Consider the following 46,480-nt stretch of genomic DNA (forward strand, 5'->3'; position numbering starts at 1 on the left):
AAGGCGGCCATGAATTCGGGCAAGGACATGCCAGGCTGAAATTGGATGGAATTGACCGTCATGGCCTGAGCTCCGCTGTGCAACGGAGGTCAGACTACGGGCCAGGTGGCTCATGGCGTGGGCCTGCCGAGGCTCATTACTAATCAGGACGCCGAATGGTTGACGGGCACCCTGGATGGCACCGTGCTGCCGGCCCGCGAGACGTGCACAGGCCTGTACTGGGCCCGCCCCTCCGAGAAAGCGCCTGCGCAGCTGGCCCTGTGGCAACTCGCCAACCAGGCGCGCGGCCAACTGCAGATCGAGTTCTGCTACTGCTCGGTGTTCGATGAATGCTGGCAAGAGCGCTTTGGTGCAGGCCCGGCGCGGCCGGTGCCACGCTGCGAAGCGCCCGCCGCGCCCGCGGCCTCAGCACCGACCCCATGAGCTTGCGCCTGCTGCTGCCCGCGCTGCTCGCAGACGATCTGGCCAGCGCCCAGGCCGACGGCGCCAGCTGGCCCTGCTGCAACAGGTAGACCTGCTGATCGCCTGAGGACACGCCGACGTAAAGTGCATTCGCGTAGGTGCGGTAGCGGTAGGGCGCCAGATCCTGCGACAGCGCTGGCGGCTGCAGCAGTGTGGGGTAGCTGCGCTCGCCCCAGTCGAGCAGGCATTCGATCGCCGTCGTGCCCTGGCTCAGGGCCTGGGCCCAGCGCAGGCTGCGGTTGCCGCGGTCGACGATCAGCAGCCGGCCGGCCGGCCGTCCGCCCCGGCCGCCACGTCCTTGGGGTTAAAGAAGCGCGCCGCGCTGCCCACGCCATCGGCGCGGCCGAGCTGCTGGCCCAGCGGGCTGCTGACCTCGCCCGTGGCGCTGACATGGCGCAGGCGCTGGTTGTCGGTGTCGGCCACCCACAGGCCGCCATCGCTGGCCGGCGCCAGGCCGGAAGGGAACTGGAAGCGTGCGCTGCGGCCGCTGCCATCGGCCAGGCCGGCGCTGCCGCTGCCGGCCAGGGTGCTGAGCTGGCCGGCGCCATCGAGCACGCGCACGGCGTGGTTGCTGCGGTCCAGCACATAGACCTTGCCATCGCCCCCCACCGCCACATCGACCGGCGAGCGCAGACGCGCCGCGCCGGTGGCCGCGCCATCCACGAAGCCGCCCTGGCCGGCGCTGCCCGCCACGGTGCTGACCTGGCCGGTGGCCGTGACGCGGCGCAGGGTGTGGCTGCCGAAGTCGGCCACGTAGAGCGCGCCATCGGGCGCCAGCGCCAGGCCCATGGGCTCGTTGAACTGGGCCGCGCTGCCCGCACCGTCGCGGCTGCCGCGTTCACCGTTGCCGGCCAGGGTGCTGACCTGGCCATCGGGTGCGATTCGCCGCACCGCGTGGTTGCCGCTGTCGGCCACGTAGAGCGTGCCATCGGCCGCCACCGCCAGGCCGGCGGGCTTGCGAAAGCGCGCCAGCGTGGCCGCGCCATCGGCAAAGCCGTAGCTGCCGGGCCGGCCGGCCCAGACGCTGCTGCGGCCGCTCCGGTCCACGCGGCGGATGGCGTGGTCGGCCGCATCGGCCACGTAGAGATTGCCGGCGGCATCCTGCGCAAAGCCGCGCGGTTCGTTGAAGGCGGCGGCCGTGCCCTGGCCATCGGCATGGCGCGAACCGCCCGCGCCCTGGCCACCGCCGGCCAGCGTGCTGACCCGGCCATCCGCTGCCACATGCCGGATGCGGCCGTTGTTGCTGTCCAGCACCCACACGCCGCCCTGGGGCGCGGGCAGCACACCGCTGGGCTCATTGAACAGCGCGCTGCTGCCGACGCCATCGGCAAAACCGGTCTGGCCGAGCTGGCCGGCCAAGGTGCTGACCTGGCCATCGGCGGCAATGCGGCGGATCAGCTGGTTGCCGGTATCGGCCACCCAGACGGCGCCCTGCGCATCCACCACCGCCTGGCGCGGCGCACGGAACACGGCAGCCAGGCGCGGGCCGTCCACGGCTGTCTGCAGGCCACTCGGGCTGCCGGCCAGGGTGCCGGCGTAATGGGGCTCGGGGGCCGCGGCGGCAAGCTGGGCCAGCAGGGCGGCAAGACAGAACAGGCGGCGCATGCACGCTCCCGGTCAGTGGGAGCGGCCACTGTGGGCCGTCGCCCACGTCGGGTCAAGCCGGACCGGCGGCCAGCCCTTCCACCAACTCGTGCTTCGCCAGCACCGTGCTGTGCCCGGCCTGCCAGCGGCTGACCTGGTAGCCATTGGTGTAGACCAGGCTGCCGTCGGGCGCGAGGTCGAAGCCGGCCACATGGCGGGCCAGCACCTCGGTGGCGTGGCCGGGGCGCAGGCGCACCAGCTGCCAGCTGGCCGGCACCAGATTGCCGGCGTACTGCGGGTCGTCGCGCACTTTGCGCAGCTCAATCATGCGGCCGTGCAGCCAGAGCTTGCCCAGGTCCTGGTCCAGCTCCGGGCTGCGCGGGCCGCCGGCGCTGCGCAGCGGTTCCTTCCCATAAATCATGCTGAAGAAGTTCAGGTAGCCGAACACTGCCTTGAGCAGCCGCACCGGCATCAGCAGCATGTCCATCAGCGCGTTGCCGGCGCGTTCGTGCACGGGCTTCTCGACCGGGCGGCGGATCGCGTAGATCGTGCCGTCGGCCGCCTGGCGCGGCGCGATGTGGTCGTAGCGGGCGTCGTCCACCAGGATGCAGAGCGCGCCGCTACGGTAGTCGAGCTGGCACAGCGTGGCGTGCGCCACCGCGGTGAGGTGGCCCTGCTCCGGGTGGCGCGCCACGCCGCTGCTCTGGTAGACCACGCTGGCCGCACTGCCGGGCACCAGGGAGGGGGCGGCGTCGATGCTGTCGCCGCCGGTGATGGCACCCTTGAGCGTGCCCTCCTCGTCGTAGACCTCCAGCTGGGCCGTGCCGTCGTGCAGGCGCACCGACAGGATCAGGCGCCGATCGGCCGGGTTCCAGGCCAGGCCCTGCACGGCCAGCGCATTGCGGTGGAACAGGCGCACCTCGCGGTCTTCGCTCAGGTGCAGGCGAAACAGGCCGGTGGACTCGCCCACGCGCAGCAGGTAGTAGAGGGTGTCGGCGTCCGGCCCGAAGCAGGCGTACAGAAAGCGCGGCGGTGCCAACGGTGCGCCCTGTTGGCGGCCCCAGAGCGTCTGGCTGGGGATCATGCCGGTCTGCTGCTCGGGTTCGCGCGGCGCATGCTTCCAGCTGCTGTTGCGGCGGCTGCGCTCGTCGCGCTCCTGCACCTCGCGTGCGAAGGCGCTGGTGATCTGGCGTGGCGCCGCACCCTCGCGGTGCAACCACAGCTCGCCCTTGGCGATGACGACGGTCTGCACAGTCTTTCCTCCCCGGCCCTGTGAAGCGGCGCATCGTAGGCGCGCCGCACCGGGCAGCGGCCCCTCAATAGAGGGTCTGGCGCTGGCGCTCCTCGAGTGCGCCGTCATAGCCCGCCGCATCGAAGCCGGCGCTGAAGGCGGCGATCAGGCTGCCGGTGGAAGGCAGGCTGTTGCGCGCCACCTGCGCGGCCGGGTCCCACAGCCCGCCGCGCTGGGCGGCGCGGGCGCATTGGAAGAAGACCTTGTGAACCGCAATCACCAGCACGCTACGCGGCAGCTTGTCGCCGGCCGCGAAGCGTTCACACAGCTGCGGCTGGGCGCTGATGCGGGCGCGGCCCTGCACGCGGATGGCCTCGCCCACGCCGGGGATCAGGAAGAGCAGGCCGATCGCCGGGTCGGCGGCCAGGTTGCGCAGGCTGTCGATGCGGTTGTTGCCACGCCGGTCGGGCAGCAGCAGGGTGCGCCCCTCGTCCACCACCTCGATCAGGCGCTCGCCCCGGCCATCGCCGCGCGGCGAGAGATCGAGCGCGCCGCTGCCGGCGTTGCGCGTGGCCAGCACGCACCAGGGCGCGGCCTCGATGAAGCGCTGGTAGAGCGGGTGGATGTAGTCGCACTCCTTGTCCAGCGTGGCTGCGGCGGCGGGGCGCAGCGGCTCGGGGTACAGGGCGCGCAGGTCCGCCAGGGTGCGCAGGTCGTGGGTGTCGTCGTGCCAGCAGTGCATCGGGCTATTCTGGCGGGCGAGTTTCGCCAGAAGCGGAACTCGGGGGCTTGGCAGCCTAAGCGGCCGCGTGTCACCCAGCACTGAAGCGGCGTCTCGTTCAAGTCTGAATTCCAGCCAGCGTATTCCCCAGCTGGCGAGTTCCCTTTGGCATGACCCAAAAGGAACCAAAAGGTCAAGCCCCGATACGCAGCCCGAACAGCCAATAGCCGGGAAACGGAGAGCTATTTGCAGTCCGGGCTATTCGGTGTTCGGCTGTTGGCTGTTTGGAGTTCCCCCTATGCCAAGCCGAGGAGCACAGAAGAGCGGGTCCGCGCGCGTGAGCGCGCTTCGTGCTCTGACCAGGCGCAACTGTCTGAGCGGAGTGAGTAGCGCGAACGCAGCGAGTTTTGCGCCGGGCCCGCTCTTCGAGCACCGCAGGGCGCCGACCGCCGCAGGCGGGCGGCGCAGGCATCGGGGTCGCTTTTCTCTTGCCTACTACTCTTTGGCGAAGCAAAGAGAAGTAGGTCGCCTGCCGGGGCGACATCCCGGCGGGCTCTCACGGAGGGATCAAGCCCCCATCCATCGAGTCGAAGAACGGAGGGCAAGACTCTTCTCAACGGGCGGATCGACGCTCAGTTCTTCGCCGCCGCCTCCTTTAGGCCCGGCACATGCTCGGCACCCTGCACGATCTGCGCGGTGCTCTGGCGAACGGTCTCGCCCAGGGGCTCCACGCGACCGCCCAGGCAGTTGCCCAGGAAGGCCTCGGTGATGGCGTTGAAGCCGATGCGGTTGTTGGGCTTGCGGAAGCCGTGGCCCTCATCCGGGTAGAGCACGTAGCTGACCGGGATGTTCTTGGCCTGCATGGCCGTGACGATCTGGTCGCTCTCGGCCTGCTTGACGCGTGGGTCGTTGGCGCCCTGACCGATCAGCAGCGGGCGCACGATCTGGTCGGCCTTGTAGAGCGGCGAGGCGGCGCGCAGGATGGCCTTGCCCTCGTCGGTCGTCGGGTCGCCCATGCGGCTGTACATCTGCTTCTTGCCGGCTTCCCAGTAGGGCGGGATGGTGCCGAGCAGGGTCTCCAGATTGGAGGGGCCGACGATGTCCACCGCGCAGGCGAAGGTAGTGGGCGTGAAGGCCACGCCGGCCAGGGCCGCATAGCCGCCGTAGCTGCCGCCCATGATGGCGACCTTGTCCTTGCTCGTCACGCCCTGTTTGACGGCCCAGTCGACGGCGTCGAGCAGGTCGTCGTGCATGGCCAGGCCCCACTGCTTGTTGCCGGCGTTGAGGAACTTCTTGCCGAAGCCGGTGGAGGCGCGGAAGTTCACCGACAGCACCGCATAACCGCGGTTGGCCAGCCACTGGTGGGTGCCGTTGTAGCCGTAGTCGTCACGCGCCCAGGGGCCGCCGTGCACCAGCAGCACCAGCGGCGTGGGCTTGTCGGCCTTGCCGTCGCCATTGGTGTCGGCGCCGGCCGGCAGGGTCAGGTAGCTGGGCAGGGTCAGGCCGTCGCGGGCCTTGATCTCGACCGCGTGCATGGGCTGCAGCGGGGCGTTCTGCAGTTCGGGGCGGGCCACGTAGAGCGCGCTCAGCTTCTTGGCCTTGCGGTCGTACAGATAGGTGGCGGCCACCTTGGAGACAGGGTCGATGCCGACGATCCACTTGTCATCGGCGCGCGTGCGGCTGGCCACATAGACCTCGCCCTTGCCGAGCTGCTTCTGCAGCCAGTCGAAGTCGGCCTTCAGGCTCTTGTCGATGAACTGCCACTCGTTGGTGAGGTAGTTCACCGCATAGGCCTGGATCTCGCCCGTCACCGGGTGGCGCAGGGTGTCGCCGAGGTCGGCGCGGGCATCGCGCGCGATCAGCTTGCGCTGGCCACTGGCCATGTCTTCGGCGAACACCGCGGTGGTGTCGCCATCGCGCGAGTCCATCCAGTACAGGGTCTTGCCGTCGGCGGTGAAGCCGAGCGGGCTGGTGGCGTTGTCTTCCAGGCCGGTGCTGAGCAGCGGCTTCTCGGCCAGCGCGTCGCCTTCCACTTTGAAGAAGTCCATGCCGCCGGCGGCATTGGGCTTGGCGGCCAGGCGCAGGTTCAGATCGTCGTCGGCCTGGAAGCCGGCCACGCCGTCGGCCTTCATCACCAGCTTGAGCTCGCCGGTCTTGAGGTTCAGCAGGTGCACGTCATGCCAGCGCGGGTCGCGGTTGTTGATGCCGACCAGCACCTCGTCCAGGCGCTTGCGCGAGCCCCCCATCATGCGCACGCGCACCTTGTCGAAGGGGGTGTAGTCGCGCTGCTGGCCGCTGCTGACGTCCACGCCGTAGAGGCGGAAGTTCTCGTCGCCGGCCTTGTCCTGCACGAACAGGATCTGCTCGCCGTTGCCGCTCCAGAAATGGCCAGGAATCGGGCGGTCCTTCGACTCGGTGACGGGCTTGGCGGCTTCGGGCTTGGCGGCCGGGGCCACCCAGACGTTCATGACGCCGTTCACCGGCGCCATCCACGACAGCCACTTGCCGTTCGGGCTGAGCTGCGCCCCCGCCTTGACGGGGTTGCCGAACAGCGCGGCGCGCGGGATCAGCGGGGTGTCGCCCACCGTGATCGAGGCCGCCGCGGCGGGCAGTGCGGTGGCCAGCGCCAGGGCGCTGAGCAGGAAGGGGGCGCGACGGATGACAGCAGATGCAAGGGACATGAAGGCCTCTAAGGGTTGGAAGGTCGCGCAGCATAGTCAAGCCCAAAGCCCGCCCGGCAGGGGCCGGACAGAAGGTGCTGCGAGCCGACTGGCCTGCAGAAACTGGCGCATGAATGGTGACCGTTCGCGCCAGCGTGCCGCCATTCAGCGGCGCAGGCGCTCGTTCATCGCAGAGCCCTGGGATGGACGCGCGCGGCTTTGCACCATGCACGCCTCACCACCCCCCCCACACGGAGCTCTCCATGCACACCGACCTGAACGCCGACGACCTGCAACGCCTGGCCAAGAAGCGCGTCGAACAGAAGATGGGTTTTCTGACCCATCTGCTGGTGTTCGTCCTGGTCAACAGCGGCCTGTACCTGCTGAACCTGCTGCGCGGCGGCGCCGACTGGCAGATCTTCCCGCTCTGGGGCTGGGGCCTGGGCCTGACGATCCACGGCATCGTGACCCTGCTGAGCCTGCAGGGTCAGGACCTGCGCGAACGCCTGCTGCAGGCCGAGCTGCGCACGCTGCGCGAGCGCGCCGGGCGCTGAGCGTTCAGACGATGGTGTTTTCCACCGCCGGCCCCCGCGTGGTGGCCGGCACGGCCAGGGCCTTGCCGGCCTTGGCGCGCGCCAGGCTGCCGCTGATGGGCAGCACCCAGCGCGCCTGCAGATCGCGCACCAGATCCTCCAGCGCCTGGCGCTGACCGATCTTCGCGGCGTGGCGGCGCAGCACCGACATCGCCATGTCGATCAGCTTGGCATTGCGCGTGCTCTCGCCCTGCTCAGCCAGCAGGTGCACGGCCTGCTCGGGCCGGCCGCGCAGGGACAGGGTCAGCGCTTGCTCGGCAATCTCGAACACGCGGTCGTGCGCGCCGCGCAGCAGCTCGGCCACGGTGCGGTCACCCTCGGCCATGGCCACCAGCACCTCGGTGCTGGCCTTGTTGACGCAGTAGCGCAGCGCCAGGCGCTGCACCACCGCCTCGGCCTCGCCCAACGGGCCGCCGGCATCCTGCACGCGCCGCCACAGCGCGATCACCAGGACGCCGACCTCCAGGTCGGCATCGGGCTGCTCCAGCGCGCGCGCCAGGCGCTGTGCCTGCTCCTGGGCCTCGCCCAGCCGGTTCTCGCGCAGCGCCAGCAAGGCCTGCACGGCCCAGCGCTGGCGCGTCAGGCGTGGGGAGTCGGGGTGCTGGAACAGCAGGTGGTCGAAGGTCTCGAGCAGCTGGCGCAACTTCTTGGTCTCGCCCTCGTCGAAGTGGATCAAGGCCAGCAGTACCAGGCTGAAGTAGTCGAACAGGCGCGAGCGCAGCCCGCTGGCGGCCGCGCCCTCCAACAGGCGCGTGGCCTCGGCCCGGTGGCCGGCGTAAAAGGCCAGGGTGCCGGCGCGCTGGGCGCGCAGCAGGCAGCCGGGTGTGAGCGTGAGCGCCTGCTGGTAGGTGCGCAGGGCCTCGTCGAGATGGCCTTCGTCCATCTGCACGCGACCCAGCACGTCCCAGCCGTCGGCGTAGTCGGGCATCTCGCCCACCAGCAGCTCCAGGGTCTGGCGCGCCTGCTGCAGCTGGCCGGCGGCGTACTCGGCGCGCGCCACGCCCAGCTTGGCCCAGGGCACGGTGCGGGCCGCGATGATGGCCTCGTAGAGCTCGCGCGCCTCGGCATTGCGCTTCTGGCGCAGCAGCAGTTCGGCGCCGATGCGCGCGGCCGACAGGAAATATTCGCCGCGCTGCGCAAAGCGCTGCAGGCACAGCGTGCAGGCACGCTCGTAGTCCTCGGCCGCCATGGCTTCGAAGATGGGGCGCAGTACCTGCTTGCGGTGGCGCGCCTGCTGCAGGCGCTCGGAAAAGCTCGCCAGCGTGTAGGGCTTGAGCAGGTAGACGTCCAGCGCCGCCTCGGCCGCGCCGGCCACGGCGGCGTAGCTGGCGTCCGTCGTCACCATGATGAAGACAGTGGACTGCGGCAGCACCTGCTCGCGGCGCAGTTCGTCCAGCAGGGCCTGCCCGCTTTCCTCGTCCTCGCCGAAGTCGTTGTCGCAGACCACGATGTCGTAGCTGGTCGCCTCCAGCGCCAGCCGGGCCTCGCGGCTGCGCGTGACGGCGCGCACCGTGCCCACCCCCAGCTCGCGCAGATGCGCCACGATCAGCATGCGCGCGTTGTGGTTGGCGTCGATGACCAGCGCCTTGGCCTGCTGAAGACTCTCGACCATGGGCTGGGACTATGGCAGCGTCGCGCCGCCGCGGGGGCTCACGAGATGGCCAAACGCTGGCAGATGTCGCGATACGCCGCATCCATCAGGGCCTGCAGCGCCTGCGGCGGCGGCAGCCGGCCCGGGCGCAACTTCACATGGCGCATGAAGCGGCCGCTGCCTTCGAGCAGTCCGGTGGGGTCCGGCAGGGCCGTGCCGTGAAAGAAGCCCAAATTCACATGCGCTCGGAAGGCATTGACGTAGGCAAAGGCCGCACCGCCCACGCAGGCCGTCGGGTGGCCGTCGTGCTGCAGCTCGGTGACATCGGCGCCGCAGGCGCGCAAGCTGGCAAAGTGCTGGCGCGCCAGCTGCCCCAGCTCGCCCGGGCAGGCCTGCAGCCAGGCCTGCACCGCCGGGTGTTGCGGCAGCGCACCCGGCAGCAGGAACAGGCGATGCGGGGTAAGGTCAGGGCGCACGGAGGAGCACGGCATGGCCAGCAACAAGCCCCTGATTCTGTTTCACTACCCGCTCTCGCCCTTCTCCGAAAAGATGCGCGCCATGCTGGCCTGGGCCGGCCTGCCCTGGCACTCGGTGCGGGTACGCGAGATGCCGCCGCGCCCGCTGCTGCAGCGCTTGGCCGGCGGCTACCGCAAGGTGCCGGTGGCGCAGATCGGTGCGGATGTGTTTTGCGACACACGCTGCATTGCCGCCGAGATCGCGCGGCGCGCGCACCGGCCGCTGCTGGCGCTGGAGGCCGGCAGCGCCGAGGCGCAGGACTTCGTGGCCCGCGCCGATGGCGAGCTCTTCATAGCCTGCGCGCTGAGCGCCAACACCCTGGCCATGGGCCAGCGCGTGCTGCGCTCGATGTCCCTGCCCGATCTGGCCCGCTTCGCCTGGGACCGCATGCAGATCGGCCGCAAAACCAGCCTGGGCGCGGCGCCGCTGCGCCAGCCACGCCAGCGCGTGCGCGCCCATCTGCGGGAGCTGGAGCAGCGCCTGGCTGGGCAGGACTTCCTGTTCGGTGCGCAGCCCCAGCATGCCGACTTCTCGGCCTTTCACGGCCTGTGGTTCCTGCACGACCTGGCGCGCGCGCCGCTGCTGGATGGGCACCCGCGCGTGCTGGCCTGGATGGCACGCATCCGCGCCTTCGGCCACGGCCGCTGCACGCCCATGGCGGGCGAGCAGGCGCTGGAGTGGGCGCGATCCAGCCGGCCGCGCCGCCTGGAGCCCGGCAGCCGCCTGAGCGCGCCACAGCGGGTCGCCATCGGCCCGGCCGACTACGCACAGGACCAGAGCGAGGGCCTGCTGGTGGCCGCCACACCCACACGCTGGGTGCTGGCGCGCGAGGAGCCCGGCCTGGGCCGCCTGCACGTGCACTTCCCGCGCCAGGGCTACCGGTTACTGCCGCTGGACTGAACGATCTCCAGCAGACGCTGCCCCACCGCCGCGCTGCCCAGCAGTTCGATGTGGCCGAGGCCCTCGAACACATGCTGGTGCGCGGCCGGGAAGTTCAGGCACAGGGCCGGGTTGCGGTGCAGGCCCAGGGCGCTGTTCAGCGGCACCAGGCCATCGCCCAACAGCCGGGTCTTGGCGGCGGCGCGCGCACCCAGGGTGCCGGCCAGCGCGTGGCAGGTCACGCCGGGCGGCAGGGGCACGGCGGCGCGCGGGGCGCGGTCCACCGGGCCGCTGTCGAGCAGGCGGCCGTGGCGCAGGTCGGTGATGCCGGCGCTGCGCACCTTGCCCAGGCGCGCCAAGGGGGCGGCGTAGGGCGCCGCGCCGAGCAGCAGGTCCACGCCGCGGCCGGCGCGCTCCAGCGGCGCACCGAGGTGCGGGCTGCCCAGGCAGAGCAGATGGCTGACGGCGCGCGTCCAGGCCGCGCCCTGGGCCTGGTACAGCGCGCTGCGCAGCAGCAGGCCGCCCATGCTGTGGCCCAGCAGCACCAGGCGCTGCTGCGGCGCGCGGGCATGCAGCTGCGCCAGCAGCCCGGCCAGTTCACGCGCGTTGGCCGCGATCGGCAGGCCGGTGTTGTAGTGCAGGTAGAGCGGCTGCAGGCCCAGGGCCTGGGCCAGCTGGGCGCCGTGGTCCTGTTCGCCCTGCTGCCATTGCAGGTCGTTCATGCACAGGCCATGCACCAGCAGCAGTAGGCCCGCGCCCGGCTGCAGCGGCAGCTCGTCCGGCAGCAAGCGCTGGCTCTGGCCGGCGGCACGCAGGCGCATGGGGATGGCCAGCGGGTTGGCGCTGCGCTGCAGGTGGTCGCCCAGCACGCCGTTCAGCGCGGCCAGCCATGCCTCGCGCGGCGGCTGCAGCTCGGGCCCGGGCGCGGCCGGCAGGCGGGCCAGCAGCAGGTCCAGGCCCTTGCCCACGCCGCGGGTGACGCCGCGCACCGCGCCGTAGACCTGGCGCGTCAGCCCGGCGGTGCGGCCGCTGGCGCCCGCCGGCAGCAGGGGCGGGGAAGCGATGCGCGCATGCATGGCCTCGACGATGTCGGTCACGCCCAGCGTGGCCTCGGTCAGCAGGCGCGTCAAGCCCGGCAGGTCCTGCGCATGCAAGGGCAGGGGCTTGGGTGCTCGGGCCATCGCGGCTCCCCGGGGAAAAGGGGCCGAGTGTGCGCCAGGTTCAGTGACCCGCAGCGCGCACCGTCGCCATCCAGTCGTCCAGCGCGCCGTAGTCCAGCACCTGGCCGCCGGTCAGCGCCGGCCCCAGCAGGTAGAGCCGGCCGTTGGCCGCGCCGATGTAGTTTTGCGCCGCCGGGTAGTGGCGGACGTAGTAGCCGCTCAGCACCGAGCTGGACACGTAGGCCGGGAAGAACTGCGGGTAGAAGCGCTCGGCAAAGCTGAACACGCGGTCGGCGCGCGCGTCCACGTTCACCAGCGCCCCCACGGCATTGCCGCGCGGCGCGCCCAGGCGGTCGTAGGCGGCCTGGCTGGGGTGGGCGATGGCCATGCCCAGCAGCGGGCTGCCGGCGCGCGGGGCCAGGGCGTCAAGGAGGCTGGCGCTCAGGCGCGCGGTGCTGCTCGCATCCACGCTGCCGCCCACGATGGGCGCGCTGCCGCCGGGGAAGCGCGAGGCCGGGCCTTCGCTGAGCGGCGAGCAGGCCGCGAGCGGCAGCGCCTGGCCGCCGTTCCACCAGTAGTTGGCGTTGAAGCTGATGGGGGCCGTGCCGCCGTTCGCGTTCAGCGGGCAGGGCACGACGGCGCCGCCGCCGCGGCCGAAGCTGCCGCCCTCGGCGCTGAAGAGGTTGTTGACGACCGTGAGGTTGGCATTGCGCAGCACACGGTTGATGGGTGCGGGCGCGTTGGCGCCCACGCCCCAGCAGGGGTCGACGGTGACGTAGTCCTGCGCGCTCTCGTCCCAGGTCTGGCAGTCGCTGCCGGCGCCATCCGCCGCGCCGAGCACGCGGCTGTCGTGGGCGCGGATGGCGTCGCCGCCGAACACCTCGCCGCCCGCGCTGGGCGCCTGGTAGGCGGCCGTGAAGACGATGCTGTTGCCCACCGCCACGCAGTCCTGACAGCCGCTGAATTCCAGCGCGGCCTCGCGCGGGTCGACGATCAGGTTGTTGCGCGCCACGGTGCGCAGGGCCTCGTAGTCCCAGCGGCCGTCGGCGCTCATGTAGTAGGTCGCGTCGGTGTCCTCGCCGCCCAGCTCGACGCGGCGCACGCGGTAGAAGGTGTTGCTCTCATAGAGCACGTCCACCGAGCCGCCCTTGGCCTCGATCCCCAAGCCGCCGCCGCTTTGCGCCACGAAGTTGCGGCAGAAGGCGGCACGGTGCACGCCGACGTTGTCGATGCCATGCCGCGTGGTCTGGCGCACGCTGCTGTCCAGCACCCAGAGGTCGGTCACCTGGTTGAACTTCATGCCGTCCATGTTCTGGCTCTCGCTGGTCTCGCCATCGCGCTCGTCGCGGCCGAACAGGTTCTGGATCGTCACGCGCCGCACCAGGATGTGGTGCGCGGGCTCGAACTGGCCGTACACCGCGGTGTTCAGCACGCCGCCCTGGTTGGCGTTCGTGCGGCCGCTCTTTGCCGCGCCGGCCACGTGGACGCCGGCGGCCGCCTGCAGCGGCTGCGGATCGGCGTGCGCGCTGCCGTTCCAGGCGCCCACAGTTTCGGGGCCAATGGTCAGACCCTCGATGGCAAGGTAGGAAACCCCCAACAGGTTGATGCCGTGGTTCAGCACCGTGGCGTTGGGGCGTGGGTCGGTGGCGACCAGCCAGATCGGACCGCTGGCGCTGCGCAGCAGGCGCTGGGCGTAGATCTCGCTGCCCAGGTTGTCGGCATAGCTTCCCGGCGCCAGGCGGATGCGCACCGGCTGCGTGGGGTGCTGGCTCTGGGCCTGGCGCAGCGCGTCGCGCACGCCGCGCGTGCCCTGGGCCGGGGTGACGTCCAGGTTGACCCAGGCAGCTTCGGCGATCGTGTCCACGAAAGCCGTGTCGGTGCAGGTGGCGGCGGGGCTGGCCGCGCTCAGGGTCAGGGCGAGGGCAGCAAACAACAGGCGCATCGAGGGCTCCTCCGGCAGGGCGGGTCCGCGCGATGATGGCAGAGGGAGCAGGCTGCCGGCAGTGCCCACAAGAACAAGAGACCGCGCGGCATCTTGGAGTTGCGCTCATGAAGCTCAAGGCCCTGCTGCTCGCGCTGTGCATCGGCCAGGCCTATGGAACGAATTGCACCCAGTTGGTGTTCTCGGCCAATCCGAACTACCCGCCCTTCCATTGGTCCGAGCGCGGGCAACTGGTCGGCGCCAGCATCGAGCTGACCGAGCGCATCTTCAAGGAACTGGGCGTGCGCGCCGAGCCGCGCTACCTCGGCCCCTGGAACCGCGTGCTGCGCGCGGCCGAAGAGGGCCAGCTGGACCTGGTCGTCGCACTGAAGATCACGCCCGAGCGCGAGGCCTTTCTAGCCTTCACGCCAGCGCGCTTCTCCAGCAACCCGATGGCGGTGTTCGTGCGCAGCGAGCACCGCTTCGCCTACCGCGGCTGGGACGACCTGATTGGCCGCACCGGCCTGGTGGCGCGCGGCGACCGTTTCGGCGAGGGCTTCGACGAGTTCCTGCGCAGCCACCTGAAGGTGCTCACCAGCCACAGCATGGAGGACGGCTTCGCCAACCTGTTGCGCCGGCACGGCGACTACCTGGTGACCGGCTACTTTCCCGGCCGCGCCTACCTGGCGGGCAAGGGGTTGGAAGGCCAGCTCGAAGCCCTGAGCCCGATGGTCAACCAGGGCTCGGTGCACCATGGCTTCGTGCGCCGCTCGCCCTGTGCGGCATTGCTGGACGCCGTGTCCGAACGCCTGCGCGCTTACGAAGCCGACGGCAGCACCGAACGCCTGCTGCTGCAGTACCTGGACCGCTGGCGCGCGACGGCGGCGTCGCGGGTGGAGTGAGGCCGCTCAAGCTCGCCTCATTCACCCAAGTGGAGGGGCCGGCGGCGCAGGCCGTCTCCGCACAATCCTGCCCATGATGAACAAGCCAACCCACGTCACCCGCCGCCTCGCCCTCTTCACCCCACTGGCCCTGGGCCTGGCCGCCTGCAGCAGCGTGCCCCCGCAAGCCGAATTGCCCCCGGAGCTGGCACAGACTACCGCGCTGGACGTCAGTGGCCGGCAGGGCTGGTTGCCGGACCGGCAGCCGCTGCGCTTTGGCGAATTCCAGACCAGCGGGCGCGCAGCGCGGGCGGACCTGCAGCGGCGCCCTTGCCCGCAGGGCTGCAGCCGCTTTGACTTCGGCGTGCTGCACACCCGCTTCGAAAGTTATCGCGAGCAAGCCCGCCAGAGCCTGCGCTTCCTGCAGGAGGCCCCGGGCGTGGCGCCGCTGGCGGTGTCGGGCTTCCAGGCCCAGGAACGCGAGCTGCGCGAATGGACCTGGCAGCTGTTCGGCGCCCGCCTGCGCGGGCGGCAGGGGCGCGAGGTCGAGACGCCCTTCACCGGCACCTTGCTGCCCGAGGGGGCTGCGCCGGCCTGGCGCCTGGTGCTGGGCGACGCGCCGCTGCTCGTGGGCCCCCTGCCGGAGCAGCTCGGCTGGGCCGAGAGCGAGGACGGCCAGCGCATCGAGCTGCGCCCCTTGTTCGGCCGCGCCCAGCCCAGCAGCGGCGGCGCGCAGCGCCTGGCGCTGGGCTATGTGCTGGAGTCCGGGGGCCGCGCGCTGGCGGCCGTGGCGGTGCAGGGCCTGGGCCAGGGCCGGGTGTGGCTGGCGCCGGATCTGAGCGCCGAACGGCGCCAGCTGATGGCCGCGTTCAGCACCTTGTTGCTGCTGCGGCCGGCCTAGGGAGCGACTGCCTCCCCAGCTCAGCGCACAAGCCGGCGCTCGAAGAAGTTCAGCGCATCGCCGATGGCACGCGCGCCCTGGCCGGGGTTGGACTTCAAGCTGACCATGCCGCCGCGGCCGAAGTGGCTGTAGGGATCGATCACCACCACCTCGGGCTCCAGGGGCTCGAAGCCGTGGAAGGCGTTGGCATAGGCCTGCACCTGCTGACCCGAGCTGTCCAGGCGCAGCGCCAGTGCCTGGCAGGCGGCGCTGCCCTCGTCGTCGTCCTTCTCACCGACGCCGATCTGGAGCGGGCCGTACACCTGGTTCAGCTCGTAGCCGGGCACGCGGTTGTAGGCCCAGCACAGCGGGTACATGGCACGGAAGGCGGCAAAGCGCGGCTCGCCGGGCTGCGGCGGCGTGCGCGCGGCCCGCATCGTCTGCACGCCGCCCCAGGAAAAGCCCAGCACGCCGATGCGGTCGGCGCGTACCTCGGGCCGCCCGGCCAAGTAGCGCGGCGGGCAGGTTGGGTACCGGCGTGGCCAGCGCCAGCGGCGCAAAGCTCACGTAATGGTGATTGCCCTGGGCAAACCATTCATCCAGCACGCGCGGGCCGGCATGCGCGCTCGCGCTGTCGGGCTCGGCCGGGGCGGGAGCGGTGCCGGCCAGCAGCGTCGCCAGCAGGGACAGATACGGCAGGAGTCGTGAAGTGTTCATCGCACGCGGGAGGTTGCGGTTCATCCAGGGGCCGGCCCAGCACGGGCGGCGGCTGACGGAGGCGGCACCTTCGCGAGGTTCAGCCGCAGGTATGTGAGCAGCTGTTGCTTACTCGATCAACGCCGCCACCACCAAGGGCAGCGCGGCCACGCGCAGCTGGGCGCCTTCGGGCAGGCGCTCCCAGCGCAGTTGCACCACGGCATGCTCGCGGTCGGCCTCGCCCGGGTAGAGCGGGCCGGGGGTGGCGGCCAGGGGGATGGACGCATCGGCCGGCTGCAGGCTCAGGCCCGGCTGCGTGCCGCGTGGGAAGGCCAGGCTCACGCCCACGCAGCGCTTGCCCTCAAAGCGCGCGGGCTCGATCTGTTGCCTCACGGCCAGCACCTGGGCGCAGGCGGCACGCAGTTCGCTCAGCGCGTACAGGCCGTCGGGCCGGGGGCTGATGGACAGGCGCACGCGGAAGGCGAAGGCGGTGGCCGGGCGGTTCAGGCGCAGCGCGGCGTTGTCGTCGAAGGCGGACTTGAGCAGCGGCACCTGGGCGTGCAGCGCGGCATCCAGCGGCAGCTCCAGCGCGGTGCGGGCGCCCTGCAGGCTCAGGCGCAGGCCTTCCGTGGCCGTGCCGGGCGCGCGCGGCTGCACCTGCAGGCGTTGCTGGATGAGGTGCTTGGGCGTGCCCAGCTTGTCAAAGCGCACCAGCGCGCGGTAGGCCTCGCGGTAGCTCCACCAGGCGCCCTCCTCCGCGGTCTGCGCAGGGCTCTGCAGGGGGGCTGCCAGGCAGACCACCGCAAGGGCCAGGGTGCGCAGGAGGGAGTTCATGCGGCCACGTTCAGAAGCGGTAGACCAGCGCGGCGGACAGGCTGGTGGCGCCGGCACGCTCCACCAGCGGGCTGCGCGCGGCCGGGCCCTGCAGGCGCTTGAACTCGACGGCCGTGCTCAGCACCCAGTCGGGCTGCAGCAGCCAGTTCCAGCGCAGCTGCGCGTGCGCATCCTGCAGGCCGCCGCCGGGGCGGTAGACGGGGTTGCGACTGCGTGCCGATTCGAGCTCGGCCACGCCGAAATAGCGCTGCGTGAAGCGCGCATTGGCCCAGCTGAGCCCGGCCGAGACCGTGAGGCTGTGCTGGCTGGCGCGCAGCGGCAGCAGCCACTGCAGATCGGCCCCCCAGCGCAGGCCGCCGCTGCAGGCGCCGGTGCCACCCAGCAGGCTTTGCGTGAGGCGCCAGGACGCCGCAGCGCGCAGATTGAAGAAGCCCCCGAGTTCCGCGCAGGCATCGAGTTCGTCCATGCCCAGCAGGCGGTTGCCACGTTGCCCCACGGCAATGCCGGGGTCGATGGCGCTGGTGTTCAGGGGCCCGAGCGAATCGGCGAACCAGCTGCGCCCTTCGCTGCCGCGCGGCGGCTGCAGGTTCAGCAGCGGCCCCCATTCCACGCGCGGCCAGGCGGGGGCCAGGGCGTCGCCCAGGTGCCAGCCGGCCTGCAGACCGGAGATGAACAGGCCGTTGCTCCAGCTCGCTTGCACCAGGGCCTCGGCACGCAGGCGTTGTTCGTGCGCGCCCTCGTAGCGCGGGCGGTAGCCGGCGCCCAGGCCGAGAAAGACGTCCTGGCTGCCCTCGGGCATGGGTTCAAACACGGGCGCCTGCGCGGCAGCCCCGCCGCACAGGCTGAGCAGGGTGAGAGCGGAGAGGAGTGGCTTCATGGGCTGGGGGCGGCCACCACGCGGGGCGGGGGTCGCAGGCACCCCCAACGCCGTCATGCGCAGGCCGGGCCATTCTCCCCAGTGCCCCTCAAGGCGCCTGCCTGAGTTCGTCCTGGAATTGTCATGAATTTGTCCGGGCCCCCAGGCACACCAGGGGGTCTTCCTAGAATTTCGGGAAGGAGACGAGCGATGTGGCGCGTGATGCTGGTGGAGGACGATGAGCGGCTGGCCAGCCTCGTGAGCGAGTACCTGGGCGGCTACGAGTTCCAGGTCGACGTGGTGCCGCGCGGCGACTTGGCGCTGGCGCATTTCCAGGCCACCGAGCCGCAGCTGGTGGTGCTGGACCTGAGCCTGCCCGGCGTCGACGGCCTGGTGGTGTGCCGGCAGATCCGCGAGCGCAGCGCGGTGCCCATCCTGATCCTGACCGCGCGCGAGGACGCCTTCGACGAGGTCTCCGGCCTGGAACAGGGTGCGGACGACTTCGTCAACAAGCCGGTGCAGCCGCGCGTGCTGCTGGCGCGGCTGCGCGCGCTGGCGCGGCGGGGCGCGGCGGCCGTACCGACCAGCGCGTCGAGCGACTTGGTCATCGGCCGGCTGCGCATCTCGCGCGAGAACCATGCGGTGTTCTGGGGCGACGAACCCGTGGCGCTGAACCAGCCCGAATACAAGCTGCTGCTGGCGCTGAGCGAATCCGCCGGCCAGGTGATGAGCCGCAACGACCTGCTGCTGCGCATGCGCGGGCTGGAGTTCGACGGGCTGGACCGCTCGATCGACAACGGCGTCTCGCGCCTGCGCCGCAAGTTCGACGACGCCCGCGGCGAGAAGATCAAGACGGTCTGGGGCGAGGGCTATCTGCTGAGCCCGTCGGCCTGGGAATGAAGCCCCGATGAACCGCCTGTTCTGGCGGCTGCTGCCCCTCACCCTGCTGGCCCTGCTGGCGGCCAGCGCGGTGCTGTACCTGCTGTTCAGCCGCCTGTATGGCGACCCGCTGGAGGACATCGCGCGGCGCCAGGCGGCCGCGCAGCTCTTCGTGCTGGAGCACTACATCGACGCCGCCCCGCGCGACGAATGGCTGGAGCGGCTGAACAAGGTGCGCGAGGTCTCGCCGCAGCACTACGAGCTGCTGCCGCTGGACGAGGCCCTGCAGGGTTTGGGCAGCGCCCAGCAGCAGCGCCTGCAGGCGGGCACGGTGGTGCTGGACGTGGCCGGGCGCCGCCTGCTGCGCCGTGTGGACCTGCAGGGCGAGCGCTATGTGGACAGCGAGCGCGAGGTGCTGCGCATCAGCGGCCTGCCGATCGACGTGGCCCAGGCGCTGCGCCAGGAGGCGCTGCGCTGGGGCGTGGTGGCGCTGGTCCTACTGGTGCCGCTGGCACTGTGGTCGCGCCTGCACTGGCGTGGGTTGCTGGCACTTTCCAGCACGGCCGAGGCCTGGGGCGCGGGTCATTTGAGCGCGCGCGCCGAAACCCCCGCCAGCACCAGCCTGCGTCCGCTGGCCCAGGGCATGAACCAGATGGCCGAGCGCCTGGCCGGGTTGCTCGAAGGGCGGCGGCATCTGCTGCACGCGGTCTCGCACGAGCTGCGCACACCGATCGCCCGCATGGGCTTCGATTTGGAGTTGCTGCGCGACACCGACAGCCCGGCTGAACGCCATGCTCGCATCGACGCACTGGAGCGCGACCTGGCCCAGCTGCAGGCCCTGGTGACCGAGCTGCTGAGCTACAGCCGCCTGGAGCAGGCGCAGCTGCAGGCCGAACCTTTTGACCTGGACGCGCTGCTGCGCCAATGCCTTGGCGCGCAGGAGCTGGAGGGCACGGCACGCGCGCTGCAGGTGCAGATCGCACCCGACATCGGCCGCATGTGCGGCGACGCGCATCTGGTGGCGCGCGTGGTGGGCAATCTGCTCGGCAACGCCTTGAAGTACGCCCGCCACCAGGTGCGCTTCAGCGCCCGCGCCCTGCCTGCGGCGCAATGGGAACTGCGCGTGGAAGACGACGGCCCCGGCATCCCCGAAGGCGAGCGCCAGCGCGTGTTCGAACCCTTCGTCCGTCTGCCGCAGACCGGCAACCTGCCGGGCCACGGCCTGGGTCTGGCAATCGCCGCGCGCGGCGTGGCCCTGCACGGTGGGGCGATCCAGATTGAAAAAAGCGCCCTCGGGGGCGCTTGCTTGGTGGTGCGCTGGCCGCGCGGCGGCCAGGCCTGAGCAGGTCCACCGTGGCGGGCGGGGGCCAGCCCCGCCCGCCCGGGGCCTACTTCTCCTCCGCGATCTCTTTCACCACCAGGGGCAGTTCGCTCTTGGGCACCACCAGCAGCCACACCGGGTTCCACACATAGGCCGCGCACATCACGCCGGGCGGGGCCGGGCGGGTCTGCACCGTCACTTGCAGGCTGCCGTTCACCGGCGCCACGTCCAGCACGTTCGCCGAGGCACAGGGGCTCAGCGCGGGCCAGACGATGGCCAGCACCATGTGGCGCTCGAAGTCGATGACGTCGTCGGACTGCGGCTCGGCCGGCACGAAGCGCGACTTCTTCCACTCGGCCCAGGCCGCCTCGCTGCGGATCACCGTCTGCTCGGGCTTCAGGCCCACGGGCTGCAGCGGCAGCGCGATATGGCTCAGGCTCTGGAAGGACGCCACGCGCACCGTGAAGCTCAGGTTCACGTTCGGGAAGTCGTCGCGCTGCGCGCGCAGCGTGTAGACCCCAGGCTTGGCCGGCGCGGTGTACTCGCCGTCCAGGGTGACGCTGCCGCCGTCGGCATCCAGCACCTTCCAGCTCACCGGCGGGCGGATGTAGGCGTAGCCGGGCTGGTAGTTGAAGCGGGCATGGAACCAGTGCTTCTGGCCGGGCATCAGCACCACGGCGGAGTCGCTCGGCTCGATGGCCAGGCGTGGTTCAAAGGCTGTGACTTGCACGGTGACGGTGGCGCTGACCTGCGCGAAGTCGTCGCGCTGCACCTTCAGGTGGTAGGTGCCGGCCTGGTTGGGCGCGGTGTAGGTCCAGCCCTGGCCTTCATTGCGCAGCGTGCCGCCGTCGGTCTCCACCACGCTCCAGCTCAGCGGCGGGCGGATGTAGCGCACATTGGGGGGGTAGTTCAGATCCGCCACCAGGGGCAGGGACTCGCCCACGCTCAGGCTCAAGGTGCTGCTGCGCACGTACAGCTCGGGCTTGAAGGGCTGCGGGTCGGGCAGCGGGCCCTTGGTGGCCAGCAGCTGGTTCAGGGCGGCGAACTTGTCGGCCGGCAGGCGTTCCTGCAGGCGGTCCAGCACCTGGTCGTGCGGGTCGCTCGAGGCCGCACCGGGCTGCGCCGCCTTCAGCGGGCTGCGCACGAAGCTGGCAATGCCGCTCGCATCCACCGTACCGTTGAGCAGGCTCACCACCTGGCTCTGCGCGGCGGCCAGCGCATCGGGCTTGAGGCTGGCGGCCAGCTGCGGCGAGAAGCCGTCGAACACCTGCGCGGCGGGCAGCTGCGCGGCGCGCGTCAGCAGCAGCTCGGTCAGCGGGGTGATGTTGGCCACGGCGGTGTTGCCCTGGTCCTGCGTGACGGTGTGCAGCTGCAGGCCGGCGGCATTGCGCACGCGCAGCACGCAGGGCAGCTGGGCACCGGTGAGCTGCAGGCTGTAGCTGCCGTCGGCGGCCGTCTGCGTCTGGCCGGTACCGGCCAGGCATTTGGCCTGCACGGTGGCATTGCCGAGCGCCGTGCCCACGGCGGCGGTGCCGCTGATGGCCAGCGGCCGCGAGACCGCGGGGGCGCCGGCTTCGGCGGCGCCACCACCGCCACAGGCGGCCAGCAGGGCCGCACTACCGCCCAGCGCCAGGCCAGCGGCCCAGCGCGAAAGCAAGGGGTATTGCATAGGGGTTGCTCCACAAGAGGGGCGTCTAGGCGCCCCGTTCAAGCCTCCCTCGTGGAGCAGTCAAGCCGCATCCCGAGGACTGGCCGGAATCCTATGAAGCGTGCCCTTCCCAGGCATCCGCGGACTGTCGGGGATTTGTCTTGAATTTGTAGCGACGTGCGCCGGCCTCAAAGACCCATGCGTTCGGTTTCAGCCCAGGCGCTCTCCAGCGCCGGCAGATCCAAGGCCTGGTTGCGCGCCTGGCCGATCGTCTGGTCGTACAGCAGCTCCGCGGGCGGCGGTGCCCAGCTCACCGAGGGCAGAGTCTCGGAGAAGGCAAAGCTCATGGACAGGGCGTGCGAACGGCTGTCGTCGGCGCTGGAACGGGCAAGCAGGCGATGGGGCATGGTGGCTTTTCTGGGGGTGTTGCAAGAGCGGCGCAAGGCTATCCAGGGCCTGGCGCGGCCGCCATACGGGGCCACCCCGCGCGGCGTGATGCGGATCACGGCGGGCTGCAAATCCTGCGCCGCGGGGGCGGCACGGACAATGCCGGCCCATGGACAACGAACACGACGAACCGGCGCTGGTGCAGGAAGCGCGCCGCTGGCGCGACAAGGGCTGGACGGCCCAGGTCATCAAGAACGAGGACGACGAGGGTTGGGCCGTGGCCATGTACCTGGACGGCCAGTCCGAACCCGCGCTGGTGGGGCCCTGGACCATGGGCCGCGACAAAAAGAACCCCAAGCCGCTGGACAGCAGCGCCTTCAACACCCTGGTGAAGACCGCCAGTGAAGTGATCCAGCGCCACGAGCAGCAGCTCAAGGCGCAGCTGCACAAATCGCTCTACGTGGCGCAAGACGGCGAGTGGCTGAAGATCAGCCTGGAGATCGTGCCGCTAGAGGACGAGCCCTACGCGCTGCTGCGCGCCGAAGACGGCGCCGGCAAGCAGCTGGCCGAAGTGCGCGTGCCGGCCGAGTTCCGCTTCACCAAGGCCGCAGCCGAGGCCTGGGTGGCGAACGGGTTCGAGCGGCCGCGCTGAGCGGGCTCTACAAGCGGGCCTGCAACCACGCTTCCAACTCCGCCGCCGGCATCGGCCGCGCCAGCCAGTAGCCCTGGAAGGCGTCGCAACCCAGCTCGCGCAGCACGCGGGCCTGGGCCTCGGTCTCCACGCCCTCGGCCACCAGCTGCAGCCGGCAGCCGCGCGCGATGGTGACGAGTGCGGCCACCAGGGCGCGGTCTTCGGGGCGCTTGGCCAGTTCGTGGATGAAGCTGCGGTCGATCTTCAGCTCCGAAATGGGCAGGCGGCGCAGATAGCCCAGGCAGGAGTAGCCGGTGCCGAAGTCGTCGATGGACACGCCCACGCCGAGCGCGCGCAGCTGGCTGAGCTGGTCGACCGCGCGGCGGTCCTGGCGCTCGTCCAGCATCAGGCGCTCGGTCACTTCCAGGGTCAGGGCCGTGGGCGGCAGGCCGGTCTGCGCCAGCAGGCGCTGCACCTGCTCCTGCAAATCGCCATGCAGCAGGCGCGGCGGCGAGAGGTTCACCGCCAGGCTGGGCAGGGCCAGGCCCTGGGCATGCCAGCGCGCCAGCTGCTGCACCGCAGCCTCCAGCACCCAGGCGTCGAGGGCGACGATGAGGCCGCATTCCTCGGCCACCGGGATGAAGCGGTCGGGCGGAATCAAGCCGCGCTGCGGGTGCGGCCAGCGCAGCAGCACCTCCGCACCGAGCACGCGGCCGTCCTGCAGGCTGCACTGGGGCTGGAAGTGCAGGGTGAAGCCGCCGTGGGCCAGGGCCTCGCGCAGCTCGCCTTCCATCCAGGCCTTTTCCTGCAGGGCCTGGGCCTGTTCCTCATTGAAGCCGCGTGCGGTGTTGCGGCCGCTGAGCTTGGCGGCGTTGAGCGCGATGTCGGCGTGCTTGAGCAAGGCGTCGAGCGTCTGGCCATCGTGCGGGAACAGGCTGAAACCCACGCTCAGGCCCAGGCGCAGCTGCTGGCCGCGCTCCAGCACCAGGGGCTCGGCCGCCAGCGCGCACAAGCGCAGGGCCTCGCGTTCGGCGGCGGCGCGGTCGGCGCCGGGCAGCAGCACGACGAATTCGTCATCACCCAGGCGCGCCAGCGTGTCCAGGCCCGGCAGGGCCTGCGCCAGCCGCGCGCCGATGCGGCGCAGCACCTCGTTGCCCACCGCATGACCCTGCAGTTCGTTGACGGCCTTGAAGCGATCCAGGTCCATCAGCAACAGGGCGCCACCCTGGGCCGCCGCAGCTGGCGCACGCAGCACGGCCTCGGCACGCTGCGTGAAGCGGGCGCGGTTGGGCAGGCCGGTGATGTCGTCGCCATAGGCCAGCTGCTCGATGCGACGCTCGCGCTCGTCGTGCTTCAGGGCCACGCGCACCATCTGGCTGCAAGCCTGCACCAGGTGGCGGTGGTAGTCGGCCACCGGCACTTCCTCGCGGTAGTAGAGCGCGAAGGTGGCGCCCACGCGCCCCCACGTGTCCATCAGCACCGGGGTGGACCAGCAGGCCGCCAGGCCGATGGGCAGGGCCAGCTGCTTGTAGGGCGCCCACAGCGGGTCGGTGGCGATGGAGCGCACATCCACGGGCTCGCGGCGCCAGGCGGCGGTGCCGCAGCTGCCCACGGCGGGGCCGATGGCCAGGCCTTCCAGCGCCTGCGTGTAAGCGGCGGGCAGGCTGGGGCCGGCCAGGGGGTGCAGCCGGCCTTCGGCGTCGACCGCCAGCACGCTGCACACCAGCTCGGGTGCCAGGGCTTCGACCTCGCGGCACAGCAGGTCCATCACCGCGCGCAGGGGCTCGCCGCCGGCCACGGCACCGAGCACGGAGCGCTGCAGCGCGTCGATGGCCAGGCGCTCGGCCACCGGCAGGCTGCCCAGCAGGCTGAGCATGCACAGGCCGTCAGGCGCCGGATCGGCCTGCACCTGCACCACCAGCGGTTCGCCGCCCGGCGCGCCCAGCTCCAGCGACAGCACGTCGGCAAAGCCCTCGGCCTTCCAGCGCGCCCAGCGCGCCGGAGTCAAGGCAGGCAGCAGCTGCTCCAGGCGCTCGGGTTGGGCCTCGCCCAGCCAGCCGCGCAGCGTGGCGTTGAACGAGAGCAGATCGCCATCCGCGCCCACCCAGGCCAGGCCGACTTCGCGATGCAGGGTCTCTCGCGCGCTCATCTCCCCTCCGCTCTGCGCTGCCGCCCTGGGAATCAGGCCGGGGCCTGCAGGGGCAGCGGAGCCCAGGATAGCGCGCCCCTTCCCCGCTTCAGGCCCACCGCCGTCAGACGGGCTTGCCCGCCCCCCGGCAGCGGCGGATGGCCTGATCCAGTGGCGCGGCCAGCTGGCGCGGGTCGGACTTCGCCAGGTAGAAGCCGGAGCGCCGCGGCTTGCCCTCGCTCACCTGGTGGCCGGCGGGCCAGATGGCCTTCATGTCCTCGAACAGCGAACGCGGCAGGATGACGGCATCCACCATGTCGCGCACCAGCAGCTTGGCGAGTTCCTCGTAAGTCACGGCGCCCACCACGCGGGCGTAGCCCAGGCCCTGGTGGTCGTCGTGCTGGGGCGAGCCCAGACGGGCGCCCAGGCGCAGGCGTTTGTCTTGCACCTGGATGGGCTTGAGCGAGACCCAGACGTCCGGGTTGTCCCAGCCGGGTTCGCTTTGCAGCAGGCGCGCGGCGCGCTCCTCGTTGAAGCCCATCGGGAAGGCCAGGTCCAGCTGCTGCTCCGCCACCATCTGCAGCACGCGCCGCGTGGGGTAGGCGGACCAGACGATGTGCACATTCAGGGCCTGCTCGACGCATTGCAGCAGCGCGGCCTTCTGCGGCGACTCGACGCGCAGCTCGCCATGCGGGCCCAGCTCATAGCCGGGCAGGCCTTCAGGGGTGCCGCCGCGCAGCAGGGTCTGGCCCGCGGCCGGGCCCATCAGCGCCGCCAACAGCGCGCCGCACCCCCACCAGGAAACACGCATGCCAAGCTCCGCTCGCGCGGCTCAGGCCGCCTGCTCTGTGTCTCCCCGTGGCCCGTTTGTAACCAAGCCGGCACCGGGCGCACAACGGGGGAAGCGCGAAGGGGGCGCTACAGCGCCAGTTCCTTGTGCACATTGGGCAGGCCGGTGGCCGGCCCGCGCGTCTGGCCGCTGAGCGCGCAGTCGAACAGCTTGACGACCCAGTCGATGAACACGCGCAGGCGCGCGGGCACATGGCGGTTGGGCGGGTAGACGAGGTAGAGCGGCGAGACGCCGGCCGACCATTCGGGCAACACGATCTGCAGGCTGCCGGCCGCCACATAGGGGGCGGCCATGAAGGCGCCGGTGCGCGCGATGCCCAGCCCCGCCAGGCCGGCAGCCAGCATGGCCGAGCTGTCGTTTACCGCGATGCCGGACTTGGGGTGCACCTCCACGCGCTCCTTGCCGCGCTCCATCACGTAGGTGAGCCGCTCGCTGCCATGCGCGAAGTAGCTGATGACGCGGTGCGTCTCGTCCTCCAGATCGGAGGGGTGCCGGGGCATGCCATGGCGCCGCAGGTACTCGGGCGAGGCGCAGGCCACGCGGCGGATCTCGCCCAGGCGGCGCGCGATCAGCGAGGGGTCGGTGATGGTGCCGCCGCGGATCGCGCAATCCACCCGCTCGGCCACCAGGTCCACCACGCGGTCGCTGATGCCCAGGTCGATTTGGATGTCGGGGTATTGGGCGCAGAACTCGTGCAGGGCCGGCAGCAACACCAGGGTGGCAGCGGGCGAGGGCACGTCCACCCGCAGGCGGCCGCGCGGGTTGGCCTTGGCGTGGGAGAGGCTGGACTCCAGCTCCTCCACATCGTCCAGCACGCTCACCGCGCGCTCGTAATAGGCCGCGCCCTCGGCGGTGGCGGTGACGCGGCGCGTGGTGCGGTTCAGCAGCAGGGTGCGCAGCTCCTGCTCCAGGGCCTGCACCTGCCGCGTCACTTGCGCCTTGGGCACGCCCAGGGCCTCGGCGGCGCGGGTGAAGCTGCCGGCCTCGACCACGCGCACGAAGGCCCTCATCGCGCTGAACTTGTCCACGTTCGCTCCGGTACGGGGGCGCTAGGCCCCAGGGAGATCGATTGTGCGAGCGCCAGCCGGCGCCGTGATCAGGGCGCGGTCGCGGTCAACGTTTCGCCGCGGGCCTGGGCGATGGCCTGCACGCGCGCCGCGAACTCGGGCGACTGGCGCAAGGCACGGTAGCGGTTCAGGGCGACGCGGTAGCGTTCGCCGCGGAACATCTGCAGGTCGTCCTGCTCGATGGCACGCAGGCCCGAACGCTGGTAGATCTCCAGATCGGCCAGCACCTCGGCGCGGCTCAGCGCCTGCGACTCGCTGCTGGTCTGGGCCATGGCGGCGGTGCTGCCGAGCAGAGCGGTGGCAAGAACAAGGATGCGGGGAGTGGACATGGGAACTCCTGATTTCAAGTCTTGGGACACCCGGCAACCGTGAGGCCTTGGCCTGGGTGAGTGGTTGAAATTCTGGAGATCGGGGCGTTGCAGAAAAAGATGGCGCGCTGCAATCCGTTGTTGCCCGGAATGCAACAAAAGCCGGGCCGGCAGGGTGGAGAGAATGCGCCACCCTGCGTTGGGACAGCGCGGGCTGAACGTCTCCATCTCCAAGGAACACCGATGTCGAGCTATGTCGAGGGCGCGCTGGTCAAAGGCGAAACCATCCTGCACGAAGGCCACCTCAGCCTGTGGGGCCTGGCGCACCTGATCGCGCTGGGCCTCGTCACGCTGCCGCTGTTCGGCCTGGGCCTGGTATTCCTGGTGGCGGCCTACATCCGCTACAAGTCCACCGAGCTGGCGGTCACGACCAAGCGCATCATCGTCAAGCACGGCTTCATCAGCCGCCAGACGATCGAGATCAATCTGAACAAGGCCGAGAGCATCCAGGTCGATCAGGGCGTGCTGGGCCGCCTGTTCGACTTCGGCACCCTGGTCATCTCGGGCACCGGCACCTCCCACGCGCCGCTGGCCGGCATCGCCGAGCCGATGGCCTTTCGCAAGGCCTTCATCGAGGCGCAGGACAGCGGCAGCCGGCGCGAAGTCTGACCCGGCCGCGCCAAGTGCGCCAATCCCTAACGAGCCGTCTGCGCCGCCTGCAGCTGCTGCAGCGCCCAGGCCTGCACCGCTGCGCCATCGTGCATGCGACCCGGGTAGCGGCGCTGCGGCACAAAGGGCTGCTGCGCCGCCTGCTCGCTGACGAAGAAGGCCGAGGGCAGGCGCAGCGTGCCCTGGCCGCTGGGTAGCGGCAGGGGCGCAATCTCGCCGTAGGGCGAGTAGCCCAGCGTGGCCTCGCCCAGCACCAGGGTGTCCGCCGGGCCCTGCAGCATCTGCAGGAAGGCCATGCAGGAACTGAAGCAGCCGCGGTCGATCAGCGCCGCCAGGCGTGGGCCGCCCGGGCGCTGGCGCACCTGGGCACGTAGCGCGTCACGGGCAGCGGGCGGCGCCACCGGACTCAGCGTGGCCACGCGCTCGCCGCGTTGCTGAGCGCCTTCCAGTGCCTGCAGGGCCTCGCGCACCTGGCCGAGCATGTCAGCGGGCAGGTCCGAGCGTGCGGCCAGGCCGCGCAGCATCTGCAGAGTGTCCGGGTGCGCGACAGCCTGTTTGCCGTTGTAGGGCAGCTCAGCCAGTTGGCCACCGTAGGCCTCGCCGTACAAGGCCTTCAGCGCCCGGCCCCCCGGGCTGGAGGCGCCGCCGCCGTTGCCGCGCAGGTCAAACACCACCCACTGCGCCTTTGGCCCCTGCTGGGCCAGCTGGCTGATCAAGGTGTCCAGCGCCTGCGCGGTTGGGGGGTCACCCAGATTCAGGCTGCTGATGGCGGCCCAGAGCACGCCTGGCGCCGGCTGCGTCAGCCCGACAGGCAGGGGTGTGAAGCTGGTCTGCGCGAGCGCGCGGTCCAGCCGCTCCTCGGGCCAGCTGGCGCTGAAGGGCCGCGCCGGCAGCGCCCATTCGCGCAGTGGGCCGTCGGCCAGGCGGAAGCGGCAGCTCCCGGGGGCCCAGCCGAGGTCGTTGTCGAACATCACGCGGCGGGCGAGCTGGCTCAGGCCGCTGGGCATCTCCAAACCCTCCGTCACGCCGGGGGCAACCCGGGCCTTCAGGTAGCTGCCGATCCAGACGCCGTCGCAGTCCAGCAGCTCACTACCCACCGGCGGCAGGTCGGCATCGGGCTCGGCGTGCACCACCTCGAAGCGGCCGTCGACCGCATCGATCAGCAGGCCGTTCCAGCCCTTGAGCTTGCCCACCGTCTGCAGGCCCAGGTGCGGGTCGCCAAAGCCGGCCACGAAGCGGCGCAGCAGCGCGCGATGGTCCGCGGCGCTGCGCACCAGGGGCAGGTCAGCGCGCGCTTGGCGCAGGCCGCGTTCGAGCTGGTTCAGGATGTGCGCATGCCCCAGCACCGCGCCGGCATGGCGCTCGGCAATGGCCTGGGCGGCGAAGTCCAGATCGGTGCGCGCCTGCTCGCGCCAGTCGGGCTCCGCGGCCGCGGCGTGAAGGGCAAGCCCGAGCAGGGCCAGGGTGGCGAAGGGTTTGGCAAGCAGCATGGCGGGAAAGAATCGGAAACCGAGGCGGCATCGTCGGCGCAAATGCCCGGACGGGCGCGGGGCTTGCGATGAAGCGCAGGGGGCGCGGATTGAAGGGCGCCAGTTTCGAGACACTCCGACCCAGCCCGCAGCGCGCGGGCGCGCAACGCAGAACACCTCAAATGGGAGCTCCCTTGATCGTCTACAAATTCGGTTACCCCGCCGGCCACGGCACGCCCGACATCAGTCCCTTCGTCATCAAGCTCGAGACCTGGCTGCGCCTGTCCGGCATCCCCTACGAAGGCCGCACCGGCGACCGCAAGGTGATGCCCAAGGCCAAGCTGCCGGTGGCGGAGATCGAAGGGCGCTTGATCCCGGATTCCGCGGCCATCGTGGCGCACCTGCAGGCGCGCGACCCGCGCGCCCTGCGCGACGCGCACCTGAGCCGGGCCCAGCAGGCGCAGAGCCTGGCCATCCAGGCCCTGCTGGAAGACCGGCTGTATTGGGTCGGGCTCTACCTGCGCTGGTGCGTGCCGGCCAATGTCGAGCGCTACAAGCCGCTGCTGATGGATTACGCGCTGCGCGCCGTGCCGGGCTGGCAGCGCCCGCTCGTCAAGGCCCTGGCCGCGCCAATCGTCAGCGGCCTGGCCAAGCGCATGCGCCAGCAGGCCTGGCAGCAGGGCATCGGCCGGCATGGCCCGGACGAGGTGGTGGCTCAGGGCCTGCAGGGCTGGCAGGCGCTGGCCACCCTGCTGGGCGATCAAACCTATCTGTTCGGCGCCCAGCCCAGCACGGTGGACGCGACGCTGTTCGCCTGGGTCCACACCCTCGCCCGCCACCCCTTCCAAAGCCCGGTGCAGGACTTCGTCAAGGCGCAGCCAAACCTGATGGCCTTTCACGACCGGATCTGGGCACAGCACTGGGCATGAGCAGCAACGCCACCATGATTCGCATCGCCTGCTTCCTCGCCCTGTTCCTGCCCGGCATGGTGGCCCAGGCCATCGAGCAGCCGATCGATCGCCTGATCGAGCAGGCAGCCGGCCCGCACCCGGTGGGCTTTCGCGTGCAGCAGCAGGCGGAGGGCCGCAAGCCCCAGCAGATCCTGAGCTGGTATCCGGCCGCAGCAGCGGGCCGGACGCTGCGCTATGCCGACTACCTCGCCACCCGCCTGACAGCCCTGCGCAACGACCGCAGCGCCGACGAGCTGCAGACCCTGCGCCGCCAGCAGGCCAACCGGCTGGCACAGCGCCTGGGCCCGGCCGCGCAAACCCTGCTGGAGGCACCGATGCAAGCCAGCTGGAACGCACCCCCCGCTGCGGGTGCGTTCCCCGTCATCGTCTACGCGCCCGGTGTGGGTGGCCCGGCAGACGAGAACGCGGAGCTATTGGAATACCTCGCCAGCCACGGCTATGTGGTGCTCTCCAGCGTCGGCATGGGAGCCGATGGCAAGGACGTGGAAGACAACCTGGCCAGCGTGGAGCCGCAGGTGGCGGACCTCCGCGCCTTGATCCGCTTGGCAGAAGCCAACCCGCAGGCCGACGCCCGGCGCCTGGCCCTGCTGGGCTGGAGCTGGGGCGGCATGACGCATCTGTTTGCGGCGACGCAGGAAGCTCAGGTGCAGGCCCTCATCAGCCTGGACGGCACGCGCGAGCCCGCGCTCACCCAGCTCATCGACGTCAAACGCCTGACCGCCCCCTGGCTCTATGTCTCGCGCACGCCGGACACGATCACCCAGCTCAACCGCCGCGGCATCGACACCCGCTTCAGCCTGCTCAACGAAGCCCGGCACAGCCCCGTCACCCAGCTCATCGCCTACCCGCTGCGGCATGAAGACTTCGTCTCGCGCCGCCTGCGCGAGGCGCCGCCCACCGCCTACGACGAGTACAGCCAGGCCGAGGTGCGCCAGGCCTTCGGCATGGTGGCGCTGTACGTGCGCCACTTCCTGGATGCCCACCTCAAGCGCGCGGCGGCCAGCGCCGCCTTTTTGGCGCGCAAGCCGGTGGAAAACGGTGCACAGCCGCACAGCTTGCGGCTTGAGCTCAACGGCAGCCTTGCGCCGCAACCCTGAGAGCGCCCCTAGAGGGCTGCAATGGCCAGGGTTCCCATCAGGGCCCAGGCCGGCATCGTCCACACCAGTGCCGCCACAAGCACCCGCAGCGCAATTCCATGACCCCGCAGTGAGCGGTAGACGAGCCAAGGCACGAGCGTCCAGGCCAGCACGCCCAGCACGCCAATGGCGACCAGGGTGTAAATGAAGCCGTCGGTGAAGTTGCCCATGTCTGCCAGGGCCTCGCTGGAAAGCAGCAGGCCGGGCGCCAGACCGAGCCAGCGGGTCATCAGGTGAAAGCGCCTGCCGGCGGGCCGCACAACCTGCGGCCCCAGGTGGTCCGGTCGGATTGGTAATCGCATCTCCTGGCCGCCTGAATCCGCTGCTGCCGCCGTCTTGGCAGCGCGCATGCCCCACGCGAGCCTGATGCCATGTCGTCCCACTGTGTTCCCCCCTGATGCAAGGGCGCGACCTTAGCGAGCTTCAGGCCGCCCCGCGTGAGCAGCTGTTTCAAGCGCCGGCGCACCCGGCGGCACGCGCAGGAAGAATGCAGACCCGCCTACGGCCCCAGCACCCCCATGCCCCCCACCACCCCCTACCCCATCGGCACCCCTGGCCTACCCTGGGGCGCCGCCGAACGCGCCGCCTGGCTGGCGCGCCAGAGCGTGCAACGCCGCTACGCCGACGACGTGCTGGCGCCACTGCAGGCGCACTGCCCCGCGGGCGCTGAATGCTTTCAATACGGCGAGCTGGACTACCAGGCGCTGGGCCAGGGGCGCTACCCGCTGATGGCGGTGCGCAGCCGTGCGTGGTTGGCCGGCCGGCCCACCGTGCTCGTCACCGGCGGCGTGCATGGCTACGAGACCAGCGGCGTGCAAGGCGCGCTGCTGTGGCTGCGGCGCGATTTCGAGCGTTACGCCCAGGCCGTCAATGTGCTGGTGCTGCCCGCCATCAGCCCCTGGGCCTACGAGACCATCAACCGCTGGAACCCGCTGGCCCTGGACCCGAACCGCCTGTTCAAGGCCGACAGCCCCGCACCCGAAGCGCGCCTGGCGATGGCCTGCGTAGCGGCCCAGGCCCCGCAGGTGGACCTGCATGTGGACCTGCACGAAACCACCGACAGCGACAACAGCGAGTTCGGCCCGGCCCGCGCGGCGCGCGACGGCAAGGCTTTCGAGTGGCACGAGATTCCCGACGGCTTCTACCTGGTGGCCGACAGCGCCCGCCCGGTGCCGGACTTCCAGCGCGCGCTGATCGAGGCGGTAGCCCGTGTGACGCACATTGCCGAGCCCGACCCGCAGGGCTGCATCATTGGCGAGCCCTTGCAGCAGCTCGGTGTCATCCACTACGACATGGGGCCGCTGGGCCTGTGCGGCGCGATGACCGGGGCTCGCCTGCACACCACCACCGAGGTCTACCCCGACAGCCCGCGCAGCACGCCCGCGCAGTGCAACGAAGCCCAGGCGGTCACGGTCAGCCGCGCCATCGATTACCTGCTGGGAAACTGAAAGAAGCGCGCCGCGGCCTCGCGCTGGGCGGGCCGCTCCAGCGCATCGCCCGGGCGGTTGCCATAGGCCACCAGCGCGCCGTGGTACCGCATGCCCATGTAGTCCGCCGTGAGGCGCAGGGTCTGCAGCAGGGGCTCGGCCAGCGCCGGGTCGTCGTCGCTCAGGCAGGTGATCACGGACAGGGTCTTGGCCGCCATGCGGGCGCGGAAATCCACCCCCGGCACGCGCAGCCAGGCGCTCCAGTGGTCGAGGTAGCGCTTGGCGTCAGCCGGCAGGCTGTACCAATAGACCGGCACCACGAACACCAGATGGTCGGCCGCCAGGGTGTGCGCGAGCAGCTCGGCCTCGGGCCCGAGCGGCGCCGCAAACACGGCCCCGGGTTCGTGGCGACGGTCCTCGAAAGGCGGCAGGGGGTGCTGGCGCAGCGACAACCACTCGATCGGCGTGGCCGCAGGCAGATGCGCAGCCGCATGGCGGGCCAGCCGTTCGGCATTGCCGCCCTGGCGTGCGCTACCGAGGATGAAGAGATGGCGCGGAGCGCCCGATGACGGTTTGGACGACATGGGGGTCAGCATCGCGAGGCCGCAGAGGCGCCCCGCTTAAGCGGCAGCAGCTGGGGCGGAATCGGTGCCTGCGCCGACTCCGCTGCCCACAGCACACTGGCAATCCACCAGCGCCGACCATCGTGGAACAGCTCCAGGCTGTTGCTGGTGGAGAGCGTGCTGGCCGACGCAGGCCCCGCACGACCAGCCGGTCCCACCCCCAGCCCCGCCTGGCGGCGCCTGGCCCGCGCCCTGGAGGAGCGCCTGGCCACGGGCTTTGACGAGGTGCTGAGCCTGGAGCACCTGGCTCGGGACTGCGGCACCTCGCCCTTCCATGCCAGCCGCGTGTACCGGTGCATCACCGGCAGCAGCCTGCACCGCCAGCTCAACCGCCTGCGCCTGCGCGAGGCCCTGTTCCGCCTGCCGGACATGCGCGGCCGGCTGACGGAACTGGCCCTGGAGCTGGGCTTTTCCTCACACAGCCATTTCAGCAGCGCGTTCCGGGCCGAGTACGGGCAGGCACCTTCGACGCTGGGCTGAGGCTGCGACAGCGCTGCGCCGCACGGGCGCAGGCACCACTCACTGATGGGCAATGATCTTGGCCATCGCCGCGTAGGTCTCGCATTCCGGCACGCCGCGTGCGCGGTTGCCCTTCACCAGCTTCTCCACGCGCTCGATCAGCTCGCGCGCGCCCTGCTTGTCCTTCTCGGTCTTGAGCGGCGTGGACTTCATGGTGTCCAGCATGGCGTCGGTCAGGTTGCGGCACTGCGCCTCGGTGGGGCCCTTGGACTGGGCGCTGGCTCCAGCGGCCAGCACGGCCAGGCACAGGCCTGCGATCAATGGATGTCCTTGCATGGGATGCCTCGTGGAAGTGGAGCGGCCATGATTCACGAGCGGGCGCTCCAGCGGGAGGCCTGGGCGCCGGCAGGCGATCCAAAAAACATCCAATTCAGCTTAAAAGGTGTGACAAAGCCGCCGATCCCGCGGTATTCAGCGACGCAGCAGCACCCAGGTGAAGCCGGCGATCGCACCGATGAGCACCATGACGAGCACCACCACACCCATGCCCAGCTGGGCGCGCCATTGGGCCGAGGGGCGCAGACCGGGTTCGTCAAAGATCTGCCCCACGGCCCAGGTCTGATAACTGGTGCTGATGATCACGCCGGCCAACCAGGCCGGGCCCACCGCAGCTTGGGCCTTGGGGCCAAGATGCGCCAGCACCCAGAGCAGCGGAAACAGGGGGATGACCATCAGCAAGGTGGTTAGCGCGTTCACAAAGGCGATGGCAACCATGTGCTCGGCCAGATTCCGGCGCCCGCGGCGGAAGAACAGCCAGTTGCCCCATGCCTGCAGTGGCACGATGACCAGCAGCAGCAGCGACATGAAGCGCGTGGCCCATTGCAGTGGGTCAAGGCCGGCGGCTTGCAGACGCGTACCGGTCATGCGACTGATCAGAGGCAGAAAGTCCGCCCGGCTGTAGCAGGCCACGTACAAGCCGACGCACAGCACCAGCAGGGTCAGCGGGTTGAAGTAGCGCACCCGTTGACCGTCCAGGTAGTTGCGCACCGTCTCGCCGGGTGCGCGCAGCAGGCCCAGCAGGGTCGGCCACAGGCCACGGTCCAGATGGAACACCGCATGCGGAATGTCGTGCAACAAGCCCGCGATCGAATAGGGATGCACGGCGCCGGACTGGCCGCATTGACCACAGTAGGGCGCGCTCAGCGGCGCACCGCAGTTCAAGCAACTCGGGCTCATGGCACCGGCCTTCCTGGCAAAAAGGCGCGGATTGTGCGGCAGTGATGGGGCCCCCCAGAGCCTGCGTGGGCCTCCCGTGGCCCTTCTCAGACTCGCCGATGGCCCGTTTGGCCCATGCGCGCAACACGGTCAATTTTTAGAGTGCCTGGCATCGTCACCAAGGACTTTGCAATGCACTCCCGACTGGGCCGCTGGGCCTCCACCACACTGCTGGCCGCCGCCATGGCGGCCGCCCTGAGCGCCTGCGGCGGCGGCGATGAGCGCGCCGAACTGACCCCGGCCGCCGCCGCGCCCACCGCACAGGCCGCCGCCAGCGCCCTGGCCACCGCCGGCAGCGCCCGCCGCCAGGCGCTCGCATCCACCGCCACCACGGCCGACGCCCCGCCCAGCCTGGTGCTCCACGACCCACTGGCCGCTGCCAATCAGTTGATGGACTTCGCCGTCGCCAACTTCCCGCAGTACTTCGCGGGGCCAGCGGCCACCAACTGGCTGGCGCCGTTCGCCTTCCGCCACTACCCGAACACGGGCGTCTACCTGGGCGTCGTGCTGCAAGACGGCCCTTACGTGCGCAATGGCGTCTACGTGATGGGCGGCGCCTTCGGCAACAACCCGGTGCATGTGGGTGCGGTGAGCGACTTCATCAGCCCCAACACCGCCGGCGCGCGCAGCACGCCCGCCGCCGACAAGCTGCAGCTGGTGCAGGGCAGCAGCACCACGCTGCGCGTCAATGTCGAGCGCCTGAGCGGCTTCAGCGGCCCGGTGCAGCTGGCGCTGTCCGGCCTGCCGGAAGGTGTGAGCGCGGCGCCGGTCAGCGTCGCGGCGGAGGCATCTTTTGCCGAGTTCACCCTGGTCGCGCAGCCTGCCGCCCCTCACACCCTGCCCACCGCCATCCAACTGACCGCCCGTGCCACCTTTGGCGGGCCGGTCACCACCGGGGCCACCACCGGCGCGCTGGAGGCCATGGCCAGCACCCCCCTCACGCTGACCGTGCGCGGCGTGGCCGGCGCGGTCGACACCTCGTTCGGCGGCGGCACGCAGATCACGCCAGTGGCCAGCAGCGAGGACTATGCGCATGCCGTGGCGCTCCAATCGGACGGCAAGATCCTCACGGTCGGCACCACCGCCATCAACACCGGCACGGTCGTCGCCCTGACACGCCACCTGCGCGACGGCGGCCTTGACCCCAGCTTCGGTAACGGTGGCAAGGTCATCACCCAGGTCGGCGCGCGTGGCGACAGCGCCCGCGCCGTGGCGGTGCAGGCCGACGGCAAGATCGTCGTCGCCGGCTGGACCGATGCCACCGGTACCGACGCCAATTTCCTGGTGCTGCGCTACCGCACCGACGGCACGCTCGACCCGGGCTTTGCCGACGCCGGCCGCTTCATCCTGCCGACCTTCACCAACGCCGGCGCCGGCAACGGCACCGACCGCGCACACGCCGTCGCCATCCAGGCGGACGGCAAGATCGTCGCCGCCGGCACCACGCTCACCAGCACCAGCACCACTGGCCAGGACTTCGCGCTCATCCGCCTGAACGCCGACGGCACGCTCGACGCCAGCTTCGGCAACGGCGGCAAGGTCGTCACGCCGATGGCGCCGAGCAGCGGCGGCGACATCGTCTACGCGCTCGCCCTGCCGGTCATCGACGGCCAGCAGCGCATCCTCGCCGTGGGCGGCGAAGGCGATTTCCTGGCCGCCCGCTACCTGCCCAACGGCACGCTGGACGCCAGCTTCGGCAATGGCGGCAAGGTGGTCGGCCTGTTCGGCCGCAACATCGGCGCCGCGCGCTCGGTGGCGCTGCTGCCCGGCGGGCAGATGGTGCTGGCCGGCGGCATCTACAACGACTTCGCCGCCGCCCAGCTCACGCCAGCCGGCACGCTGGACGCCAGCTTCGGCCAGGGCGGCCTCGTCACCGTGCCGGTGAACCCGGCCAACTGGGACAACGCCACCGCCGTGGCGCGCCAGGCCGACGGCAAGCTGCTGCTGGGTGGCTGGAGCTACCGCGACAACAGCTCGGCCGGCGACTTCGTGGCCCTGCGCCTGCTGCCCAGCGGCGCGCTCGACACCCAGTTCGGCGAAAACGGCATCGCCATCCGCCCGGTAGCGGCTGGCACGCGCGGCGACAACGCCCGCGGCATGGTGCTGCAGAGCGACGAGCGCGTGCCCACGGTGCGCGCCATCCTGGGCGGCGAGGTGAGCGGCAGCAACAACGACTTCGGGCTGCTGCGTTTGTGGTTGTGAACGGCCCTAGAGTGCCCGCACCTGCATTCGCACCGCCCCTCCATGCCTGAGCTTGCCCGCCCCAACCCCCGCACCCCCCTGAGCCCTGATGGCCGGTGGCTGCCCGAGGCCAGGGCGCGCCTCGTGAGTCGTTGGCACGGGCCTGCCACCCTGCTGGCCCTGGCCGCACCGCTGCTGGCGTTGGCCGATACGACGGCCTCGGTCTCCGTCTGCCCCATCCAGCCGGGGAAGGCCCTGCGCCAGGTGACCGTGTTCGACGGCCCGCCGGAGGAACTGGCCTCGCTGGTGCCCGAACCCGATGCGCAGGGCCGCGACAGCTGGCCGCTGGCCTACGTCTACCAGGCCGGCCGCCAGGTCTGGGTGCACTGCCAGTACCAGGGCGAGGCCCGGCGCGTGCTGCAACTGCCCGAGCCCGTGCGGCACTGCCACTTCCTGCCCAAGCGGCGCGGCCAGGCCGAGGCCCAGCTGCGCTGCACGCCGGTGGTGGCGGTGGTGGAGCGCAAGGCCGAGTAGGTCCGGGCAAGCTCTGGGGCCCGCGGCGGTGCGACCTTATGCCGCCTTCCCGCCCCAGCGCGCGCGGTGAACCAGCGGCCCACGCGCAAGCAGAACTAAGCTGGCAGCCCTCGCCCTGCCTGCCGCCTGCGTCATGGACTTGCCCTTCTCGCTGCCCGCCCTGTCTCTGCTCCTGCTGCTGCCGGTCCTGGCCCTGCTGCTGCTGGTCCTGCGCAGTGCCTGGGTGCTGAGCCGCCGCTTCGACAGCCGCCTGCTGCGCGTGCAGCCGCAGCCGCTCTGGGATGGCGCCGCCACCCAGGCCGACCCCGCCCTGCTCGCCGCGCTGCAGCACTGGTGCCAGGAAGGCGCCGGCCCGGCCAACCGCCCCTGGTGGCGGCCCTGGGGAGCGACGGCCTTGCAGCGGCCGCTGGCGGTGGGCCTGTGGCTGGACCCGGAAGCCCGCCATGCCGCCACGCTGGAGGCCGCCTGCCGCAGCCTGGACGGCACGCCGCGGCTGCAAGCGCTCAGCGGAGCGGCCGGTCTGGGGCTGCGCCTGCGCGTCAAGCTGAACGACCTGTGCTGGTGGCGCAGCCACCAGGCCGACGACCCCTGGGACTGCGGTTACCTCAACTACAGCCCCGAGCACCGCGCCCTGCTGCGCGCCTTTCAGCCCCGCCGTGCCACGCTGATCGTGTTCGACCCGCTGCTGTCCGTCGCCCTGCCTGAACTCGTGGCCGTGCTGCTGGAACAGGCCCCGCGCACCCAGGCGCTGCGCCTGCTGGTGCAGGGCCCGATGGAGTGGGAAGCCCCGCTGGTGCGCGCCTGCCAGGCCGCCGGCCTGCCCTTGCAGGTGTTCTGGCCCGGCCCCACCGACTCCCAACCCGAGACGTTCACCGACCCCGCCCAACTGCTGGACGACGACGCCGACTACGAAGCGCGCGCGCGCGGCTTTGCACCGACCGTGCCGGCGGGGTTCGACGAGACCGCGCCCGGCTCGGGGCCGGGGTTTGCGCCGACGCAGCCGGCTGAGCTCTGAACCGTCCGATCCAGATGCCCAGGCCCCTGCAGCTGCCCGTGAGCCGGGCGGCACCCGCGTGGCTAGGAGCCTTGCTGTTGGCCGCCACCCCATTCGTGCAGGCGCACGAATCCTGCCGGGCACTGAACCTGCGCGCCGCGCAAGACTGGGGAGAAGCGGTGCCCTGCTACTGCGGCGCCAGCCTGTCCCGAGTGCGCGCCAGCCTGCCCGGCACGCTCAAGGTGGTGGCTGCCTGCCGGATGACCTGGGACCAGGGGCCCGAAAAGGGGCGCGTGCTTCGGCCTGCGGTGGATGCACTGGACCTCGATCGCTACGACGCGCACGGCAACTACCCCGAGGGGCTGGTGTTCCTGCGCGGACAGGTCCAGCTGGAAGGCGTGGTGCGTTTCACCGACGAGAGCGCCTCGTTCTCAGCACCGGACCAGGTTCGAGAGGGCGGTGGCCGCTCCGTGCTGGCCAACAACTACCTGTATCGCAGCCTCTACTTTACGGCCGAACAGGAAGGGCAGCTCAAGCCCCCACGGCCCCGCCCCGGCGAAGCCTGGTGCCAGACCCGCCGCGCCACGCTGCGCTTCACGGACTTCCGCATTCGCATCGTCGACACCGACGCCGATGGCAGCACGCCGGGCCGGGTGGAGGTGCTGCGCCTGGGGCCGCTGCGGCCCTGCAAGGACGCTCATTGAGCCCGTCTGCGTTCAGAGCGCAGGGCCGGCTGGAGGGGGTGGCAGCAGATGGGCGGGCGGCCCCCGCCCAGCGCCTCAACCCGGCGCGCGCGTGAACAGCTTGGCGGCGCGGCCCTTGAGTTCCAGCAGCTCGCTGGCGGTGATGGAGTAGCGGCCGCTGACGGCATCGGCCTCGACGCGGAATTCCACCTCGCGCGAGCCGTTGCTCAGGATGCCAACGGTGAACTCGTAGTCCTCGTGCGCGGCGGGCACGCCCTGGGTGGCCACGTCGTAGTCCTCGTAGCGCACGTTGCGGATCTCGCCGCAGGCCAGGTCCAGCTCGCCGCTGGCGCGCACCTCGCCGTCGCTGAGTTCGTCAATGATTTGGATGGGAAGCTTCAGGTCCATGGCCGTATTCGCGTCAGTTGGGGGGATGGGGGCCAAGACTTGGCGGGGGCGCATTCTCGGGGAAGTGCCGGGTGAGGCCCGAGTGCCGTGGCGGCAGCAGAGCCGGGCGCGCAAGTCGGCTTGCGAAAATCGCCACTTTTCCGCCCCCAGCACCCGCGCACCATGCCCAAGACCCATCACAAACCCTTCGTCATCGGTGTCGCCGGGGGCAGCGGCAGCGGCAAGTCCACGGTGACGCGCCAGGTGCTGGCCGCCATCGGGCCGGAGAAGGTGGCGGTGGTGATGCAGGACGACTACTACCGCGACCAATCCCATATGCCGCCGGAAGACCGGCGCAAGCAGAACTACGACCACCCGGATGCCTTCGACTGGCCGCTGATGGCCCAGCACCTGGCCGCGCTGCGCAAGGGCGAGGCCATCGAGATGCCGGTGTACGACTTCGCGGCCGACAACCGCTCGCACGAGACCATCACCGTCAAGCCCGCGCCCATCATCGTGGTGGAGGGCCTTTTCGCGCTGTACGACACCAAGCTGCGCAACATGATGTCGCTGAAGATCTACGTGGACACGGCCTCGGACGTGCGCTTCATCCGCCGCCTGCAGCGCGATATTTCCGAGCGCGGCCGCAGCACCGAATCGGTGGTGAACCAGTACCTGGAAACCGTGCGCCCGATGCACAAGCAGTTCATCGAGCCGACCAAGCGCAACGCCGATGTGATCCTGCCGCACGGCGCCAACGGCCCGGCGGTGGACATCATCACCACCAAGGTGATGAGCTTGTTGCGGGAGATGGGGCAGGGCTGAGCCCTCGGCCCGGCGGGCGCGCTTCAGGAGTAAGCGCTCTGTACGCCGCCCGGCGATGCGGGCAGACTTCTCCGGAGCCCCAGCCGGTGTCTGGGGTCACTAGGCCTGCCGATGCCCATCGCCCTCTGGCGCAGAAGAGTCTGCGCAGGTTTGCTGGCCATGCCGCTTTGGGGGCCGTGCGCGCACGCCGCCGAGACGCAGAGCAGCGCCCGCCTGCCGGTGTCCGATGCCCCCACGCTCGTGCATCCCGAATTCGCACGGGTCACCTTCCTCGAAGGGCTGCGCATGTCCATGTCCGGAACCACCGTGGTGCCTGGCATGGACGGGCGGCAGCATCTCTTTGTCTTTCCCACGCTTTTCACCAGCCCGACCCTGTTGCCCGGGCTGGAGTTCGTTTCCGGTGCGGAGGGGCGCTTCGAGTTCTCCCGCTTCCTGGACTCGATGCGCCTCGGGCTGGCCCGTGCCCAGGCGCGCGTGAATGCCAAGGCGAGCGGGCAGCGCCAGTTCGTGCTGGTGGACCATGGCCCCGAAGTCGGGCCCGACCCGGGAACCTGGACCCATGGCTATGTCTGGCTGGCCACCGATGCGGGGCAGGGCTTCCAGTTTCAGAACCTGTCCAACTACCGGGCCTTCAACCATTCGGTGGTGGTCAAGGACATCACCGGCGACGGCCTGGACGACATCGTGGTGGGCACCATGGGCGACCGGGCCGATCACCAGGTCTGGCCGCAGCGGCAGATGGCCGCCTACCAGCAGACCCCCGGCGGGGGCTTCGTGCAGCAGCTGAACTTTGCGCCGGCGGCGGGTTGGGACGGCACCGGCGCGGTGGGGGTGGCCGACCTGGATGGCGACGGCCGGCCGGAGGTGATTCAGGCCGCTTACATCAAGCCCGGCGATCCGCGCTGGGACTGGGGCGCGCTGCGCGTCATGCAGAAGGACGCCGCGGGCCTCTACAGCCAGGGCCAGGTGATGGCCCGGGAGGGGCTCTTTGACACCATGGGCGTCACCGAAGTCCACGCTCTCGACTACGACCAGGACGGCCTGGTCGACCTGGTGCTGCGCTTCGAGGGCCCGGTCTGCGGGCCGGACGGCAGCTGCATGGGCGGTACGGGCCTGGAGATCTACCGCAACCTGGGCGGCCTGCGCCTGCAGCGGATGACCGACACGCTGCTGCCCGTGTACGCCTGGCCGAACGACACGCTGCAGGTGATCGCCCTCGCGGTGGCGGACGTCAATGTGGATGGCTATCCGGATCTGGTGCTGCAGGTGGCCGGCGGCAGCAAGGTCCTGGACGGACGCAAGATCCACGCGGCGGGCTTGCTGCTGCTGAATGACGGCGGGGCCGGCTTTGCGGCGCTGGGCGCAGCACCCAGCACGGAGCTCAGCGTGGCCTCGGATGAGCAGGCGCCCGAGTACCTGCGCTTCATGGGCTCGGACAACGGCCTGACGCGCTGGGTGGGCTTCACCAGGAACTTCGCCCCCGTGGTGGTCGAGATCGGCCTACCCGCCGCGCAAGGCGGTGCCGACTGCGTCTTCGGCTGGGCCGAGCGCAACTACCCGCAGCTGTTCTCCGCCCCCAAGCCCGTGCCCGGCCTGTACCAGTCCTACTACTACCGCTACTACGAAACCACCCAGAGCTACCTGGCGCAGTCCCTCACCGACCACCACCTGTACTACCTGGCGCCGGGAACGGGGGGCGCGATCGTGGATGTGGGCCCGCAGGGCAAATGGAAGCGCCTGGCCGGGTGTTAGATGGGAAGGGATTGAGGGGAAGTGGTCAGATGCCGCCTTTGAAGGGGGTCGGACTCAAGCCTCCTGCCGCCCCACCCACTCAGGACTCCCCATGAACCCAGACTTCGACCTGATCGTCTTCGGCGCCACCGGCTTCACTGGCCGCCTGGTGGCCGAGTACCTGCAAGCCCGCGGCACCACCCGCTGGGCCATGGCGGGCCGCAACGCCGCCAAGCTGGCCGCCGTGCGCGACGAGCTGGGCCTGCCCAAGGACCTGCCCCTGCTGCAGGCCGATGCCGGCGATGCGGCCGCGCTTCGGGCCCTGGTGGCGCGCACCCGGGTCGTGATCAGCACCGTCGGGCCGTACCAGCTGCATGGCGAGCCCTTGGTCACCGCCTGCGCCGAGGCCGGCACCGACTACGTGGACCTCTGCGGCGAGCCGCTGTGGATGGCCCGGATGATCGACAAGCTCAGCCCGCTGGCGCAGCAGAGCGGCGCGCGCATCGTGTTCTCGTGCGGCTTCGACTCCATCCCCTTCGACCTCGGTGTGGTCTACCTGCAGGCCCAGGCGCAGGAGCGCTTCGGCACCCCGTTGCGCGAGGTGCGCGCGCGCGTGGCGCGCATGAAAGGCGCGGCCTCGGGCGGCACGCTGGCCAGCATGATGGAAACCTTCGAGGCCATCCGCCGCGAACCCGCGCTGGGCCAGCAGATGAGCGACCCCTTTGCCCTGACGCCCGGGTTCAAGGGCCCCGCCCAGCCCGACGACCAGGGCGCCGCCCTGGACGATTGGGCCGACCGTTGGACCGGGCCCTTCGTGATGGCCGCCATCAACACCAAGAACGTGCACCGCAGCAACGCCCTGCGCGGCCACCCCTGGGGCCAGGACTTTGTGTACAGCGAAAAGATGCTCACCGGCCGCCCCGGCGCGGCCGACAAAGGCGCCAAGAAGGCCCAGGCGCTGGCCCGCATGACCCGCTGGCAAAACCGCGTGCTGGGCTTCGGCCCCGCGCGCGCCCTGCTGCGCCGCTTCGTGCTGACGAAACCGGGCGATGGCCCCGACAAGGCCGCCCGCGAGGCCGGCCACTACGAGGTTTGGTTCAGCGGCAAGAGCGCCTCGGGCAAGCTGCTGCGCGCCGTCGTCAAAGGCGACCGCGACCCCGGCTACGGCTCCACCTGCAAACTCATCAGCGAAGCCGCGCTGTGCCTGGTGGAGGACATCCCGCGCAGCGCCACCCCCGGTGGCGTCTGGACCCCGGGCAGCGCCATGGGCCTGGCGCTGGTGCGGCGGCTGCATGAGCGGGCCGGGCTGACGTTTGAGATGGCCGCGTAGGGCCAGCAAGGCGCCGAGCGGATGGGTAGGGCGGGGTGAAGGGCAGCCCCCGAAGCTCACGGCGCGCCTCACGCAGAATTCGCTCGCCCATCCCCCTCGGAGCCGACTGCCATGAGTGCGACCCGCCGCCAAGTTTTCAGCCGTGGCCTGGCGCTGGGCACCGCCGCGGCCACCCTGCCCGCCGCGGCCGCGTCCGCTCGCCGCCTGCACTGGGTGCTGGTGCACGGGGCCTGGCATGGCGGCTGGTGCTGGCGCAAGCTCGTGCCGCTGCTGGAGGCGCAGGGTCATCGGGTCTGGACCCCGACGCTGACCGGTCTGGGCGAGCGCGCCCACCTGCTCAGCGCGGACGTGGACCTGCAGACCCATGTGCTCGACGTCAGCGCCCTGCTGGAGATGGAGGATCTGAACAACGTCGTGCTGGTCGGCCACAGCTATGCCGGCATGGTGATCACCGGAGTAGCCGACCGCCTACCCGAGCGTCTGATGGGGCTGATCTACCTGGACGCGTTCCTGCCCGACGCCGGCAAGGCGCTGCGCGACTACACGCCGGCCCGTGCGCCGGCCGCGCCCGCGGCCAGTGACGTGCCGCCACCGGTGCGGGACTGGCGCGTGCCGCCGCGGCAAACGGCGAAGGAGTTCGGCATTCAGGACGAGGCCGAGGCCGCCTGGGTGCAGGCCCGGCTGCGGCCGCAGTCGGCGAAGACCTTCGTGCAGCCGCTGCCGCTGCGCGACGGCTTCCCGCACGGCATCCGCCGCGCCTACATCCGCTGCACCGACGACGCCTGGTTCATCGAAGCGGCGCAGCGTGCCGGGCGGCAGGGCGCCACGGTGCGCGAACTGCTCGGCCATGGCCACGACGCGATGTGGACCGCCCCCGCGGCATTGGCGCGGCTTCTGAGCGAACTTAGCGCGGCCTAAACCGCTTCTCCATCCGCGCGAGGGGGAACCGACAAGGCGAGAGGGGACGAGAAGGGGCGCGAGCCTTTAGCTTGAAGCCCTTCAAACCAGAGGCCTGACTCTGGCGTCCGTGCAGCGCGCCGTGCCCCAAAGCGCCGGACGCTTGTGACTGCGTGTGAGCCAGGGGCTGGGCTACGGGGTCTTGCCTGTTGCCCTGCTCCCCTCGGCATCTGAAGGTGACGCCGACCCAGCCGCCTCTACCCCCACCAGGCTCTCGTAGTACCTGAACTCGTGGCAGCTTCGGGCCCAGTGCCGGTTGGTGTTCGGCCGCGTGCCTACCCCAATCAGCCGGCGCCCGGCGGCCTTGATCTTCTGGGCCAGCGGCATGAAGTCGCTGTCGCCGCCAATGACGATGACGGTGCCGATATGCGCGAAGCGGGCGAGGTCCTCGGTGGCGTCCAGGCACAGGCGAATGTCGGCGCCGTTCTTGGTGGACGCCCCCGGCGGGAAGAGCTGGATCAGCTCGATGGCGTTTTGCAGCAAGGCATCGCGATAGCGGCTGAAGTACTGCCAGTTGCCGAACGCCCGGTTGATGGCGATGGGTCCGAAGGAGCTGGCCAGATCGACCAGCGCCTGCACATCGACCAGCGGCTCCTGCGGCCTGAAGCGGATGTCGGGGTTGGCATAAGCGCCCTCGCCCTGCTTGGCCTCCAAGAGGCCGGCGTGCAGATTCTCGAAGTCCCAGTAGAGGGCGACCGAGCGGCCGGTGTCGTCGTGGATCAAGCGGGGCTCCCGGCCTGGTGTTTTGACCATGCTACGGGGTTCGGGCTGGCGGGCTTGAATCAGGGCGCTGCGGTCAAGGGGCACGGAGGGGCGCCGTGGCCTTTGGTTTGAAGGAGTTCGGATTTAAGGCCTGCCCGCCGCAGCCCTTGTGCCGAGGCCAATGCAGTTCATGGCTTCAAAGTTGCGCGCATGAAAGCAGGATATGCACGCAAGATTTTCAAACGCGTAATGCCGCAAATATCTCTCAACGACTGCTTGTCGTCGTCGCGACACGTAACTGTCAGGAAAATTTCTGCGCTATCAGCCTTGCGTGGAACTTTTACAGCCTTCAAGCCCGTCTTTAGTGACTCGGTCGGATTGTAGGTTTCTATGATTGTCTCTGTGGCGACTTGTATTTTCATGTCAGCGTTTTCGCTGATAAATATCTGGGTTATAGAAAAGGCTTTCTGGCATTCTGATTTTGTTTGGCATGCAAATTTGGCGTTTTGGGCCGCAGTTTCGAGTTCGGTCAAGAGTTGAACACGTTGCCGCTCCGCCTCGGCTCGCGCATCCGATTCTCGCTTCTGCTTTTCAGCGAAAAGACGATCTTGCTCTTTGCGAGCTTGGTCCATCCGTTCTTGCTCCTCTGCGGCAAGTTGCTCGCGCTCCTTGCGCGCGGCTTCTAGTGCCGCTTCTCCGTTCGCGGCTACCCAGTCCAGGTTTTCTTTGGCTCTTAGATAATCCGCTGGTGACGCAACGACTTTGAACATTGCCAATCGCTCTCGTTCATACCGCAGGCCTGCTTCGTTTCCATGTTCTGAAATGGTTTTCAGTAGGTTTTCCTTGGAGAATGTTTTGAGGCCCGCCATCAAGATGTGTTGGTGTCGATTCACTAAAGCCAGAGATTGCGCCTTGTCAGCTTCATTCTTTGAAACAAACCCATCCTCAAGAAATCTATATGCGGCATCCCAGTCCTGACGAGAGATGGCGGACTCGCCATTTTTGATATAGAGCACTGCAGTAGGCGCCTTCGTTGCGCAACCAGGCAAGAGCGAGGCAAACAAAACAGCCGATAGCACCGACAGTGGCTTCACTCGAAGTGAGTATTTCTTATGCACTCTGGTTCGCCTTCCTAATGACTATTAAAAATAGATGATTCCTTATCTGGCGGCAGCAGCTTTTCAACCAGCGGCTTAGTCGTCACACGGCTAGGTTGTAATTAGTCGGCCCTGAACAACTCAGTTCGCGCCGACTGGCACCATTGGGTCGGGCGCTAATCGCGAGCTGAGCAGGCACTCGGCCAGTGTCACGACGCTGAACAAGGCCAGCAAAAGCACCCGCAGGTGCGCCAGGATCAGCCGCAGGTTGTGCCCGGCACCGCACAACAGCGCGTGCATCGCGTCGCCCAGGCTGCCCTTGAGCCAGTTCCGGCGCAGCAACCCG

General features: G+C 70.3%; 46 protein-coding genes and 1 pseudogene. 21 read left to right on the plus strand and 26 right to left on the minus strand.

The window, feature by feature from the left end; all coding sequences use genetic code 11:
* Positions 1-159 precede the first annotated feature (159 nt).
* On the plus strand, positions 160-423 hold the full coding sequence (locus ACE3QP_RS19340) for a hypothetical protein (RefSeq protein ID WP_374438360.1): 264 nt from the start codon (positions 160-162) through the stop codon (positions 421-423).
* 294 nt (positions 424-717) lie between these two features.
* On the opposite strand, the gene ACE3QP_RS19345 is transcribed toward ACE3QP_RS19340, so the two are convergent.
* From ACE3QP_RS19345 to ACE3QP_RS19360, 4 genes are all read right to left on the minus strand, one after another.
* Positions 718-2,067 carry a hypothetical protein gene (locus ACE3QP_RS19345; protein ID WP_374438361.1) on the minus strand — a complete coding sequence of 450 codons (1,350 nt, stop codon included), beginning with the start codon at positions 2,065-2,067 and terminating at the stop codon, positions 718-720.
* Between the two features lie 52 nt (positions 2,068-2,119).
* Positions 2,120-3,298 (minus strand): hypothetical protein, encoded by a 1,179-nt coding sequence (locus tag ACE3QP_RS19350; RefSeq protein ID WP_374438363.1) that lies wholly within the window; start codon positions 3,296-3,298, stop codon positions 2,120-2,122.
* A gap of 64 nt (positions 3,299-3,362) precedes the next feature.
* Complete coding sequence (locus ACE3QP_RS19355) at positions 3,363-4,019, minus strand: MSMEG_1061 family FMN-dependent PPOX-type flavoprotein (RefSeq protein ID WP_374438364.1); 657 nt, start codon at positions 4,017-4,019, stop codon at positions 3,363-3,365.
* 611 nt (positions 4,020-4,630) lie between these two features.
* A complete protein-coding gene (locus ACE3QP_RS19360; RefSeq protein WP_374438366.1) occupies positions 4,631-6,679 on the minus strand; it encodes an alpha/beta fold hydrolase in 2,049 nt (682 codons plus the stop codon).
* A 242-nt stretch (positions 6,680-6,921) separates the two neighbouring features.
* Between ACE3QP_RS19360 and ACE3QP_RS19365 the strand changes: the two genes are divergently transcribed.
* Positions 6,922-7,212, plus strand: coding sequence for a 2TM domain-containing protein (locus ACE3QP_RS19365; protein ID WP_374438368.1), 291 nt, complete (start codon positions 6,922-6,924; stop codon positions 7,210-7,212).
* A 4-nt stretch (positions 7,213-7,216) separates the two neighbouring features.
* On the opposite strand, the gene ACE3QP_RS19370 is transcribed toward ACE3QP_RS19365, so the two are convergent.
* Positions 7,217-8,863 carry a response regulator gene (locus ACE3QP_RS19370; RefSeq protein WP_374438369.1) on the minus strand — a complete coding sequence of 549 codons (1,647 nt, stop codon included), beginning with the start codon at positions 8,861-8,863 and terminating at the stop codon, positions 7,217-7,219.
* Positions 8,864-8,901: 38 nt separating this feature from the next.
* Positions 8,902-9,318, minus strand: coding sequence for a DUF1801 domain-containing protein (locus ACE3QP_RS19375; protein ID WP_374438371.1), 417 nt, complete (start codon positions 9,316-9,318; stop codon positions 8,902-8,904).
* Positions 9,319-9,331: 13 nt separating this feature from the next.
* On the opposite strand from ACE3QP_RS19375, the gene ACE3QP_RS19380 reads away from it, so the two are divergent.
* Positions 9,332-10,258 (plus strand): glutathione S-transferase family protein, encoded by a 927-nt coding sequence (locus tag ACE3QP_RS19380; RefSeq protein ID WP_374438373.1) that lies wholly within the window; start codon positions 9,332-9,334, stop codon positions 10,256-10,258.
* On the opposite strand, the gene ACE3QP_RS19385 is transcribed toward ACE3QP_RS19380, so the two are convergent.
* Positions 10,234-11,418 carry a lipase family alpha/beta hydrolase gene (locus ACE3QP_RS19385; protein WP_374438375.1) on the minus strand — a complete coding sequence of 395 codons (1,185 nt, stop codon included), beginning with the start codon at positions 11,416-11,418 and terminating at the stop codon, positions 10,234-10,236. The two genes, ACE3QP_RS19380 and ACE3QP_RS19385, sit on opposite strands and share 25 nt — an antisense overlap.
* Before the next feature lie 40 nt (positions 11,419-11,458).
* Positions 11,459-13,339 (minus strand): hypothetical protein, encoded by a 1,881-nt coding sequence (locus tag ACE3QP_RS19390; RefSeq protein WP_374438376.1) that lies wholly within the window; start codon positions 13,337-13,339, stop codon positions 11,459-11,461.
* Between the two features lie 107 nt (positions 13,340-13,446).
* Here ACE3QP_RS19390 and ACE3QP_RS19395 point away from each other — a divergent pair, with 107 nt between their 5' ends.
* Both ACE3QP_RS19395 and ACE3QP_RS19400 read left to right on the plus strand, forming a co-directional pair.
* Positions 13,447-14,220, plus strand: a complete 774-nt coding sequence (locus ACE3QP_RS19395; protein WP_374438378.1) for a substrate-binding periplasmic protein — start codon at positions 13,447-13,449, stop codon at positions 14,218-14,220.
* 73 nt (positions 14,221-14,293) lie between these two features.
* Positions 14,294-15,100, plus strand: a complete 807-nt coding sequence (locus tag ACE3QP_RS19400) for a hypothetical protein (protein WP_374438380.1) — start codon at positions 14,294-14,296, stop codon at positions 15,098-15,100.
* 20 nt (positions 15,101-15,120) lie between these two features.
* Here the strand turns inward: ACE3QP_RS19400 and ACE3QP_RS19405 are convergent, their stop codons facing one another.
* From ACE3QP_RS19405 to ACE3QP_RS19415, 3 genes are all read right to left on the minus strand, one after another.
* Positions 15,121-15,588 carry a dienelactone hydrolase family protein gene (locus ACE3QP_RS19405; RefSeq protein WP_374438381.1) on the minus strand — a complete coding sequence of 156 codons (468 nt, stop codon included), beginning with the start codon at positions 15,586-15,588 and terminating at the stop codon, positions 15,121-15,123.
* 316 nt (positions 15,589-15,904) lie between these two features.
* Positions 15,905-16,609: a hypothetical protein gene (locus tag ACE3QP_RS19410; protein WP_374438383.1), complete on the minus strand. Its 705-nt coding sequence runs from the start codon at positions 16,607-16,609 to the stop codon at positions 15,905-15,907.
* Between the two features lie 10 nt (positions 16,610-16,619).
* Positions 16,620-17,486: a MipA/OmpV family protein gene (locus tag ACE3QP_RS19415; RefSeq protein ID WP_374438385.1), complete on the minus strand. Its 867-nt coding sequence runs from the start codon at positions 17,484-17,486 to the stop codon at positions 16,620-16,622.
* Positions 17,487-17,675: 189 nt separating this feature from the next.
* Between ACE3QP_RS19415 and ACE3QP_RS19420 the strand changes: the two genes are divergently transcribed.
* Together ACE3QP_RS19420 and ACE3QP_RS19425 are read left to right on the plus strand one after the other, a co-directional pair.
* Positions 17,676-18,365, plus strand: a complete 690-nt coding sequence (locus ACE3QP_RS19420; RefSeq protein ID WP_374438387.1) for a response regulator — start codon at positions 17,676-17,678, stop codon at positions 18,363-18,365.
* A 7-nt stretch (positions 18,366-18,372) separates the two neighbouring features.
* On the plus strand, positions 18,373-19,686 hold the full coding sequence (locus ACE3QP_RS19425) for an ATP-binding protein (protein ID WP_374438389.1): 1,314 nt from the start codon (positions 18,373-18,375) through the stop codon (positions 19,684-19,686).
* Positions 19,687-19,732: 46 nt separating this feature from the next.
* Here ACE3QP_RS19425 and ACE3QP_RS19430 read toward each other — a convergent pair whose 3' ends face one another.
* On the minus strand, positions 19,733-21,334 hold the full coding sequence (locus ACE3QP_RS19430) for a hypothetical protein (protein WP_374438390.1): 1,602 nt from the start codon (positions 21,332-21,334) through the stop codon (positions 19,733-19,735).
* Positions 21,335-21,501: 167 nt separating this feature from the next.
* Positions 21,502-21,720, minus strand: coding sequence for a hypothetical protein (locus ACE3QP_RS19435; protein WP_374438392.1), 219 nt, complete (start codon positions 21,718-21,720; stop codon positions 21,502-21,504).
* A gap of 149 nt (positions 21,721-21,869) precedes the next feature.
* On the opposite strand from ACE3QP_RS19435, the gene ACE3QP_RS19440 reads away from it, so the two are divergent.
* Positions 21,870-22,352, plus strand: a complete 483-nt coding sequence (locus ACE3QP_RS19440) for a hypothetical protein (RefSeq protein ID WP_374438393.1) — start codon at positions 21,870-21,872, stop codon at positions 22,350-22,352.
* A gap of 7 nt (positions 22,353-22,359) precedes the next feature.
* Here the strand turns inward: ACE3QP_RS19440 and ACE3QP_RS19445 are convergent, their stop codons facing one another.
* The 4 genes from ACE3QP_RS19445 to ACE3QP_RS19460 all read right to left on the minus strand — a co-directional run bounded on the left by ACE3QP_RS19445 (position 22,360) and on the right by ACE3QP_RS19460 (position 26,705).
* Positions 22,360-24,480 carry a putative bifunctional diguanylate cyclase/phosphodiesterase gene (locus ACE3QP_RS19445; RefSeq protein ID WP_374438395.1) on the minus strand — a complete coding sequence of 707 codons (2,121 nt, stop codon included), beginning with the start codon at positions 24,478-24,480 and terminating at the stop codon, positions 22,360-22,362.
* A 103-nt stretch (positions 24,481-24,583) separates the two neighbouring features.
* The gene (locus ACE3QP_RS19450) at positions 24,584-25,270 is read right to left on the minus strand and encodes a substrate-binding periplasmic protein (RefSeq protein ID WP_374438397.1); all 687 of its coding nucleotides are present in this window, start codon (positions 25,268-25,270) and stop codon (positions 24,584-24,586) included.
* Positions 25,271-25,377: 107 nt separating this feature from the next.
* Entirely contained in the window at positions 25,378-26,337 is a 960-nt protein-coding gene (locus tag ACE3QP_RS19455; protein ID WP_374438398.1) for a LysR family transcriptional regulator, read from the minus strand.
* 68 nt (positions 26,338-26,405) lie between these two features.
* Positions 26,406-26,705 carry a DUF4148 domain-containing protein gene (locus ACE3QP_RS19460; RefSeq protein ID WP_374438400.1) on the minus strand — a complete coding sequence of 100 codons (300 nt, stop codon included), beginning with the start codon at positions 26,703-26,705 and terminating at the stop codon, positions 26,406-26,408.
* Positions 26,706-26,927: 222 nt separating this feature from the next.
* On the opposite strand from ACE3QP_RS19460, the gene ACE3QP_RS19465 reads away from it, so the two are divergent.
* Positions 26,928-27,353 carry a PH domain-containing protein gene (locus tag ACE3QP_RS19465; RefSeq protein ID WP_374438401.1) on the plus strand — a complete coding sequence of 142 codons (426 nt, stop codon included), beginning with the start codon at positions 26,928-26,930 and terminating at the stop codon, positions 27,351-27,353.
* Positions 27,354-27,379: 26 nt separating this feature from the next.
* Here ACE3QP_RS19465 and ACE3QP_RS19470 read toward each other — a convergent pair whose 3' ends face one another.
* Positions 27,380-28,843 carry a S41 family peptidase gene (locus ACE3QP_RS19470; RefSeq protein WP_374438403.1) on the minus strand — a complete coding sequence of 488 codons (1,464 nt, stop codon included), beginning with the start codon at positions 28,841-28,843 and terminating at the stop codon, positions 27,380-27,382.
* A 161-nt stretch (positions 28,844-29,004) separates the two neighbouring features.
* Between ACE3QP_RS19470 and ACE3QP_RS19475 the strand changes: the two genes are divergently transcribed.
* Both ACE3QP_RS19475 and ACE3QP_RS19480 read left to right on the plus strand, forming a co-directional pair.
* The gene (locus ACE3QP_RS19475; RefSeq protein ID WP_374438404.1) at positions 29,005-29,751 is read left to right on the plus strand and encodes a glutathione S-transferase family protein; all 747 of its coding nucleotides are present in this window, start codon (positions 29,005-29,007) and stop codon (positions 29,749-29,751) included.
* The gene (locus ACE3QP_RS19480) at positions 29,748-30,890 is read left to right on the plus strand and encodes a dienelactone hydrolase family protein (protein WP_374438406.1); all 1,143 of its coding nucleotides are present in this window, start codon (positions 29,748-29,750) and stop codon (positions 30,888-30,890) included. The genes ACE3QP_RS19475 and ACE3QP_RS19480 overlap by 4 nt, the downstream gene beginning before the upstream one ends.
* A gap of 8 nt (positions 30,891-30,898) precedes the next feature.
* On the opposite strand, the gene ACE3QP_RS19485 is transcribed toward ACE3QP_RS19480, so the two are convergent.
* Positions 30,899-31,159, minus strand: a complete 261-nt coding sequence (locus ACE3QP_RS19485) for a hypothetical protein (protein WP_374438408.1) — start codon at positions 31,157-31,159, stop codon at positions 30,899-30,901.
* A gap of 288 nt (positions 31,160-31,447) precedes the next feature.
* Here ACE3QP_RS19485 and ACE3QP_RS19490 point away from each other — a divergent pair, with 288 nt between their 5' ends.
* Positions 31,448-32,377 carry a M14 family metallocarboxypeptidase gene (locus ACE3QP_RS19490; protein ID WP_374438409.1) on the plus strand — a complete coding sequence of 310 codons (930 nt, stop codon included), beginning with the start codon at positions 31,448-31,450 and terminating at the stop codon, positions 32,375-32,377.
* On the opposite strand, the gene ACE3QP_RS19495 is transcribed toward ACE3QP_RS19490, so the two are convergent.
* Positions 32,359-32,940 carry a flavodoxin family protein gene (locus ACE3QP_RS19495; RefSeq protein ID WP_374438411.1) on the minus strand — a complete coding sequence of 194 codons (582 nt, stop codon included), beginning with the start codon at positions 32,938-32,940 and terminating at the stop codon, positions 32,359-32,361. The genes ACE3QP_RS19490 and ACE3QP_RS19495 overlap by 19 nt on opposite strands.
* 147 nt (positions 32,941-33,087) lie before the next feature.
* Here ACE3QP_RS19495 and ACE3QP_RS19500 point away from each other — a divergent pair, with 147 nt between their 5' ends.
* Positions 33,088-33,459, plus strand: coding sequence for a helix-turn-helix domain-containing protein (locus ACE3QP_RS19500; protein ID WP_374438413.1), 372 nt, complete (start codon positions 33,088-33,090; stop codon positions 33,457-33,459).
* A 39-nt stretch (positions 33,460-33,498) separates the two neighbouring features.
* Here the strand turns inward: ACE3QP_RS19500 and ACE3QP_RS19505 are convergent, their stop codons facing one another.
* Both ACE3QP_RS19505 and ACE3QP_RS19510 read right to left on the minus strand, forming a co-directional pair.
* Positions 33,499-33,774 carry a hypothetical protein gene (locus ACE3QP_RS19505; RefSeq protein ID WP_374438415.1) on the minus strand — a complete coding sequence of 92 codons (276 nt, stop codon included), beginning with the start codon at positions 33,772-33,774 and terminating at the stop codon, positions 33,499-33,501.
* 135 nt (positions 33,775-33,909) lie between these two features.
* Positions 33,910-34,674, minus strand: coding sequence for a DUF3667 domain-containing protein (locus tag ACE3QP_RS19510; RefSeq protein ID WP_374438417.1), 765 nt, complete (start codon positions 34,672-34,674; stop codon positions 33,910-33,912).
* Between the two features lie 171 nt (positions 34,675-34,845).
* Here ACE3QP_RS19510 and ACE3QP_RS19515 point away from each other — a divergent pair, with 171 nt between their 5' ends.
* The 4 genes from ACE3QP_RS19515 (at position 34,846) to ACE3QP_RS19530 (ending at position 39,126) form a co-directional block, all read left to right on the plus strand.
* A complete protein-coding gene (locus ACE3QP_RS19515) occupies positions 34,846-36,915 on the plus strand; it encodes a hypothetical protein (protein ID WP_374438418.1) in 2,070 nt (689 codons plus the stop codon).
* Positions 36,916-37,038: 123 nt separating this feature from the next.
* Positions 37,039-37,428: an STY0301 family protein gene (locus ACE3QP_RS19520; protein ID WP_374438420.1), complete on the plus strand. Its 390-nt coding sequence runs from the start codon at positions 37,039-37,041 to the stop codon at positions 37,426-37,428.
* Positions 37,429-37,561: 133 nt separating this feature from the next.
* On the plus strand, positions 37,562-38,443 hold the full coding sequence (locus tag ACE3QP_RS19525; RefSeq protein WP_374438421.1) for a hypothetical protein: 882 nt from the start codon (positions 37,562-37,564) through the stop codon (positions 38,441-38,443).
* A gap of 77 nt (positions 38,444-38,520) precedes the next feature.
* Positions 38,521-39,126 carry a hypothetical protein gene (locus ACE3QP_RS19530; RefSeq protein WP_374438423.1) on the plus strand — a complete coding sequence of 202 codons (606 nt, stop codon included), beginning with the start codon at positions 38,521-38,523 and terminating at the stop codon, positions 39,124-39,126.
* A gap of 75 nt (positions 39,127-39,201) precedes the next feature.
* Here the strand turns inward: ACE3QP_RS19530 and ACE3QP_RS19535 are convergent, their stop codons facing one another.
* Positions 39,202-39,513 (minus strand): hypothetical protein, encoded by a 312-nt coding sequence (locus tag ACE3QP_RS19535; RefSeq protein WP_374438425.1) that lies wholly within the window; start codon positions 39,511-39,513, stop codon positions 39,202-39,204.
* A 162-nt stretch (positions 39,514-39,675) separates the two neighbouring features.
* On the opposite strand from ACE3QP_RS19535, the gene udk reads away from it, so the two are divergent.
* The 4 genes from udk to ACE3QP_RS19555 all read left to right on the plus strand — a co-directional run bounded on the left by udk (position 39,676) and on the right by ACE3QP_RS19555 (position 44,296).
* Positions 39,676-40,317 (plus strand): uridine kinase, encoded by a 642-nt coding sequence (gene udk, locus ACE3QP_RS19540; protein ID WP_374438427.1) that lies wholly within the window; start codon positions 39,676-39,678, stop codon positions 40,315-40,317.
* 159 nt (positions 40,318-40,476) lie between these two features.
* Positions 40,477-42,069 carry an FG-GAP repeat domain-containing protein gene (locus ACE3QP_RS19545; protein WP_374438428.1) on the plus strand — a complete coding sequence of 531 codons (1,593 nt, stop codon included), beginning with the start codon at positions 40,477-40,479 and terminating at the stop codon, positions 42,067-42,069.
* Between the two features lie 91 nt (positions 42,070-42,160).
* Complete coding sequence (locus ACE3QP_RS19550; protein ID WP_374438429.1) at positions 42,161-43,378, plus strand: trans-acting enoyl reductase family protein; 1,218 nt, start codon at positions 42,161-42,163, stop codon at positions 43,376-43,378.
* Between the two features lie 111 nt (positions 43,379-43,489).
* Positions 43,490-44,296 carry an alpha/beta fold hydrolase gene (locus ACE3QP_RS19555; protein WP_374438431.1) on the plus strand — a complete coding sequence of 269 codons (807 nt, stop codon included), beginning with the start codon at positions 43,490-43,492 and terminating at the stop codon, positions 44,294-44,296.
* A 171-nt stretch (positions 44,297-44,467) separates the two neighbouring features.
* Here ACE3QP_RS19555 and ACE3QP_RS19560 read toward each other — a convergent pair whose 3' ends face one another.
* From ACE3QP_RS19560 to ACE3QP_RS19570, 3 genes and pseudogenes are all read right to left on the minus strand, one after another.
* Positions 44,468-45,058 carry an NYN domain-containing protein gene (locus ACE3QP_RS19560; RefSeq protein ID WP_374438433.1) on the minus strand — a complete coding sequence of 197 codons (591 nt, stop codon included), beginning with the start codon at positions 45,056-45,058 and terminating at the stop codon, positions 44,468-44,470.
* Between the two features lie 167 nt (positions 45,059-45,225).
* On the minus strand, positions 45,226-46,155 hold the full coding sequence (locus ACE3QP_RS19565) for a hypothetical protein (protein WP_374438435.1): 930 nt from the start codon (positions 46,153-46,155) through the stop codon (positions 45,226-45,228).
* Positions 46,156-46,275: 120 nt separating this feature from the next.
* Positions 46,276-46,480, minus strand: a pseudogene (locus tag ACE3QP_RS19570) (hypothetical protein); the annotation flags it as partial.

Origin of the sequence: Inhella sp. (genome assembly GCF_041912635.1) — a bacterium.
In the GTDB taxonomy this organism is placed as follows: Bacteria; Pseudomonadota; Gammaproteobacteria; order Burkholderiales; family Burkholderiaceae_C; genus Inhella.

Excerpts from the sequence above, each read along its gene's own strand:
- ACE3QP_RS19345 (WP_374438361.1), bottom strand. The coding sequence starts at position 2,067 with ATGCGCCGCCTGTTCTGTCTTGCCGCCCTGCTGGCCCAGCTTGCCGCC.
- ACE3QP_RS19355 (WP_374438364.1), bottom strand. The coding sequence starts at position 4,019 with ATGCACTGCTGGCACGACGACACCCACGACCTGCGCACCCTGGCGGAC.
- ACE3QP_RS19360 (WP_374438366.1), bottom strand. The coding sequence starts at position 6,679 with ATGTCCCTTGCATCTGCTGTCATCCGTCGCGCCCCCTTCCTGCTCAGC.
- ACE3QP_RS19365 (WP_374438368.1), top strand. The coding sequence starts at position 6,922 with ATGCACACCGACCTGAACGCCGACGACCTGCAACGCCTGGCCAAGAAG.
- ACE3QP_RS19370 (WP_374438369.1), bottom strand. The coding sequence starts at position 8,863 with ATGGTCGAGAGTCTTCAGCAGGCCAAGGCGCTGGTCATCGACGCCAAC.
- ACE3QP_RS19380 (WP_374438373.1), top strand. The coding sequence starts at position 9,332 with ATGGCCAGCAACAAGCCCCTGATTCTGTTTCACTACCCGCTCTCGCCC.
- ACE3QP_RS19385 (WP_374438375.1), bottom strand. The coding sequence starts at position 11,418 with ATGGCCCGAGCACCCAAGCCCCTGCCCTTGCATGCGCAGGACCTGCCG.
- ACE3QP_RS19390 (WP_374438376.1), bottom strand. The coding sequence starts at position 13,339 with ATGCGCCTGTTGTTTGCTGCCCTCGCCCTGACCCTGAGCGCGGCCAGC.
- ACE3QP_RS19395 (WP_374438378.1), top strand. The coding sequence starts at position 13,447 with ATGAAGCTCAAGGCCCTGCTGCTCGCGCTGTGCATCGGCCAGGCCTAT.
- ACE3QP_RS19400 (WP_374438380.1), top strand. The coding sequence starts at position 14,294 with ATGATGAACAAGCCAACCCACGTCACCCGCCGCCTCGCCCTCTTCACC.
- ACE3QP_RS19410 (WP_374438383.1), bottom strand. The coding sequence starts at position 16,609 with ATGAACTCCCTCCTGCGCACCCTGGCCCTTGCGGTGGTCTGCCTGGCA.
- ACE3QP_RS19415 (WP_374438385.1), bottom strand. The coding sequence starts at position 17,486 with ATGAAGCCACTCCTCTCCGCTCTCACCCTGCTCAGCCTGTGCGGCGGG.
- ACE3QP_RS19420 (WP_374438387.1), top strand. The coding sequence starts at position 17,676 with ATGTGGCGCGTGATGCTGGTGGAGGACGATGAGCGGCTGGCCAGCCTC.
- ACE3QP_RS19425 (WP_374438389.1), top strand. The coding sequence starts at position 18,373 with ATGAACCGCCTGTTCTGGCGGCTGCTGCCCCTCACCCTGCTGGCCCTG.
- ACE3QP_RS19430 (WP_374438390.1), bottom strand. The coding sequence starts at position 21,334 with ATGCAATACCCCTTGCTTTCGCGCTGGGCCGCTGGCCTGGCGCTGGGC.
- ACE3QP_RS19435 (WP_374438392.1), bottom strand. The coding sequence starts at position 21,720 with ATGCCCCATCGCCTGCTTGCCCGTTCCAGCGCCGACGACAGCCGTTCG.
- ACE3QP_RS19440 (WP_374438393.1), top strand. The coding sequence starts at position 21,870 with ATGGACAACGAACACGACGAACCGGCGCTGGTGCAGGAAGCGCGCCGC.
- ACE3QP_RS19445 (WP_374438395.1), bottom strand. The coding sequence starts at position 24,480 with ATGAGCGCGCGAGAGACCCTGCATCGCGAAGTCGGCCTGGCCTGGGTG.
- ACE3QP_RS19450 (WP_374438397.1), bottom strand. The coding sequence starts at position 25,270 with ATGCGTGTTTCCTGGTGGGGGTGCGGCGCGCTGTTGGCGGCGCTGATG.
- ACE3QP_RS19460 (WP_374438400.1), bottom strand. The coding sequence starts at position 26,705 with ATGTCCACTCCCCGCATCCTTGTTCTTGCCACCGCTCTGCTCGGCAGC.
- ACE3QP_RS19465 (WP_374438401.1), top strand. The coding sequence starts at position 26,928 with ATGTCGAGCTATGTCGAGGGCGCGCTGGTCAAAGGCGAAACCATCCTG.
- ACE3QP_RS19470 (WP_374438403.1), bottom strand. The coding sequence starts at position 28,843 with ATGCTGCTTGCCAAACCCTTCGCCACCCTGGCCCTGCTCGGGCTTGCC.
- ACE3QP_RS19475 (WP_374438404.1), top strand. The coding sequence starts at position 29,005 with ATGGGAGCTCCCTTGATCGTCTACAAATTCGGTTACCCCGCCGGCCAC.
- ACE3QP_RS19480 (WP_374438406.1), top strand. The coding sequence starts at position 29,748 with ATGAGCAGCAACGCCACCATGATTCGCATCGCCTGCTTCCTCGCCCTG.
- ACE3QP_RS19485 (WP_374438408.1), bottom strand. The coding sequence starts at position 31,159 with ATGACCCGCTGGCTCGGTCTGGCGCCCGGCCTGCTGCTTTCCAGCGAG.
- ACE3QP_RS19490 (WP_374438409.1), top strand. The coding sequence starts at position 31,448 with ATGCCCCCCACCACCCCCTACCCCATCGGCACCCCTGGCCTACCCTGG.
- ACE3QP_RS19495 (WP_374438411.1), bottom strand. The coding sequence starts at position 32,940 with ATGTCGTCCAAACCGTCATCGGGCGCTCCGCGCCATCTCTTCATCCTC.
- ACE3QP_RS19505 (WP_374438415.1), bottom strand. The coding sequence starts at position 33,774 with ATGCAAGGACATCCATTGATCGCAGGCCTGTGCCTGGCCGTGCTGGCC.
- ACE3QP_RS19510 (WP_374438417.1), bottom strand. The coding sequence starts at position 34,674 with ATGAGCCCGAGTTGCTTGAACTGCGGTGCGCCGCTGAGCGCGCCCTAC.
- ACE3QP_RS19515 (WP_374438418.1), top strand. The coding sequence starts at position 34,846 with ATGCACTCCCGACTGGGCCGCTGGGCCTCCACCACACTGCTGGCCGCC.
- ACE3QP_RS19525 (WP_374438421.1), top strand. The coding sequence starts at position 37,562 with ATGGACTTGCCCTTCTCGCTGCCCGCCCTGTCTCTGCTCCTGCTGCTG.
- ACE3QP_RS19535 (WP_374438425.1), bottom strand. The coding sequence starts at position 39,513 with ATGGACCTGAAGCTTCCCATCCAAATCATTGACGAACTCAGCGACGGC.
- udk (WP_374438427.1), top strand. The coding sequence starts at position 39,676 with ATGCCCAAGACCCATCACAAACCCTTCGTCATCGGTGTCGCCGGGGGC.
- ACE3QP_RS19545 (WP_374438428.1), top strand. The coding sequence starts at position 40,477 with ATGCCGCTTTGGGGGCCGTGCGCGCACGCCGCCGAGACGCAGAGCAGC.
- ACE3QP_RS19550 (WP_374438429.1), top strand. The coding sequence starts at position 42,161 with ATGAACCCAGACTTCGACCTGATCGTCTTCGGCGCCACCGGCTTCACT.
- ACE3QP_RS19555 (WP_374438431.1), top strand. The coding sequence starts at position 43,490 with ATGAGTGCGACCCGCCGCCAAGTTTTCAGCCGTGGCCTGGCGCTGGGC.